Here is a 57,671-nt window from a genome sequence, read left to right as displayed (position 1 = left end):
AGCGTGTAAAATTCTTAATTATTTTAATGAAAATCCATCAAGGGTGTATCCAGTTGTTGGTATTGAGCAAGAATATTTTTTAGTAGACAAAGATTTTTATTACAATAGAGAGGATCTTGTTTTTACGGGAAGGACACTTTTTGGTAAAAATCCTCCTAAAGGACAACAATTGGAAGATCACTATTTTGGAAGCATTAAGGAAAGAATTCTAAATTTTATGCAAGAAGTTGAATTTGAACTTTATAAATTAGGCATACCTGCAAAAACAAGACACAATGAGGTTTCACCAGCTCAATTTGAAATTGCTCCAATTTTTGAAGATGTTAATATTGCAAGTGATCATAATCAATTAATAATGGAGATTTTGAAAAAAATAGCAATTAGGAATAATTTAATTGTTTTACTTCATGAGAAGCCTTTTAAAGGTTTAAATGGTTCTGGAAAACATAATAACTGGTCTCTTTCAGACAATAAAGGAAATAATCTTTTTGATCCAGGAGAAACACCTCATCAAAATTTGAAGTTTTTATTATTTCTGACATCAGTTATTGTTGCTGTTTATAGATATAATGATTTATTGAGGGCATCAATATCAACTGCATCAAATGATTATAGACTTGGAGGAAATGAAGCTCCACCTTCTATAATTTCTATTTTTCTTGGTCAGAAATTATCTTCTATAGTAGAATGTTTGGTTTATAGCAAAAGATTTGATTTTACTTCAAAAGATATTATAGATCTTGGGATTTCTAAGATACCTATAATAAGTAAGGATAATACAGATAGAAATAGAACTTCCCCTTTTGCATTTACTGGAAATAAATTTGAATTTAGAGCTGTTGGTTCCAGTCAATCAGTAGCAACTCCAAATTTTATATTAAATGCTGCAGTTTCAAAAGTTTTAGAAGAGTTTGGTCAAAAGATAGAAAGTAAATTAGGCAAAAAAGATATAGATTTTACTAAACATATAGGAAACGGAAATGAATTTCTTATTGAAAAAGAAAATATAAAATTTAATGAAACAATAATGGAAATAATAATAGAAGGCTTAAGAGAGTCTAAGGATATTTTATTTGAAGGAGATAATTATTCTCCAGAATGGAAGGAGGAAGCTAAAAGAAGAAAGCTTTTTGTTGTAGATAATACACCAGATGCACTAAAAGCTTTTTTATATCCCAAAAATAAAGATCTCCTGATTAAAACAAATGTTTTAACAGAAAGAGAGATAGATGCAAGGTATAATATTAAAATGGAGAGGTTTATTAAAAGTGTTGAATTAGAAGCTGAAACAATGATCCATATGATAAAGACTAAAATACTTCCTGTTTCTTTTAAATATCAAAAAGATCTATTTGATGTAATTGATAAACTTCAAAAATTAGAAGATTTTAGTTTGATATTAAAATTAAAAGAAGGGGATAAATCTGTTAATAATAAAATAAACTATGAGATACAATTTAATTATTTTTTAGAATATAAAAATTTGGTTGATAATTTATTATATTCTCTAGAAGAATTAGAAAAAGAAATGGATTTATTAAAAACTAAAGAAAATTTAGAAGAAAAAGCTTCAATTTGCAATTCAAAAATAAGAAATATGATGGATAATTTAAGAAATATTGTTGATAAATTAGAGGAAAGAACTGAAAAAGATAGATGGCCTATTCCTACTTATTATGATCTTTTATATATAAATTAAAAATTGACTATATTTTTTTATTTAAGTTAAAATTGATTTGTTTTTTTATAATTTAATTTTTTAATTAAAATAAAATTTTTCAGTAATTACTAGAATGATAAAAATATTAACTTTATTAAGAAGAGAAAAGCAATTTATTTTTTAATTATTATTTTTATAAAAAAAAATATCAATGATAGAAGAATACTAATAATTATAGATGTTGTTAGAGGGAAGTAAAATATAAAATTTTTTCCTTTTATTTTGATATCTCCTGGAAGATTTCCTATTTTTTTTAAAAATGGTATTTTAATGTTTTCTATTAATATTAATATAGTTCCAATAATAAAAAAAATAATACCTGTGAAAAATAAAACTTTTCCTATTTCTTTTAACATAAAAATTCCTCAAATAATATTCTAATTTTATTAAAAGTATATCTTAATTATTTACCATTTTATATGCAAGGTCTATATAGTAATCAGAAACATGTTTAATTTTATTATTTAAAACATCAAGGGGAGAATAACTAAGTTCATTATCTTTTATAGTAACATAAACACCACAAATATTATTTTGGATTAAATTATATATTTTTTCTGCGAACCTTGAAGCTAAAATTATATCAAAAATATCAGGATTTCCTCCTCTTTGAATATAAGAAAGAATAACTGCTTTTGGTTTCTCTTTTAAATATGCTTCAAGTTTTTCAGCAATTACCATAACTATTCCGGATCTATCAATAGTTGGATAAATTAAATTTGGATCAACTTTTTTAGAAATATTTTCAATTTGAACTCCTTCAGCTATTAAAACGATATTATCATTAGAGCCGTTTTTTCTTCTATTAATAAAGACCTCTGCTATTTTTTCTAAAGATGCTTCTCTTTCAGGTATAAAAAAACCCTCTACTTTAACTGATAGAGCTGAAAAAACAGTTAGCCAACCACTATCTTTGCCCATAATTTCTACAAGAATATCTCTTTCATGAGATTCATTTGTTGATCTAATTATTTCAATTGAGTTTACAATGTTTCTTATTGCTGAAAAAAAACCTAAAGTATAATCAGTTTCAGGTATATCATTATCGATGGTCTGAGGAACTCCAAAAATATTAAGACCTTTTTTGTGAAGTTCTTTTGCGATCCTTAAAGTATCAAAGTCACCACATATAATTATAAAATCAAAATTATTATTTCTGTAGTTGTTGATAATTTTTTGTATATCTTCTGGATCATTTAGAGGGTTATATTTTGAAGTTTTAAGAATTGTTCCCCCAAAATTTGTAATATTTTCAACATTAACTCTTGTTAACTTTTTTATTTCGTTATTTATTAAACCAGTGTATCCTTTATAAATACCATATAATTCAATATTATTTTTTTCCAGAATATAATATAGAGCTCTAATAAAAGCGTTTATACCAGGAGAATCTCCACCTGAAGTTAAAATGCCTATTTTCATAATCTTTCCTTATTAATTATTTTTTATTGTTTATTTTGTAAAATATTTTAAGAATAAATTTAAAAAGATCAAAACCCAATAATTTATAAAGTATACATGCCAATTTTTGAGATGGTTTTGCAATTATATAACTATTCTTAATTGTTTTTTTATTTATTAATTTAGCTATAAATTTAGCTATTTTGTAAGGGTCCATTCCATTTTTTTCTTCTTTTTCAATTATTTCTTTTGTTTTTTCAAATTGATCTTGATAATAAATATCAACAGAAGGATTATTTGGAAACATTCTATTTTTAATAACATTGGTTTTAGTATCACCTGGATTTATTATTGTAACTTTGATACCAAAGTTTTCAACTTCTAAAGATAAAGCTTGAGTTAATCCGTATAAGGCAAATTTGGTTGATGAATATAATCCTTGAAATGGTAATCCAAATATACTTCCTATAGAACCTATATTAATAATTAAACCTTTACCTTCTTTTCTCATATAAGGCAATATTTCTTTTATTAAATTTATTTGACCTAATATATTTGTTTTAAAAATTAATTCTATTTCTTCTGGACTTGCTGATTCTATTGGACCACCAAGCATTAATCCAGCATTGTTAACAAGAACATCAATTTTACCTTCTTTCATAATAACTTCTTCAATACATGTTTTAATTGTTTCATTATTGGTAACATCTAATTTTAAAAGTTTATAGTTTTCTTTATTAATGGTAGCTTTAACTTTTCTTGATGTCCCATATACTTTATGCCCTTTTTTGCTCAAGTATACAGCACAAGCTTCGCCTATTCCTGAAGACGCACCAGTTATTAATATAACTTTAGAATTTTTCATAATTTCTCCATAATAAAAAATTATATAAATTAATTTATTGAAAATTGTTTGATTTTTATTTTAAATTTAATAGTTTATTTATTTTTTTTTGGTATTATACTTCTCTTGATATATATTTTATTTATTTATAAAATAATTCAACTTAAAAATTATATAAAAATTATTTAGTTAGTATTAAATTTTATAAACTCTATTAAAATATTATAAATTTGAAATATTAAAAAAGGAAAGATTAAATATGTTAAGGTATATTGAAAATTTAAAACAATATTTTGGACCTTTTAGATTGTTTGGTTCAAATTCTTTTATTTCAATGCTTGGATTTTATCTTTCTTTTTTTCTCTCTTTTATATTGCTACCAAAATTTTCAAAAAAATTGCCATATGATAGGGGAAGAAATTTTGCTTTGCAAAGTGAAAAAGCTAAAGGTAAACCTACTGGCGCTGGAGTAATTTTTATTACTATATTTATTTTTGTTTCTTTTTTAGTAATCCCCTTTGACTTAGAGATATATTTAATTCTTATTTTAACATTTTTAACAATGTTATTTGGTTTCTTAGATGATAAGAGTGAGATTCCATGGAATGAATATAAAAAAGGGTTAATTGATTTGATTTTAGCTTTTTTGGCAACATTTATTATTTCTTATTTTGAAAATTCTTATATATGGATTCCTTTTTACAATGGAATGATTTATTTACCAAAATGGTTATTTAATATACTTGGGACATTTTTAATATGGATATCTATAAATACTACCAATTGTTCAGATGGAGTTGATGGCTTATCAGGAATGTTAGTTCTAGTATCTTTAATAACATTAGGTTTTCTTATGTATTTTATTTTAGGACATAAAGATATATCGAAATACCTTCTTTTACCACACATAAAAGATGGAGCTATATGGGGAATACTTTCATTTGTTTTAACTGGAGCTTTAATTGCATATATATGGTATAATGCTTTTCCATCAATAATTTTAATGGGTGATGCAGGTTCCAGAGCTTTAGGATTTTTTATCGGGGTTTTAATTATAAAAATTGGTAATCCCTTCATATATTTTATAGTTTCTACAGTCCTCTTAATAAATGGAGGAACTGGACTTGTAAAAGTTGCTTTTATTAGGTTTCTTAGAATAAGAATATTCAAAAATACTAGGTTTCCATTACATGACCATTTTAGAGAGACTAGAAACTGGTCAAATACTCAGGTAATGGTTAAATTTCTAATTTTACAATTATTAATAACACTTGGACTTTTAGGAATATTCCTAAAGATAAGATAAAATATTTTTGATTAAAAAATTTAAATTAATAAATAAATGAAGTTTTATTTTAACAAAAACAATATGTATAAAATAAATTTTTATGAAAGATGTTTTAAAATTAAAAGAAATATATAGATATGAAAAAAAGACTGATACTTATAATATTGATATTTCCCTTGATCAATATTCAGATATTTTTAATGAATGGGACTTTGCTCCTTTTACAAAAAGGGATATTGATCCAGATCTTATAGAATTTATAGAAGAGTGTGCTTTGGAAATTCCTTTGAAATCGAAGATATCAATTAATTTTTATATACCTGAAAAGTTAAAAGATGAAGATATTGAAGAAAAATTAAAAAGAATTATTAAAAATAATTTAAAATTTGGTTATAGAAGAATTTATAATGAAAAAAGAAGGTTGATAAAAAGCACTTCTATTTATGCAATAACTGGAGTTATATTCTTATTACTCTCATCATTTGTTGAAGATCTTATTAAAATAAGTATGATAAAAAATATTATAGCTAATGGTATTATGATAGGTGCTTGGGTTCTAATATGGGATATTTTTTCTACTATTTTCTTTAAACTAAAGGAATTAAACTTTAAAATAAAGGTTTATGAAAAATTAATTTATTCATCAATAAATTTTTATGATTATTGAAATAGGTCGTAAATAATTAATTTTAGATAATAATAGATTATTAATAAAATTATTTTAAATTTGATAGATTTTGGATTATTGATTTGTAAATAATTTCTGATAGCGAATTTAGACCATTTCTAGATAACTTTTTTGAATATTCATCAAAAAGCATGTCTTTCCATAAATCTTCTCTAAATCCACCATAAAGAATATCATTTTCAGGATTTAAAGATTTTTTAAGCTCATCCAACATCATTTTAATAAAAAGAGAAGCAAAATCTGATGATATTTCTTTTAATTTTGTTAAGTCATATTTACTATTTTTTTCAATATCTGTAGAATATAATTCTGCTTTTAGTTTGTCTACTTTGTTTTTTATAGTTTGATTTTTTTCTATATTATAATATTCTTTAGGATTGTAAATATTAATGTATGAAAAATCAGACATATTTATCCCTTTTTAATTTATTTTATTATCGAAAAAATACAAATAAATTGATGATAAAAAAATAAATTTAATTATGAAATATCATTATATTTAATATATTTAATTATTTAATTTATTTTACATTTAAAAATTATTGATTAATATTAAAAAGGTTAAACAAATTTGTTAAGTTAATCTAACTATTTAAAAATTTATTATAAAATAATATTGCAGATTAATCTAAAATATAAAGATATTTAATAGTTTTAGTGAGGGTCTAAGTATGGAAGATCTGAAAATAAAGATAATAAGAAAAATAGAAAAAGAAAAGATAATTGAATTATATAAAGATGCAGGATGGTGGGATAAAAATGATGAAAAAGACAGTAGTTTAATTAAAAAAATTATTAAAGGCAGTTACATTTTTGTAGGTGCTTTTTTAAATAATAGGCTTGTTGGTATTGGAAGAGTTTTATCTGATGGGGTATCTGATGCTTATATACAGGATGTTGTAGTATCAAAAGATTATAGAAAACAGGGAATTGGATCTAAAATTGTTGAATTTATTTTGATATATCTTAAAAGTAAAAAAATAAATTGGATAGCTCTAATAGGTGAACCAGGTACAGAAAATTTTTATAAAAAATTAGGTTTTGAAAAGATGGAGAAATATGTCCCATATAAATATTCGCAAATTAAATATTTATAAAAAAATGATATTAAAGATTGATAATATTTTATGAATATTAATAAATATGAAAGGATTTCAATGGGAAAAAGTAATATAGAAGATTTTGAGTTTGAAAATATTTGTAGTAAACTAAAAAACTTTGAATATGATATTTCAGGTTTTAATGAAATAAATATAGAGTATAAATCTATTTTTAATTACTATTTTTATAAATACAATCATAATCTATGTGATTTTAACTTTAATAATCTTTTTTTCTGGAAAGATCTTTATAAGTATAAATGGTTTATTTACAAAGATAGATTGATAATTTTAAATAGCCTTACCAATTTTATCCTTGAACCTATTGGAGATTTCTTTTCATTTAGTGAACTTTTAGATTTCATCGGATTTTGTGCTGATAAGAATATTCCTCAAAATTTAATTTTTTATTCGGAATTTTATCTTAAATTTAAAGATAAATTTGGAAGTTTAGGATACATTATTGAAGAAGATAGAGATTCTGCAAATTATATATATTTATCAGAAAATTTAGCTAATTTAGCTGGGAGGAAATTTCATTCAAAAAAAAATCTTGTAAATCAATTTTTAAGAAAATATCCATCTTACAAATTTTATAATTTTGTTAGTGAAGAAATTGATTGTGATGTTTTTAATAAATGCTTTGAATTAGCTAAAAGATGGTATAATAAGAAAAATCAAAAAAATAGTGAAGATAAAATTGATGAAATAGTTAAATATGAACTTGGGATTTTAGAAAAGATATGTAAATTCTTCAAAGAACTTTATTTGTATCTTTTTATTATTGAAGTAGACCAGAAAATTATTGCTTTTTCAGTTGCAAGTGTACAGAATAAAAATATGATTACAGTTCATTTCGAAAAGTTTGATTCAGATTATATAGGGGCTTCACAAATGATAAATTATCTTGTTTCTAATTATTTTAAGAGTAAATATAAATACATTAATAGAGAAGATGATATGGGTATTGAATCACTCAGAAATTCAAAACTTTCATATAATCCAGACATTTTGATTATACCATTTAAATTTTATAAAGTTAAATAAATTATTTATAAATGTTTAATAAAAATAAAAACTTTTGCTTTATTTTCTGGGATTTATTTTTTTAAGTATAAAAGGAGATAAAAAATTTATTAAAATTATTGTAGAGGTGGATAAATGATTGCAATTAATTATATTGAAATCTTTGGCTATATTGCTTCTTTAATAATAGCAATTTCTTTATTAATGACTTCAATATATAAATTACGAATTTTTAATTTAGCAGGAAGTTTTATTTTTTCTTTATATGGAATATTTATTAATTCAATACCAGTTTTTCTTTTAAATTTATTTATATGTTTTATAAATTTATACTTTTTAATTAATATTTTTAAAAGAAAAGAGTACTTTAGTTTATATGAAGTTGAAGTGAATTATGATTATCTTCAAAAATTTATTAATTTTTATATAGAAGATATTAAAAAATATTATAAAAATTTTAATTTAAATAAAATAAAAGAAGAATCTTTAACTGAGAAATACTATTTTTATTTTATTTTAAGAGATCTTTTGCCTGCGGGTTTATTTATTTTAAAAAAATTATCTGATCAAGAATATTTTATAGTTCTAGATTATGTAATAAAACAATATAGAGATTTTAAGATTGCTAAATTTATTTTTTTTGAAAAAAGTGATTTATTAAAAAGTAAAGGAATTAATAAATTAGTAACAAAAACATCAAGCAAAAATCATAAAAATTATTTGAAAAGTATTGGTTTTAAGGAAGTAAATAAGGTTGAAGGTAAATTTATTAAAGAAATTTAAGTATAATATTTTTAAGTTAAAGAAATAGAAAATTTTAATAATTGATAATTATATTTAAAATATTTTAAATTTAGAAGTTGAACAAATATTGATTTATGTTAATATTTGTTAAGAAAATTGATTATTAATTAATATGGAGGATTTAAATGTCCGACAAAAAAGTTTTACAACTTCCTTTATGGAAAAAAATAATTTATGCCATTGGACAATTTGGATGGTCTTTAGCTTCATTTACTGTTGGAAATACTCTCTTATATTTTTATCTTCCACCAACTAACCAAAATACTGGGAAACCTATATTTCCAATATTTATTTCTATGCCTATTATTATAAGTTCAGTTGGTTTTGTAAGTAGATTATTTGATGCTATTACAGATCCTTTAATAGCATCATGGTCTGATAGAACTAAAAGTAAAATAGGTAGAAGAATGTTATTTTTGTTGATAGGTGGATTACCATTTGCAATTTTATCTATCCTTGTTTTTATGCCACCTGTTAATGGTGTTAGTGTTTTAAATATTATCTGGTTATATATTACAATTATTTTGTTTTATTTATTTATGACAATGTATGTTACTCCATTTTTTGCTTTAATGAGTGAACTTGGGCATTCTTCAAAGGAGAGATTACAACTTTCTACTATGATTTCTATTACTTGGGCTTTAGGTTATATGCTTGGTAATCAAATTTATCTATTTTCAGGTATATTTGAAAAGATGGGATTTTCTCCAGTTAAAGCATTTCAAACTGTTAACATTATTTTTGCCATTATAGGATTTATTGCTATGTACCTTCCTGTTATATTCATAAATGAAAATAAATATGTAGAGGAACATGTTTCACAAGAAGGAACTTTTGAAGCACTAATTTCAGCTTTTAAAAATAAAGGTTTTTTATATTTTACTCTTTCTGATTTAACATATTGGCTATCTTTAACTTTTATATCTACAGGATTTAGTTACTATGTAGTTGTATTGATGAACCTTCCAAAAGAAATGACAACTACATTTATGACTGTAATGTTTATTTTGTCTTTTGTTTTTTATTTTTTTATTCCAGGGATTGCAAACAGGATAGGTAAAAAAAATCTTTTAATTGTAGGATTTTTAATATTTGGTTTTGTGTTTTTACTTACTATTGGCCTTGGAAAATATCCTATTCCAAATCATATTCAAGGTTGGATAGTTATGTTTTTTGCAAGTTTACCTTTAGCAATTTTTGGAATTATCCCAAACTCTATAGTTGCTGATATTGCAGAAGCTGATGGTTATGAAAAAGGTAATTTTAAAGCTGCTATCTTTTTTGGAGCTAGAACTTTTATGAGTAAATTAGGTCAATCTATAACTTTACTTCTTTTTCCAATGATAGCTACATTAAAAATTGGTCAAATAAAGGCAATTGATATAGATAGTGGGGCAAAATTAACAACTGTTGGAGGAGTAAGACTTACAGCAGTATTTGCAGTTGTATTTTGTATAATTGGATTGTTACTTTTATTGAAATATGATGAAAAGAAAGTAAATAAAATATTAAAAGAACACGGTGAAAAAGATAATGTTTAACAAGATAATTTTTCGACTGAAATAAATGAAATTTTTTTATTATAAATAAGTGAAAGTTTTTTTATTTTTTTTTATTTTTTTAATTTTATCAATACTATTATTTTTCTCTTTTATTTCCCTTTATTTTGTTAAGAAATTAATTAGAGATAAAAAGTATAGTGTAAAATATACTATTATTGATGGATTAAAAAAAGGAGAATTTAATAATTATTTATTGGATTTAAAGAAGATTCATTTTTATTATAAATCAGATTTTGGTTATAAAATATATGGCCAAATATTTCCTGGTAACTTAGATAGAGTAGTTTTTTTTGTTCATGGGGTAACATGGACTCTCTATGGGATGTATAAATATTTATTACCTTTTTTAGAAAATAATTGGACATGTGTCTTAATTGATCTTAAAGGTCATGGGAAAAGCGGAGGTTATTTCCCAACATATGGTTTCTATGAGAAAAATGATTTAGCTAAGCTTATAAATTATATTATAGATAAAATAAATAGTTTTAACTTTTCTAAAAAAGAAGAAAAAACTAGTTTTAATAAATTTAAAAGTAAAATAAATCAATTTAAACCATTAAACTCTATTAAAAAAATTCAAAAAGAGCAAAAATATTTTGATAAGTTGGGAATATTTTTTGAAAAAGATTTATTTATAGTTGATCTATTTGATAGCGAGTTAGTAAATGAAGTAATTATGAAATATTTTAATTGTGAAAATATCTCTAATAAAACTTGCTTTGGTATCTTTGGAGAGTCTATGGGAGCTGCTATAGCAGCTCAATCTCTAAAATATTTAAAATATAAACCATCTTTTGTAATTTTAGATTCAATTTTTAGTTCACTTAGAGAATTATCTTTTTACAGTATTAAGAAAGTATTAAAATTTAAATTTATATCTCTCATAATTTTATTAATTTCTAAATTTATTGTTAAGATATTTGCTAGATTTAATATTGATAGCATAAATCCAGAAAATGATCTAATTAATTCTGATGTGCCTGTTTTATTAATTCATTCAAAATATGATGAACTTATACCATTATTTATGCCTTTCAAAATTTATAGAAAAAGAAATAAAAAAAATAAAATAACTTTTTTAGAAGTATTTGAATGTAATCAACATGCAAGATCTATTTACTCTGATGAAAACAGATATTGGGATTCAATTTTTGAATTTATTTCTAAGTTTTATTAAAAGTTTTTATAAATAATTATAATTATTTCAATTTATTAATTTAAAGAATTGATTTTTTAAAGAAAAAATATATTGAGTAATCTAAAATTCTATCGATTTATATAAAGAAGAGTAAATATAAACAATAAATTAGTCTAATAAATATAGGGAAAAAATATGGAATTAAACAATAAAGGATATTCATATAGAATAATTCAAATGTCAAAAATGTATCTATCTGCTTTAAATAAAAGATTAAATGTAATAGCTGATAACATTGCAAATGTGGATACCCCTGGATTTAAGAGATCAGAAATAACTTTTGAAGCACAACTAAAAAGGGCAATAGAGAGGGAAAATTATCAAGGATTTCAAGCAAAAGTATCAAGACAAAGGCATATACCATTTGTCATACCAATAAAATGGGAGGAGGTTCAGGCTAAGAGAGTAGTTGACTATTCAACAACTATGAGAAATGATGGCAATAATGTTGATATAGAAAAAGAGATGACAGATTTATCTAAAAATAATTTAGTTTTTCAAACTGTAATGGAGTTATTAAAAAATAATTATAATCTAATTAACTTATCACTAAAATAAAAAATTAAGATATTTTGAAATTTATATCACAAGTTTTTACAAGATATTTATAAAGAAATTTAATATTTATTATGGATAAAAAAATTATTTTTGTTGATAATTATAAAAATGCAAGAATATACGCATTAACTTTTAGAAATACTCTAAATGAAATAATAAAAATTCATAACTTATCTGCACCTTTAAGCTTTATTGTTGGAAAAATTGCAATGTTGTCAAATATATTTTCAACTTTATTATTAAAAAATCAAGAGGACCAACTTTTAATTGATGTAGAGTTGAATAAAGATAATTTTACTAAAATTTTTATTACTAAAAGTGGAATTTTTAAGATTATGGTGAAAGATCCATCTCAAAGTGGAAAACTTGAAGATTTATTTAATGATCATGGGATCATTAAATTTTTAAGAAGACTTAAAGGCTATAAGGATGACCTTGAAACTATTATTAAAAAAAATTCTTCTGTTATTGAACAAAATTTTGCAAACTATTTCTATGATACGGGGGATTCAAATATTTTAATAAAATCTGATATAAAATATAATTTTAATGATAATAATTTTGATATTGCTGAAGCAGGGGCAATTGTTGTTATCCCTTATCCACATGTGCACTCAAATTATTTAAATTTTCTATATTTTTTAAGTAATGATAAAATAAATATACTTGATTCTATTAATAATGATCCAGCAAAGATAATAAAAAACTTTTTTGGTAATATAGAAGGGAATATTTTAAATGAAGAAAATATTTTTCTTAAGTGTGATTGTTCATATGAATTTGCTTTAAATATAATTAAATTATTGAAAAAAGAAGAGCTAGTTTTATATATGGAAAAAAAAGAAAATCCTATCATTAAATGCTTATTTTGTAATAGAGAGTATTCAGTAAAGTTTGAAGATTTAATAAAAATTGCCAATGAGAAGAAAAATAAAACTTAGAAAAAGATAACTTATAAATTATATAACTGTAAATGATTCATGCTTAATTCCTTTTGCACCTTTCCTTACCCATATTTTATAAAGAGAGTAACTATTTCCATCTTTATTTACAATAGTATCAATTTCTTCAAACTTTATTATATCTTTTATATCAAATTCAAAAAATGTGTTCATATCGGAAAAAAATAGATTAGATATGAAAATTTTATCTTGTATGGTAGGATTTTTAAAAGGAGTACCAATAAAACATACAGAATTTACAGTGGCTTCATTAACATCATATGCTTTGAGGTCCTTGAATTTAATACTTTCAAGGAGATTTTCCATAATTTAATACCTCCTAAATTTATATAAAAAAAATTATATTTTAAACCTTATTTTTACATATTAATATTAAAATAAATAAAAAATTTATATATAAAAATTATTTGAAAGACTTAAATCAAATTTCAAATTTGATAATCATATAAAATATTTAACTTTGAATTTCAACATACTTTTGAACAATAGAAACTAATTCTTTATTGTCAAATGGTTTTACGATATATTTTTTTATTCCTAGTTTTGCAGCTTCTAAAATTATGTTTTTTTGATTATAAGCTGAAATAATGATGATAGGTGTATTTTGGTTTAGTTTTCTCTTTCTTATTTCAGAAATTAATGTTAAACCATCAATTTTTGGCATTGAAATATCCAAAATTAAAAGATCATATTTTTTTATTTCTGTTAAAAATAAAGCTTTCTCAGAATCGGTTTCTGTTTCAACTTGAAATCCTTCCAGCAAAAGAATATTTTTTATAACTTCTACAATAAATTTTGAGTCATCGACAACTAAAATATTATATATTTTTTTAGGATTTCTTCTATCTCCTATTGGTGAATTTTTGATAAAATTTTCTTCACTTGACTTATCTCCATTTCTTTTATCCTTTACCCACTTAGATTTAGGTTGAGATTTAGCAAATTTTTTAAGTTCTGCAGCAAGGTGAGATATTTCAAGATAAGAAGAAAAAGTCCTTTTTTCATTAGTTATTATTGATAAAGAAATGCTAATAAAACCGAATTTTTTTGTATTTCCTTCCCTATCTTTTGCAATAATATAACCATTTTTTTTATCATTTTCGTTATAAAAATTTCGGATATTTTCGTCAAATTCATTACATATAAAATTACAAACATTTTCTACTTTATCAGCAGTTGTGATAAAAATAAAATCGTCACCCCCAATATGACCTATAAAATCATCAGCATTTCCATATAATGATAAAGCTTTTTTAATTAAATTTGATGTGAACAATATAACTTCATCACCTTTTGCAAATCCATATATATCATTATAAGGTTTAAAATTATCAAGATCCCCATAGACAATAGCAAATTTAGTTTTATCTTGATTTTCAATTAATAAGTTAATATTTTTTTCAATTGATCTATTACCGGGTAAACCAGTTAAAGGATTGCTATCTTTGCTTAAAAACATTCTATGAACTATTTTAATTCTTGATGATAGGTATCTCACATCTACAGGTTTTTTAATTATTTCATCTATTCCTAAATTAACATGTTGTTCGAGGTCATTTATTTTATTTTCCTCTATAATTAGAAGGATTGGTATCTCTTTTGTTTTTATATTATTTCTTATAGATTTTATAAGATTTAAAGGAGATATTAGAGTTATTGAAGAATCAATAAGAATAATATCTGGCAAAAATTCTTTTAATATTAAATCTATTTGAACTTTTCCAGTTGAAATTGAAAATTTATAACCTTCATTTGATAAAACTTTTACAATTGAATTTGATAATTCATTTTTTTCACTAAAAAATAGAATATTAATCACCCAATAAACTCCTTAGAATTTAAAAAATATTTTATCTAATTAAAAATACCATTTATAATAAATATAATGAAAATTTCTATAAAATCAAATTTAATTTAACAGGTTAAATTATATGAAAATTTTATCAAAATAGAAAAAAATTAATTTCATTTTACTTTAAAATTTTAAATTGTATGTATTTTTTTTAAAAAATTTGTAAGGGGATAAAATGGTTAAGAAAATTGCTATTATTGCTCATGATGGTAAAAAAAAGGAATTAATAGAATGGATTTCAAAAAATTTAGAGATGTTTAAGGATAAAGAAATTTATGCTACTGGAACAACTGGGATGTTAATTAATGAAAAATTTGGTATTAAGGTAAATAGGTTTTTAAGTGGACCTTTGGGGGGAGATATTCAAATTGGAAATATGATTCTTGAAGATAAAATAGACCTTTTAATATTTTTTTGGGATCCTCTTGAAGCTCAACCACATGATCCAGATATTAAAGCTCTACTTAGAATAGCTGTACTTTTTAATATACCTGTTGCTTGTAATCAATCCACAGCAGATTATATTCTGAATTCTAAATATTATATTGAAACATATCAAAAGGTTATTACTGATGATTACAAAAGAATAAAAAGGGATATTGATATATAAGTTGGGCAATAATAAATAATTTAATAAATACTTTTTAATGCTTTTATTGTAATAACATATTTATATGCTGAAATTTTGCTATTCTCAAATATTATTCTATAAAAAGAATTTTCATAATAAAAATCTAGGATATTTCTATATAAAACATTTATAGATGCTATTTTTTTTAACTCAAAAATTATATCTTTGCCTCTCAACGTATGAACAATTAGCGAATTTTTATCTAACTTTAAAGTTCCACTATTAATTTTAAATAAAGAACCTTTCTTTTTTCTTGAAAATAAAATTATTCCTTTATCTTTATAAAAGTAATTGATACTGTTTTGTTTTATTTGGTCTGATATATAAGATATTTGCCACTTGTTCCATTCATACGGGTTGTCAAAGTAAAAAGTATTTACTTTAGAAGTTTTTGATAATTCAAAAAAGTTGTATTTGTTTATAAAGACTTCATATCCACAATTTCTACAATAAAAGAAGTTTCCCTTAGAATCATTTTTATTTATTGATTTACAGTGGGGGCAAATAAATAAAAAGTTTCCTAATCCTTTAGATTTATTTTTCCCCAAAAATAAAGCTTTTTTATCTCTATAAAATTCATATTCGTTATATGAAAACTTTTCATTTATCAAATTATACAAGGCTTCTTCATCTAAATTATCAATTTCTTCTTTTGTAATAAGATGAGTAAAATGAACTAAGATATTCCCTTTTCTGTAAGTTTTAGCCCATCTTGGATAGACCATATGAGCTCCTTTTAGTAGACATATAACAACAGGTAAAGATAGTTTTTTTAATAATTTAATTGTTGAAGGTACTATTTGAAGAGTATTGCCATCCCAATTTCTTTCACCTTCAGGGAAAATTCCAATTATTCCATTATTTTGTTTAACTTCAAATATTTTTTTGATAGTATCAAAATCAGGATAGAATTTTATTTTTGGTATTGCTCCAAGTTTAGGTAATATAAAATTATACGGAAAAAGTCTAAAAATATCTTCAGTTGCAATAAAATGAAGGGGTTTTTTAATAAAGATTCCTATTAAAAATGGATCCCACCAGTTTGAATGATTTGCAAGGATAATATATGGAGGATTTAGGTTTTTTATGATATTATCATCAACTTCAATATTAAAGAAAAGATTGAAAAATGGTATTAATATTTTCCTCATTATATTTGCAAAATTTCGATCAAAATTTAAAGTTTTTTTATTATTTTGAATAGTCAATTTATTAAAAAATGAAAAAAAATATTTTATCATACCCATACCACTTAAATTTTTTAAAAATCATTTAAGATTAATCTTTTTATAAAATCTTAATTTGTCTAATTTTGCTAAAAATAATTAATTAAATAAATTTATTAAATATTAGAATTTAAGAGTAGATTTTAGCTTCTTCTTCTCCTTTTAGAACTCTTAAACCACCTAAGGCTAAAGCTTTCATTTCTAATTCACCTGGAAATACGATAACATTAATTTTAGGTCCCAAATACTCTTTTACCCATGGTACAAAAAATTCATTATCATATGCTATTCCACCAGTTAAGATAACTGCGTCTACCTCTCCATTTGCTGCAGGGAATAGCGACATAATATATTTAGCTACTTGATAAGCCATAGCTTTATATATTAATTTAGCTTTTTCATCTCCATTTCTAATCATTTCTTGAACTTTTCTAGCATCATTTGTTCCTAAATGAGCTACAAGTCCTCCTTCTCCTTTTATCATTTTTTTTACCTGATCTAAAGTATATTTGCCAGAAAAGCAAAGTTTTGCTAAGGCTCCAGAAGGAAGTGTCATTGATCTTTCCGGTGAGAAAGGGCCTTCTCCATCAAGAGCATTATTAACATCAACAACCTTACCTTTTCTATGCATACCTATTGAAATTCCACCTCCTAAATGACATACAATAAGATTTAAATCTTCATATTTTTTATTAAATTTTTTTGAAACTTCTCTTGCGACTGCTTTTTGATTTAAAGCATGAAAAATAGAAATCCTTGAAAACAAAGGATGTCCACTTATTCTTGCTACATCTTCTAGTTCGTCTACAACTACAGGATCTACTATGTATGCAGGCACATTGATTTCTTTTGCAATAGAGTATGCAATTAAAGCTCCGAGATTAGATGCATGTTCTCCATATTTGCAGGATCTTAAATCTTCAAGCATATTATCATTTACAACATATGTACCTGATTTTATGGGCTTTAATAGTCCTCCTCTTCCAACAATTGCGCTAAATGAGTTAATTTTGTGGCCATTTTCGATTAAAAATTTTTCAATAATTTTTTTCCTAAATTCATATTGCTCTATAATAGAATTAAATGGTAGTAATTCTTCTGTGGTATGTCTTAATGTTGTTGTTAATATTTCATTTTCATCAATAAAAATAGAAATTTTAGTGGATGTTGATCCCGGATTTATTATTAATAATTTATAATTCATAAATGTCTCCAAATATTATTTATTGAAAATTTTATTTTAAAAAAATTAAAAATCAATTAATTAAAAAATTATAAAATAAATGTGAATTTATATTAATTTTATCTTTTAAATTATTTAAATAAAAAAATTATATTAAAATAGTTAAATGTTGAATTTTGATAATTTAATTATTAAATTTATAAAATTTAATTTTTTTAAAATAAGTAATAATTAATTAATAAAATTAAAATACTTTTTAAAAATTTTATTATATACCTAGATAAGCTTCTTTAACCTTAGGATTTTTTTCTATTTCATTTGATGGTCCATGTAATATTATATTGCCTACTTCAAGAACATATGCATAATCAGAAATCTGTAAGGCTTTTTTGGCATTTTGCTCAACCAAAAGAATAGTTGTGCCACTTTTATTTATTTTTATTATAGTGTTAAATATTTCTTCAACTAAAACTGGAGCAAGCCCCATTGAAGGTTCATCTAAAAGTAGAAGTTTTCCACCCGTTACTAAAGCTCTTGCAACAGCTAACATTTGTTGTTCACCACCTGAAAGTGTTCCCCCAAGTTGTTTTATTCTTTCTTTAAGTCTAGGAAATAAAGTAAATACATATTCTAATCTTTCTTTTATTGTCTTTTTATTTTTGATATTCCATGCTGCTAATTCTAGATTTTCAAGAACTGTTAAAGTAGAAAAAATTCTTCTTCCTTCGGGAACATGAGATATACCAGCTTTAACAATTTCATGAGCTTCTAATTGGCTTATATCATTGCCATCAAAAATTATTTTTCCTTTTTTTGTTTTTATTAAACCTGTTAAAGTTCTTAAAGTTGTTGTTTTGCCAGCACCATTAGCCCCTATAAGTGTAACAATTTTATTTTTAGGTACTTCAAAACTAATTCCTTTTAAGGCTTTTATATGTCCATAAAAAACTTCTAAATTTTCAACTTTAAGCATTGTTGTCTCCTTTCCCAAGGTAAGCTTCTATAACTTTTGGATTGTTTGCAACTTCAGTGGGTTTTCCTTCAGCAATAGTTTCACCAAAATCTATTACTTTTATATACTCACATATACCCATAACAACTTTCATATGATGTTCTATCAAGAAAATAGTTAGTTTAAACTTGTCTCTTATAAAATGGATTAAATCCATTAATTCAGATACTTCAGCAGGATTCATTCCCGCAGCAGGTTCATCGAGCAATAATAATGTGGGATGGGTAGCTAGTGCTCTAGCTATTTCTAATTTTCTGAGCATACCATATGGTAGATTTTTAGCTTGATCATATATGCATTTTTCAAGTTTAAATATTTTGAGTAATTGGTAAGCTTCCTCTTTAATATCTTTTTCTACATTATTATAATGTGCAGTTCTTAATATACAATCAAAAAAACTTAATGGTTTATCATATTTATAAATATCATTCCCTTTAGTTTCTGTTTGAGATATGTTTTGAGTTGAATAGTGCTTTGCAATTCTAATATTATCAAGAACTGAAAGTGAATTAAAAATTCTTAAATTTTGAAAAGTTCTTGCTATACCGCTTTGAACTATTTGATAAGGTTTTTTGCCTGTAATTTCTTTATCTAAAAATTTAATAGAACCACTTGTTGGCTTATAAACTCCAGTTATAAGATTAAATATTGTAGTTTTCCCAGCTCCGTTTGGTCCAATTAAACCATAAAGAGCTCCCTCTGGTAATTCAAGATTAAAATCCGATACTGCTTTTAATCCACCAAAAAAATGTGTTAAATTATTAATTTTTAGAACATTCTGCATGTGATTCCTCCTCTTCTGGAATAAGGAATTTAAATTCCTTCATACCCATTAAACCTTCACTTCTAAAAAGCATTATAAAAATAAGCAATAAAGAATATAATACCATTCTCCACTGATCACCTATTGGAAAGTTTAAAATTTCACTGAGATTTCCAAGAAGAATTCTGAGTCCTTCTGATAAAAATGTTAAAACAAATGCTGCAATAACTGAACCTGAAATACTTCCCATTCCTCCAGCATAAACCATAATTAAAACAAGTATAGAGCCTAAAAAACCAAATTGAGTAGGATGGGCTATTTGAAGTAAATGACATAATAAACCTCCAGCTATTCCAGCAAAAAATGCACCAATTGCAAAAGATATTATTTTATATTTAGTAATGTTTATTCCTAATAATTCTGAAGCAACTTCATTTTCTCTAATAGAAAGAAGAGCTCTTCCATGTGAAGAAAATACTATATTTCTAATAATTACAATTGTTAGCAATGTTGAAATATATATTATTATAAAATTTGAAAATTTTGGTATTCCCAATAATCCTCTTGGACCACCTACATAATTTATATTATTTAAAATAGTCCTAATAATTTCTCCAAAAGCTAATGTTATAATTGCTAAATAATCCCCTTTTACTTTTAATGAAGGAAAACCTATAAGTATACCGACAAAAAAAGATGAAATACCTCCTATTAAAATTGCTATAATAAAAATTAAATAGTTTCCAAAAGAATCTGGTCTAATTTTTAATATTAAAGTAGTAATGGTTGCAGAAACATAGGCCCCAATAGCCGCGAAACCCATATGACCAATTGAGAATAATCCAGTGAAACCATTTATTAAGTTTAGAGATACAGCTAGAATTACATATATTAAAGAAACATTTATTATCTGCATTATATAATTGTTAAAAATATTTAGTTTATTAAAAAAATAGATAATAAACATTATTAGAATAGAAGCAATTAAAAATAATGAAAGTCTCCTTTTGATTAAAAATTCAAATTTTTTTATTAGGCTTTTGTTTTTAATATCTCCATCTTTATAAGAAGACATAAAATCTCCTTTATTTTAATTTAATTAAATTTTATCAGCAGTTTTCTCCCCTAGTAATCCCTGAGGCCTTATAAGTAATACTAAAACGAGTATAGCAAAAGCAATTCCTTCACCTATTAAAGAATTTATTGAAGATGCAAAGGTTTCTGCTATGCCAAGAATATAGCTACCAACCATAGCTCCAGGTATATTTCCAATACCACCAAGAACAGCTGAAATAAAAGCTTTTAATCCTGGCAAAATTCCCATATAAGGAAATATTCTTGGATATGTTAAGCCGGATAAAAGACCAGCTATTCCTGCAAATGAACCACCAATAAAGAAAGTTATAAAAATTATTTTTTCGATATCTATTCCCATTAATTTTGCAGCATCTTTATCTTGTGATACAGCTCTCATAGCTTTTCCAACTTTAGTATATTTTACAATATAAAGTAGAAAAGCCATTAATACTGCTGATACGATAATGTCAATTAAAACATAGTTAGAAATAAAAGATTTACCTATTGAAAAGTTTTTCTTGAAAATTATTTCTGGGAATCCTCTATAAGATGGTCCTATAAAAGGTAAAGCTGATAAAAAATATTCAAGAAACATTGAAACACCAATAGCAGTAATTAAAGCAGATAATCTTGGTTTATCCCTTAATGGTTTATAAGCTAGTTTATTTGCTGCAGTAGCAATAAATGCGCCAGCTAGCATACTTATGATAAGTACTAAAATAAAAATAATAGCAGAATGAAAAGTTTGACTATGTCTGAATCCCATTATAGCTCCAATTAAAAAATAACCCCCATAAGCAGCATATGCACCTATCATATAATAATCACCATGAGCAAAGTTAATAAGTCTAATTATACCATAAACCATAGTATAACCTAATGCAATAAGGGCATAAATACTACCGAGTTGTATACCGTTTATTAATTGTTGAATTATTAATTCCATTTTGTCCTCCTAATACTAAAAGAGAGGATATAAAGTATTAAAAAATTTTTAGTATTTAACATTTTTATTTATATTAACTTTAATTTCTTAATATTTAGAAAAAAATAAGGAGATACCCTTTTTTAGGGTTCTCCTTATTGTTATTTTAATAACTTAGATTGAAACTTTAATTAAATAAATAATATGAGTATGCAATAATTTATTTACAATATATAATCCTTTATTCAATTTTTAAATAAAATAACCTAAACTATGGGTTAACAGTTGTATAATATACTTGTTGACCATTCTTTATTTGGATTATTACTGCAGATTTTATAGGATTTCTTTTTTCATCAAATTTAACTAATCCCGAAGCAACATTGATGTTTGTAACTTTTAATGCATCTCTAATTTTTTCACCAACTGTTGAGCCAGCTCTTTTTATTGCATCAAACATTATATAAGCTGCATCATAAGCTAAAGCAGCTAAAGCATCAGGCTCTTTTCCATATTTAGCTTTATATTTTTTAACAAATTCTTGAACAATTGGTCTTTGATCATCTTTTGAAAAGTGATTAGTAAAAAAACCACCTTCTATAGCAGTTCCAGCAATTTCAGTTAATTTTGGGGAATCCCAACCATCTCCACCAATAAAACTACCTTTGAACCCTAATTCTCTTGCTTGTTTTGCAATTAATGCAACATCGTTATAATAATCTGGAATATAAATAATATCAGGTTTTGCAGCAATTATTTTTGTTAATTGAGCTTTGAAATCAGTAGTTCCAGTTGGATGAGCTTCGAAAGCAACTATTTGACCTCCTAAAGAAGTAAATGAATCTCTAAAAACTTCTGCTAAGCCTTTTGTATAATCATTTCCAACATCAAAAATAACTCCAGCTTTTCTTGCCTTTAAATTTTCATAAGCAAATTTAGCTCCAACCAAACCTTGGAATGGATCTATAAAACATGCTCTGAAAATGAAATCACCTACTTCAGTTACTTTTGGATTTGTAGATGTTGGAGAAATCATTGGGACTTTATTATCTTGGCAAATTGGAGCACCAGCTAATGAGCATTTACTCATAACAGTTCCAATAATAGCAACTACTTTATCTTGTGTAATTAATTTGTTGTAAACTGTTGCTGCTTCAGTTGGTTCTCCTTTGTCATCTTGGAAAATAAGTTTAATTTTTTTACCAAGTAATCCACCAGCAGCATTCCATTCTTCTACGGCTAGTTCAATGCCTTCTTTTGTAGAAACCCCAAAAGTTGCAGCTTCTCCAGTAACAGGACCAACACCACCAATTAAAATAAATTGTTCTTTAGCTTTACAACCGAAAATTAAAGAAGAAAGAATAAGAGTTATAGATACTAAAACCCATAAAATTTTTTTAATACTAATCATAATAATCCTCCAAAAGTTTTTAAATATTCATTGTAATTATAAATAGATATATCATAATTGTCAATAGAAATTAAAAAAAAATAATATATTTTTTTATTTAAACATAAATGCTAACAATTTTTTCAATAGAACAGCAATTTTTTTGATATTTAAAAAAGAAAATTATCAATTATAATTTTTATTGATAAATAATTTTTAATATCTCAATTAATTGGTTTAAAGAATTTTAAATTTATAAAAAATATTTTTTATTTAAAATTTTTATTATTTTAATATGAATATTTTATAATTATTTTACATAAAATTTAATATTTAAAAATTATTATTTTTTAGATAATTTTTTAAAGAAAATTTTAATAAAAGGATTATTTACTATTATTAAATCAAATAAATTTATAATTTATTATGATTTTAATAAAGGAGAGGAAATGGCTAAATTGAAAAATAATAATTTGAATGAACCCAAGTATTTTATAATTGATACAAACGTTTTGTTACATTATCCTTATGCTATGGATTCATTTTTAGATAATTATGTTATTATTCCTATTAAAGTTTTAGAAGAGCTTGATAAATTTAAAAAAGAAAGAACTGAAATAGGTAAGAATGCAAGAGAGGTTTCAAGAATACTTGATAATTATAGAAAAAAAGGTTCCTTAAAAGAGGGAGTCAAAACTCAAGCAGGAGGAAAAATTTTTGTGTCTATGGAAATTTCCAAAGAAGTTCCAAAACAACTATCTTTTTTTATAGCAGATGATCAAATTTTGCTTTGTGCTAAATATTATAAAGATATAGGGAAAAGAGTTTTTTTTGTTTCAAAAGACATTAATGCAAGAATAAAAGCTGATAGTTTAGGAATTAAAGCTGTAGATTATGAAAAACAAAAGACAAATTATAGCACAATATATACTGGTTATATAGATATTTATGTTTCAAAAGAATTTATAGATAACTTTTATTTAAATAAGTCAACGATAATTGATAAGCAACTTTTCCCAAATCAATATGTATGTTTTATTGATAAAGAAAACATTAAACATACCGCTTTAGGTAGATATGATTTTCAAAATAAAAATATTAAGCTTATTAACTCTTCTGAATTTGTAGCATCTGGTATTAAACCATTAAATAAAGAACAAATATTTGCTTTTGATCTTTTATTAGATGATAATGTGAAGTTAGTTAATCTAATTGGTAAAGCTGGAACAGGAAAAACTTTAATAGCTCTTGCGGTAGCTTTGAAAAAAATATTTGAAAAAGGAATTTATAAAAAATTATTAGTTGCAAGACCAGTTATACCAATGGGAAAAGATATAGGTTATCTTCCTGGTACAAAGGAAGAAAAGTTGATCAATTGGATGCAACCAATTTATGATAATCTTGAATTTCTTTTTTCTCTATATGATGATAAGACAAAACCTAATGAAAAAATTAAAAGTTTGATAAGTACTGGAATTCTTGAAATAGAAGCTTTAACTTATATCAGAGGAAGGTCAATACCAGAACAATTTATAATCATTGATGAAGCCCAAAATCTTACTCCACTAGAGGTAAAAACTATAATCTCAAGGGCAGGTGAGGGAACTAAGATAGTGCTTACAGGAGATCCTCAACAAATAGATAATCCATATTTGGATGAAGATTCAAATGGTCTTACTTATGTTGTAGATAGACTTAAAGATTCTGAATTAACTGGTTCAATTTTATTAGTTAAGACTGAAAGATCCTCACTAGCTTCTCTTGCAGCTGAAAAACTTTAATTAAACTCTAGAGATTTTTGTTTATGGGAGATAAAAATGGAAGATCTATGGAGATTTAGTATAATTTTTGAAGGTTTGGTGCAAGGGGTAGGTTTTAGATATTTCGTTCAAAGAGTATCTTTAAGAATGGGAATAACTGGCTATGTAAGAAATGAGGATGATGGGACAGTTTTTGCTGTTTTTGAAACTGATGAATCTTCTTTTAATAATTTGATAGAAATTATAAAAAAAGGTAATGGTTATAGTAGAATATATAATATGAATATTAAAAAAGAAAAAATTATAAAAAGAGAATTTAATGATTTTTTTATAGATTATTAAACTTATAAACAAAATTTTCCGAAATAATAATATCGGAAAATTATGAAAAAGTTTAGATTTTTTTTTATAATCATATGCTTATTAATAAATATTGTTTTAATTGAAGGTGAGAATCAATTAATAAAATTTGAATTTTATTCAGTAAAAAAAAATTTTAAAGACAATTTGATATTTTCAATAGGCGAAAATGTATTTCATATTGTGGAAAAGGGAGATACTCTCTTTTCTCTTTCGAAAAAATATGGAGTTTCAATTGAGTATATAGTAAAAATTAACAATTTAATTGACAATAAAATTAAGATAGGTCAAAAATTAATAATTAAAAATAGCGGGTTAGAATTTTACTCTTTATTTGAAAATTATAATATAAAGCTTAAAACAAATCATATATTAAAAATTTATTCAAATGTAAATGATTATAAAATAAACTGTTTTTCACCTATTGATAGAGGAATTATAAAAGATATACAATATATAAATGGTTATGGACAAACAATATTTATAAATACAAATAATTATATGATAATTATCGGAGGATTCGATTCTATAGGAGTCAAAGTAGGTCAAGAAATAAATTTAGGTACTTATATTGGTAATATCTTTAAAGATTCAAATATATCTGTAAGTATTTTCAAAGATAAAAAAATATTAGATTTAAGTAACTTTGTTAAAAAATAAAAATTATAAATTCTTTAATAATTTTGAAATTTTTTAACTTTCAGTTTATCTTTTAATTTTCAATATGTAATATTTTAATATTAAGTAAAGAAAAAGTTAATTTATAATTAATTTTATATTATTATTTTATAAAATATTAAAAAAATTAAAAATAAAAAAAGGATTTTAAAAAGTGAATTTGTATTATTATAAGAGAAAAGTCAAGGGGGCATTTATGTCAAATAAAATATCAAAAAGTGAATTTTTAAAAGAGGAATTTAATTATTTTGATGATTTTTCTGAATTTGAAAATTTAGATAATGAAGAGTTTAAAAAATTTGTTTCTCATGAAGATATAGATATTGATATTTATAATATATATTTTAGGCAGATAAGTTCTTTTAATTTATTAGATCCTGATAAGGAGATAAAGTTATTTAGAGAATTATCATTAAATAAGAAAAAATTAGATAAACTTGAAAACGAGAAAAAGAGTTTAACTTCTATAAATGAAATTGAAAAAATTGATAATGAAATTGAAAGTATAAAATTTAATATTCAAAATATTAGAAATCAACTAATTACTGGTAATTTAAGACTTGTAGTTCATATTGCTTCAAAATATAAAAATAGAAATATTAGTTTAGTAGATTTGATAAATGAAGGAAATATTGGATTAATGGAAGCCATTGAGAAATTTGATTATAGAAGAGGAACAAAATTTTCAACTTATGCGATATATTGGATAAAACAAGCTGTTATGAAAGCTTTATCTGATAAAACTAGAATGATAAGAATACCTCTTTATTTGAATAATTTGATCAAGAAAATAAATGATTATGTAAATGAATATGAAAAATTTGAAGGTAAAAAACCATCAATTGAAGCAATTTCAGAAAAATTTTCAATTGATAAATTTAAATTGATGAAAATATTTAATATAACTTCAGACATCAACTTTTTTAATGATCCAATATCTTGTGAATCAGGTTTTATGATAGAGGATCTTGTATATGAAGAATCTGAAGATGTTATGAATAAAAATTTTCTTACAAACGAGGAATTTAGGAAAAGAATTAATGATGCTTTAAATTTATTAACTGATAGAGAAAAAATAGTATTAAAATTAAGATATGGTCTTGAAAGTGGTATACCCTATACTTTAGATGAAACAGGAAAAGTTTTAAAGTTAACAAGAGAAAGAATAAGGCAAATTCAAAAAAAAGCCTTAGAAAAAATTAGAAATTCACAATATGGTCAATTCTTTTTTGAATTATTTGAAGATTTAAATTAAAAAATTTTATTTTAATTATAAATTAGTAATTAAGTTAAAATAAAAAGTTGAAATATTTTAATTTTTATATTAAATTTTGTTTAAGTTTTATTTTAAAACTAGAGAGATTAAAATGCCTCCAATTATAAAAAGATATACTTCTAATTCGATAATTTACTTCAAAGGCGATACAGATTCAAATATTTATATATTAAGGTCTGGTAAAGTAATAATAAGGGAAACACCTGCTGATTCTTTCAAAGAAATAGTTACATATATAAAGGAAGGTGAATTTTTTGGATTAAAATCGGCTTTAGGGCATTATCCAAAAGAGGAAACAGCTCAAACAATTGAAGATTCAGTTGTTTTAGTTCTTGATGAAAATGAATTTTTAAATCTTATTTCTAAAAATATTGATTTACAAGTTAAAATATTAAAGATATTATCTAAAGAATTGAGAGATACTATAAAAAAAGTAAGTGATATTTTTGGTGCAAAAGTTATTACTCCATTTGATGGAATGTTTTCTTATGCTAAATATTATTTAAATAATAAAAAACCTGAAAAAGCTTTATATTTTTTGAATAAATTAAAATTATACTATCCTGAATATGCAAAACTTAATAATGTTGATGAATTGATTAATAATGCAACAAATATTTCTTATTCTCAAGAAAAAAATGTAGATGGAGGACAACAAGAAGGTTCTAAAGAAGAAATATCTGAAAGTGTATCTAAAGAAAAATCAGAAAATGATAAAGAATATGTAAAAATATTTTATGAAGCTTTGAATTATGTAAAGAATGAAGATTATGATTCTGCTATACAAAGGTTTACAGATGTGATTAAAGTTCCTGATGTTACAGATGAATATAAAATAAAAGCCATGTATGAAATAGGTCGTGCTTTATATAATATTAAAAAATATGATAATGCTATAAATATATACAAAAAAATCTTAAACGAATTTAAGGAAAATATTTTACTTAAAGAAGTTCTTTATGAGATGGCTTCAACATATATAAAATTAGGAGATAAAGAAAAAGCTATGAATATATTAAATAAAATAATTGAAATTCAACCTGCGAATGAAACAACTACTAAAGCAAAGAAATTAATTTCAACATTAAAAGAGAGCAAAAAGTAGGGAAGCTAAAATGAGTATAGAACTTTTTCAAAAGTTTGGAAAAATATATAAAAAAGGTGAAATTATTTTTGGAGAATATGAGCCAGGGGACTCTTTCTTTGTAATACAGGAAGGCAAAGTTAAAGTAACCAAGATAATTGAAAATAAAGAAAAGACTTTAGATGTTTTTGGACCTGGAGATATTTTTGGAGAGATGGCTATAATAGAAAATCAACCAAGGTCAGCTACAGTTGAAGCTCTTACAGATGTTAAAGTACTTGTTTTTAATAAAGAAAATTTTAAATCACTTTTACAATCTAATCCTATCTGGGGACTTAAATTATTTAAATCTTTTTCAAAAAGAATATATGAAGCTAAGAGAAGGGTAAGATTACTTTTACTTAATGATCCTGAAATTAGGATACTTGATACATTTTGTATGTTAGCTGAATGTAAAAATATAGGGAAAAATACATTTGAGCCAATTACTTTTAATGAAACTATAGAATCTATATCTCAATGGGCTGCTCTAGATATAAATAAAACAAGAGATATTTTAATGAATTTAAATAGTCAAAATAAAATAATATTAAAACAAAATGAGATTGTTGTTAAAAATATAAATGAATTTTATAGAATTGTTGAAAATAAAATTAATCTTATGTTAAGAGAAGAGGATATTACATAATTAATAAATTTAATTTTTATTAATTTTTAATCCATTTCAAATTGTATTTTTTGTCTTAATTTATTCTTTAATTATATAGCAATTTATAATTTTTCTTTTATAATTTCATTAACAAATTTATTTTAATACTGTTTAATATGGAAAATAAAATAATTATTGTCTTGATTTTTTAGCAAAATTGATTAGTTTGTAAATGGGAGGAATAATTGAAAAAGCTAATTAAAAATGCTTTAATATTTGATTGGGAATTATTTCTTGAAAATAAAAAGCTTGATATATTAATAGAGAATGGATATATTTCAAAAATAGGAATAAATATTGATCACACAAATATAGATAAGGATAAAATTATAGATTTAGATGAAAAATTTTATGTTTTACCTGGTTTTATTGATATTCATACCCATTTTAGAGAACCCGGTTATGAATATAAAGAAGACATTGAATCTGGCTCTTATGCAGCAATACATGGAGGTTATACTACATGTATTGCTATGCCTAATACAAATCCACCTATTTCAAATATTGAGATTGCTTCTTATGTTAAAAATAGATCAAAATGGATAGATATAATACCTGCTTTATCTATTACTAAAGATAGAAAAGGGGAAGAATTAAATAATTTAGAAGTGCTTTTTAAGGAAGGATACAAAATATTTACTGATGATGGTGAACATGTTAAAAATCCTTATTTAATGTTTCAAGCTCTTAGAGAATCAGGTAAATATGGCTTTATAATAATGGAACACTCTCTTGATAATAACTTTTTTGAAAATGGAATAATAAATTATGGCCATTATTCAAAAAATTTTAATTTTAATGGATTACCAGATGTTGGTGAAACAAATGTTATTTTTAGAGATATTGAACTTGCAATATTAGCAGGTGGTAATATCCATTTTACTCATGTTTCAACAGCAAAAGGGGTTAAGTTAATTCTTGAAGCAAAAGATAAGCATAAGAGTATAACTTTTGATGTAACCCCAAATCATTTAATTTTCAATGAAGAAAATATTGCAACTAAATCTGGATTATTTAAAGTTATGCCTCCTTTAAGGGATGAGGAAAATAGAAGTAATCTTGTTAAGTATATGAAAGATGGGAAAATAGATATTATAGCTACAGATCATGCCCCCCACGCAAATAATGAAAAAAATATAGATATTAAAATGGCTCTACCTGGATTAACAGGCCTTGAAACTACTTTTTTAGCTTTATATAATAAGTTTGTATTAAAAGAGGAAATTAAGATTATTGACATAATAAGAATGATATCATTTAATCCTTCTAGAATATTTAATATTGAAAAAAAAGGTTCTCTAAAAGTTGGAAATAAAGCAGATATTGTCATCTTTAATCCAAATGAAGAGGTAAATATAGATAAGAACTTTTTTTTCTCTAAATCTTTAAATTCACCATTTTTTGGGCAAAAACTTAGAGGAAAAATATGCAAAGTTTTTAAAGATGGAGAAATAATTTTTGATAATGGAAAAATTTTTAGAGTTTAATTGTATAAATTTTAAATAAATAATTTTAGAATTTTTATAAAAAGATTAAAATAGTTAAATTTTTAACTAATTAAATGAAAAAAAAACAATATAAAGCAAAAATTTTAGAAAATATAAGACTAAATAAAAATATTTATCTTTTAGTCTTAGAAAAACCAACTGATTTTCTTATTGATCCTGGTCAATTCATTAATTTGCTTATAGATGAATATTCTTCAGATCCATTTTTAAGAAGACCATTTTCTATTTTTAATATTAAAGAAGATAAGATATTTCTTTTATATCAAGTTAAAGGAAAAGGAACAAAAATTCTTTCTGAAAAAAGAAAATATGAAGAAGTTGATTTTATAGGACCATTGGGAAGAGGATTTAATTTAAGTTCTGAGGGAAATTATAGTTTAAAAAATGATTTTGATAATTTAACTAAAGATAAAATTAGTAAAAAAATAAATATTTTTGTTGCTGGTGGGATTGGGATTGCTTCTGTTGTTTATCTTGCTAATTATTTTAAAAATCAAAATTCAAAAAGCAATTATAATGTCCTTTTTTATGGAAGTAGAGATTTTGAAAATTTTATAGATCCTAAATATTATAGTAAGCTTTTTGATAATAATTTTTTTTCTGTTGATGAACCTATAATAAAAGATAGAGATTATTATAAAGTTGAAAATTTAAATATAGATAAAATAATTAAAAAATTCTCTTTTTTTAAAGGAAATGTTTTACAATTAATTGAAGAAAAAATTAATTTTATTAATCAATTAGAAAACTACGGGACAATAAGATTTTATGTTTGTGGTCCTGACCCTATGCTTAAAAGTTTCGTTAAATGGAATTTAGATAAAAACTTTTATGCTGAGTTATCATTAGAATCATTTATGGGCTGTGGATTTAAAGCATGTCTTGGTTGTGCTGTAATGTGTTCTGATGGAAACTATAAATATGTGTGCTATGATGGACCAGTGTTTTTGTGGAATGATATAAAAATTTAAATTATTAATTTTTATTAAATTTCAATAATTATAATTTTTAAAAAAAATTGATATATAAATTATTAAAATTATGTAAAAATTTGTTTGTATATAAAATTATTTGTATAAAAAAATATTTAATTTGCAAAATAGAAAGGAATTATGAATAGCTTAGAGAAACATTCGAAAGAAGAAGAATTTGAAATTGATTTAAAAGTTCAAAATGGAGTTCTTGAGCTAAAAAATCCTGTTTTAACAGCATCTGGTACTTTTGGCTATGGAGAAGAGTTTGAAGATTTTTTTGATGTTTCTTTATTAGGTGCTATAACAATAAAGGGAACTACATTAAATCCAAATCCAGGAAATATTCCTCCAAGAGTATATGAAACCTCTTCAGGAATGTTGAATTCAATTGGTCTTGCAAATATTGGAATAGATGAAACCATTTATAAATATGAAACATATTTTAATAAGCTAAAGGAGAAAGGGACAAAAGTTATTATTAATATAAATGGTAAACAGGTTGAAGATTTTTTAAAAATTGTTGAAAAATGTAATGAATCAAACCTATTTGATTATTACGAAATAAATGTTTCATGTCCAAATGTGAAAGAAGGTGGAATTTCCTTTTCAAAAAAACCTGAAACTGTTTATGATCTTGTTAAAGAAATAGCTAAAGTTACCAAAAAACCTTTAATTACAAAATTATCACCGAATGTTTCAGACATAAAAGAATATGTTCAAGCAGCTGAAGAAGCAGGTACAAATATAATTAGCCTTATTAATACATTGAGGGGAATGGCTATTGATATTCAAAAAAGAAAGCCAATTTTTAACAATATAGTTGCTGGTTTATCTGGACCTGCAATAAAGCCTATTGCTCTATTTATGACTTATGAGGCAAGACAGATCACTAAACTTCCTATAATTTCAATGGGTGGTATATGTAATTATAAAGATGCTATTGAATTTTTAATTGCTGGAGCAGATGCTATAGCAACTGGCAGTATTAATTTTGTTAATCCAATAGCTTCAATTGAAATATTGGATGGTATAAAAAATTATTTGAAAGAAAGAAAATTAAGGTTAAAAGATTTAAATTTTTTTAATAAATAAGATTAAATATTACTTGTATATTAAAAGAAATGATAATAATAAAAAAGCACAAATGAATTTAATTATAAAAAATATTTATAATTTAAAAAATTTAATTAAATTAATGCTTAAATTAAATTTTAAAATTAAAAAAAATTTATTTAATTCTTAAGAATATTTCATTGAAAAATCTATAACTTCGACATTTAATGTTAAGCTTGTTCCTATTGAGATAATATCTATTGGAATTTCTGTTTCAATTATTATGTCTATGAGATTTGAAATTTTTTCTTCGTTAATGTTCCCTGATACTTCGAGTAAAAAATTTTTTTCATTTTGTTTTAAGAATTCTGAAACTTTTTTATATTCTTTTATATCAAATTCATCAAGCATTATAACATCAGCTTTTCCTTCATAAGCTTCTAAAAATTCTTCAAAGTTTTCTACTTCACATTCTATTTTTGTTAAAAGAGGTGAATTTTCTCTTAAGATACTTAAAGCTTTTTTTATAGAACCTGCTGCTTTTATATGATTTTCTTTTAACATTATTCCATCTGATAGATTAAATCTATGATTAAATAATCCACCCACCCTTACTGCATATTTTACAAATTGTCTATATAAAGGTAAAATTTTTCTAGTATCAGTTATTTTTATATTTTTAATAATAGTTATTACTTTATCAAATTTTGTTTTAATATCATTATTAATTTGAGAGTTATATTTTCTATTTTCTATTTCATCTATTTTTTTTTCCCATAATCTCTTTATGCGAAAAGCTTTTGTAGATATACCTGATAAATATGATAATAAATTTAGGGAAACTCTTTCACCTTTTAGTATAACTTCTGCATTTCCTTCGATAGTTAAAACTATATCTCCTTTTTTTATTAGATCTCCATCTTCCTTATAATTAATTATATTTAATTCTTTAAAATTTTTTTTGCTTTGAAGATTGTTTGATAAAGAATTAAGAGTCAAAAATATATTTTTTAGTAATTCTATTCCGCAAAGTATTCCACTTTCAGATTTTACTTTTATTTCTGCTTTTAATAGTTTATCTCTAAATAATGGAAATGTAGAATGATCTATAAAACCAATATCTTCAGAAATTGCTTCTTCTATAAATTTTTTAATTAATATTTCATTCATATCTTAAATATCTTACCGATTTTTCTATTAATTAATTATTATTTTCTTATTCTTTTTAATTTGGAATTAATTTCTGTTCTTTATTAAAAATAAATTTTAAATATAATTTTTTCAATTTTTTTATTTTATTAATATTTCATAAATATTAAAATATTTTATTTTAATAGATTTATTAAAAATTTTTCAATTAGTACATACCAAATAGGAATAGTTACTAAACTTATTAAAGTTGAAAAAGTAATGATTGATGAAATTAAAGATCTATTAGATTCTGTGTATTCTGAAAAAAAAGGAGTCATTGTTGCAGTGGGCATAACCGTTTCAATTAAAATTACTTTTATTGTTATTGTATCAATATTTTTAATAAAAATTTTTAATATAATTATAGTAATTAATCCAAATATTTGTGATAGTAATAGTCTAATTATTAAACTTAAAAATATTAATCTGGTATCAGAAAAATTTAACTTCAAATTTAACTCAAGTCCAATTGTAAAGAGAATTAATGGAATAGTTAAACTTGAAAAGCTCGATATAAAATTAAGAATAAATTGTGGAAGTATGATATTAAAAAAATTAAAAAGAATTCCTAGTATAGCTGAAATTATTGGTATTGAAGCATTTATTAAAGTAGTTTTAAAAAAAACTTTCTTTGAAATTCCTTTGTGATTTTTTAAAAAAATGAATAAAAAACCTGTTATTAAAAAAATTGGCCAAAAAAATATAGTAAAAAAAATAGATCTATTTAACCCTTTTTCTCCATAAAAACTATTAACAACCCCCCATCCCATATAACCATAGTTTCCGTACATTGTAGAAAAAGAGAATGAGTTCTTTTCTGGTTTGCTAATTTTAAGAATATCATATAAAATGTAAACTAGTACAAAATAAAAAATAGTAATTAATAAAAATCCAGAAAAACAAGGTAATAGCTGGCTGAATTCTGAGATATCTGCAGAGTAAAGGTTTTTAAATATTATAAATGGAACAGTGCATCTTATAACAAATTTTCTTATTATTAGAGAATCACCATCTTGAAAAACTTTTAAATTTTTAATAAGAAAACCGAAAAAAATTGGTATTAAAATTGATAAAATTGTATTTAATATTATATTCATTAAAATGGTACCTTTTAATTTATTTCTGTATGTCTTACAAAAAATATTTATTAAATATTTTAATGTTTCTTTAATGTTAGTTAAGTTTTATTAAGCATTATTTTTATCTTAAATTAGTTTATGTATTTAAAATATTATAATTAATTTTATTTTCAATTATAATATTATAATGAATTAATGCTTCTATTTTTTTAATAAATTTTCTGAGGTATTTTATTACATATATATCTTGTAAATTTATGAATAATTAAATAAAAAAAGATAAAAAAGAATAACAAAGTAAGATAAAAATAGATGATTAAAAAAAAAGTTTTAATATATGGTTGTGGTTTAATTGGAAGTTCAATAAGTTTTTTATTAGATAATAATGATGTAGATGTTTATTTAACAGGTGATTTTAATTCGGAAAAAGAGTTTTTAAAAAAAGGGTTTATTGAATATAATATTAGAGGTGAATTATTAAATGAAAACTCAAATTTAAGTTTTAATATTGAAGTCAAAAAGTTTAATTTAGATAAAAATTTTTTTATTCCTGATCTTATTGTAGCTTCTTTTAAAATTGTAGGTATCTTAAAATTTAATGAATTTTTAAAAAAAATTGAGGATAAAATAATACAATCTAATATTATTGAACCTGGTGAAAAAATAGAATTAAATATTTTGTTTATTCAAAATGGCTATGGTTGGGAAAAATATATAGAAAAAAATTATAAAATAATTAAGATTAATATTTTAAGAGGAATAGTTTTATATAATGTTTCTAAGATAGATAATAAAATTATTCAAACTTCAAAAGGTGAATTAATTTTAGAAAAAAATAATATATTAAAAGAATTATTTCAAAAAATAAAAAAAACAAAAAACAAAAATAAGTTAATTTTTGAATCTATTATAAAAGTAAGGTTTACAAATAATATTTCTTATTTTATAATAAATAAACTTATTATTAATTTTACAAATGGTATTTTTACTTATCTTAATTTAACTTTTTATGAAGCGATTAAAAATAGAAAAGTGGCTATTTTATTGAAGAATGTTTTAGAATTTTTAATTTTAATAATAAAAAAAAATAAAATAAAAATTGTAAGATTTAATTATTTAGATCCTATAGATATTATTGATTTTATTTATATAACTTATGAAAAAAAAAGTATTTTTATCTTTTTTAAATTTTATTTAAGAATACTTTTTTTAGCAATTACAGATTTTATAAAGTTATCTATTTTGGGCTCTAATAGAAAAAATTTTTTTATTTTGATAAAAAATATTATTAAATTAACGAATTATAAAAATTTAAAAAAATTTTTTTTAGAATCTTTACCAAAAGGTTATAATTCACTATATAAAACTTTATGTGATGTTAAAAAGGAAGTTGGGATTGATGAATTAGAATTTAATCTTATAAATGAATTTAGTTTTATAGTTTCTTTTTTTATTGACAAATGCTATAACATAAAAATAAAAAAATTTAACAAGAATTTTTTAAACTTGTTAAAAAGTGAAATAGATAAAATATTCTATGAAAAAATTACTGGTTTATATGAAAAGACTGAAAGAAATAATGAAACTTTTGAAAAAAAATTAACTTTATTAATTGATACAATTTTATATTGTAAAAAATTTTAAAAATTTTATATTAACTTTGATTAAAAATTTCGGAGGACTTAATGATTGAAAAAAAAATAATTAATCCGCAAGAAGTGGTCTCAATGATAAAAGATGGTGATTCCTTGATGATTGGAGGTTTTCTTGGTTGTGGTTCTCCATTAAAATTAATTGATGAAATAGCAAATTCTGATTTAAAAAATTTAACTTTAATATGTAATGATTCAGGAATATATAATCCAGAAAAGAATATAATAAAAGGAGTAGCTAAAATTGTATTAAAGAAAAAATTTAAAAAAATTATTACTTCTCACATTGGGACTAACAGAGAAACTGGGAGACAAATGAATGAAGGGGAAACCGAAGTTATACTTGTACCACAAGGGACACTTGCAGAAAGAATTAGAGCTGCAGGAGCTGGACTTGGTGGAATTTTAACTCCAACTGGAATTGGTACTGAAGTTGAAAATGGTAAAAAAATTATTGAAATAGAAGGGAAAAAGTATTTGCTTGAATTACCACTTTATGCCGATTTTGCTTTGATTAAGGCAAAAAGAGCTGATAGGGCAGGTAATCTTGTATATTCGAAATCAGCAAGAAATTTTAATCCTGTAATGGCCACAGCTGCTAAAGTAGTTATAGCTGAGGTTGATGAAATAGTTGAAATTGGTCAAATTGATCCTGAGGATGTTATAACTCCATCCATTTTTGTAGACTATCTTGTTTTAAATAAATAATAATAAAATAAAAAAGAAAATTTAAAGTTTTTCTTTTGGAGGAAATATGGATTATATTCCAAATAAAGAGAGGATTGCTAAAAGAATAGCTAAATTTTTTAAGAATGGAGATGTTGTTAATCTAGGAATAGGACTTCCAACTTTAGTTGCAAATTATATTCCTAAAGATATAACGATTATTTTACAATCTGAGAATGGTTTTGTAGGTTTAGGACCTGCACCTGAACCTGGTAATGAAGATCCAGATCTTACAAATGCTGGAGGTATGCCAGTTACTATTTTACCTGGTGGAGCTTTCTTTGATTCATCCTTTTCATTTTTAATAATAAGAGGTGGTCATATAGATTACACAGTACTTGGAGTTTTAGAAGTTGACCAAGAAGGGAATCTTGCAAATTACAAAATTCCTGGAAAGCTTGTTCCTGGTATGGGTGGAGCTATGGATCTTACTGTTGGAGCAAAAAAAGTTATAGCAGCTACACTTCATATGGAGAAGGAAGGAGTACCAAAGCTTGTTAGAAAATGCTCGCTTCCTCTTACTGCAAAGGAAGAAGTTGATTATGTTGTAACTGATCTTGGGTTTTTTGAAATAAGGGATAAAAAATTCTATCTAAAAGAAGTTTTTCAACCATATGATATAGATTTTGTTATTAAAAACACAAATGCTGATATAAAAGTTGCTGATGATGTTAAAATAATAAATATAGATTAAGGAGACATTTATGATGAAAAATATATATATCGTTGCTGCAAAAAGAACTGCTATAGGAACTTTTGGTGGTTTTTTCAAAGATATTCATCCTGCTGATTTTGGAGCAACTGTTGTTAAATCTTGTATAGATCAAGCAGGAATAAAACCTGAAAACATTGATGAATTAATAAGTGGAACAGTTTTACAAGCTGGTTTAGGTATGAATATTGCAAGACAGGTTAGTATAAAAGCCGAGCTTCCAATTTCAATTCCAAGTTTTACTGTTAATAAAGTTTGTGGTTCAGGAATGAAATCTATTATTCTTGCATGTCAATCAATTATAGCTGGAGATAATGAAGTTGTTGTTGCGGGTGGAACTGAAAATATGGATATGGCTCCTTATATACTTAAAAATGCAAGATATGGATATAGACTTGGAAATTCAGAGGTTATAGATCACATGGTTTATGATGGATTAACTGATGTTTTTAATAATTATCATATGGGAATAACTGCAGAAAATCTTGTTGAAAAATATAAAATAACAAGAGAGGAACAGGATAAATTTGCTTTTGAATCACAAGAAAAAGCATTAAAAGCTATAGAGACTGGTAAATTTAAGGAAGAAATAGTTCCATATAAACTAATAGATAAAAAAGGAGTAGAGACAATATTTGAAATTGATGAGCATCCAAGAAGAACAAGTTTAGAGAAACTTGCTTCTTTAAAACCTGTTTTTAAAAAAGATGGAACAATTACTGCAGGAAATTCGTCTGGTATTAATGATGGAGCTTCATATTTAATTATTGCTTCAGAAGAAGCTTGTAAAAAATATAATTTGAAACCACTTGTAAGAATAGCTAACTATTCCACTGCAGCTATTGAACCAGAAATAATGGGAGTAGCACCTGCTTTTGCAATAAGAAAATTATTACAAAAATCAAAGTTAAATGTTTTAGATATTGATTTATGGGAATTAAATGAAGCATTTGCAGCACAATCAATCTCAATTTTTAGAGAATTACCAGATATTCCAATTGAAAAAGTAAATGTTAATGGTGGGGCAATAGCTTTAGGACATCCTATTGGAGCCTCAGGTGCCAGAATTACAACAACATTAATTTATGAAATGAAAAAAAGAAATTCTAGATATGGTATAGCTTCTTTATGTATAGGTGGTGGACAAGCTACTGCAATATTAATTGAAAATATCTAATTTAATTAAATATTTGTATTTTTTTATAAAAAGTCTTACGGATATTTTAAAATACTTTAATTATTCAAACTTATAAAAATGATGGACTTTATTAAATAATTTTTTTTATGTGTTTTTATAAATTACTTTGAAGAGGAAAGGTTTGTTTGAAAATATAGATTGTGATGAATATATAAATCACTGCAAAGAAATTTTAAAAAAGCTTTCATTAAATCAAGTAGACTTTGATATTTATAAGGAGTACCAAGAACTTTTAAATAGATATTTGAAGATTTTAAAGGAGTATGAAGCTATACTTAAAATTTCAGATCAGTTAGAAGAATCTCTAAATCAAGCACAAAAGCAGCTTATTGAAAAGAATAAAATGTTGAGTGATAAAGCAATGCTTTTAAAGGAACTTGTTGATCAGAAAACCGAACAGATAAAAGAGATAAATTTAGCTTTAATAAATGCTTTGGAGATGGCTAATTATGAAAATGATCAAATTACAGGCTTGCATATCAGAAGGGTTGCTAAATTAAGCTTTGAAATAGCTAAAGAGATGAAATTAGATAATGAATTTATCCAAAGAATTGAGATGTATTCTGTTTTACATGATGTTGGTAAAGTTGGCATTCCAAATAATATATTACAAAAAGAAGATTCTTATACTGAAGAAGAATTTAATATTATGAAAAAGCACACAGAGATAGGTGCTAAAATGTTGTCTTCTTCTGGAATAGATCAGATGGCAAGAAATATTGCTTTATATCATCATGAATACTGGAATGGAAATGGATATCCTTATGGTATTAAAGAAAATGATATTCCACTTGAGGCAAGAATTGTTGCAGTTGCAGATGTTTTTGATGCTTTATTTACAAAAAGACATTATAAAGAATCACTTAATTTTGAATATTGTTTTGAATATATAATAAATAAGAGTGGTATTCAATTTGATCCAAAAGTTGTGGAAGCTTTTAAAAGACTTAAACAAAAAATAAAAGAGATATATGAAAAATAAAATATAATTAAAAATTATTTTCATCAATTGATTTTTTACTTAAAAGTTTTTCATTTAAGAATAATAAAGTATTTATAGTTGATTCTTGCCATAATATCTTGGGATTATATATAAATAATATTTTAAATCTTTGATCATCAGGTAATTCTTCTAATCTTAAAATCCATTCCACTAATACTTTTATTCCAGATGAATTCATAAATTCGAGGTTTGTTAAATCGAAAATTATTTCTTTTAAATTTCTTTCTAATATTAATGAATTAATTTTTTTTATATGTAATGAGAAGTTGTCGTTTGGATTTTTAATTTCTACTACTCCAAAAATCTTAATTATATTATCAGAAAATTCTATACTATAGTTTTGTTCTTTAATTGTTATTTTGTTGTTTTGCATAAAATATCCTTATTTATTCTAAATTAATTTTTGCATGAGTTTCTAAAATTGAAGTTTTTTCATCATAAATTGCATCAATTTTTGCTTTTGCCTCATAATTGATTCTTGCAAGACCAATGCTTGAGTTTTCTTTGTTTGTTTTAGAAATGTTTTTCATTTTTTCTAAATAAAATTCTAAAGGGTCTTTTGTGTACATAACTTTTAAATATTCTTTCAAAGTTTCTGCGTGTTTTTTATCTGAATAGTTAAAAACATGTATATCAATTATGTTTTCTTTAACTTTTTTTATTAATTTTAGTCTAATTACATCATTTTTTGTATATTTAATAGCGTTTTCAAGCAGTTCTGAAACTGCAAGAGAAATTTTACTTATATTTTTTTTCTCAATTAAATTAATTAATAGAAAATTTTCTATAAAATTTCTTGTTAATGGAATATAGTCCCATACTGGACCAAATGTTATATCAAGATATCCAACTGTATCTTTTTCATAATCTATCAACATATCAAACCTTTCAATTCTTTTAAAATATATTAATATATTCATTTCAAATATCAAATAAAAATATATATAAAATTTTCTACATTATTTTTTTTTATTTTAAATGTGTTAAAATTCTTTTATGAAAAACAATGGCTATTTTCAATACCCTATTTATAAGAATAATTCTATATATTTTATATCTGAAGAAAACTTATGGCAATATGATTTTAATATTGAAAGATCAATTAAATTAACAAGTACAAAAGGAGAAATTAAAAATCCAGTAATATCTTCTAATGGAGAGCTAATTGTTTTTAGTGGTAATGAAGAAGGAGATGAAGAACTTTTCTTACTTAATTTAAAAAATGGACAAATATATAGATTAACATATCTAGGTTCAAATATTTTTCCTATTATGTTTTTTGATAATGATAATAAGATATTATTTACATCAAATTACAATAATCCATTTAATGAAATATTTTTCCTATATTCTATAGATATTGAAAGTGGAGAAATAATAAAAATTAATGTTGGTTGTGCAAGGTTTGTTTCTTTTAAGAACAATAATTTTGATTTAAATAACATAATATTGCAGCCATATACAGAAGATATGACTCAATGGAAACGATATAGAGGGGGTAGTGCTGGTAAACTATGGATTAAAAAAGATGGATCAAAAAAATTTAAATTATTAAAATTTGAAAAAGGTAATATTTCAAACCCTATATTTTATGAAGAATTTATTATTTTCATTTCTGATTTTGAAGGAATTGGGAATCTTTATAAATCTGATCTTGATTTAAAGAAAATTAAAAAATTAACAAATCATAGTGATTTTTATGTTAGAAATCCTTCGCTTAATTATGATGAGAAAATAATAGTATATCAATGTGGTGGTAATATATATAAATTTGATTTATTAACTGAGAAATATGATTTAGTAAATATAAATTATTTTTCTTCAAAGCCACAAAAAAGAGGAAAATATATTGATATAGAAAATTATATTCAAGGCTACACTGTTTCTAATGATGGGAAAAAAATTGCTTTAAATATAAGAGGTAAAATAGCTGGTATGTATAATTGGTATGGACCAGTAGATATAATTACTAATAAAAATAATATAAGAGATAGTTTGCCTGTTTTTTTATCAGATAATGAAACTATCTGTTTTGTTACAGATGAATTAAATGATGTTAGGTTAGCTATAAGTAAGATTTTATCATCTGAATTAAAAACAAAAAGAAAAATATTTAAACAATGGGATTTTGGGAATATTATAGAAATTGAGAGTTCTAAAATAAAAAACTATATTTGTATTTCAAACCATAGAAATGAATTGTATTTTATAGATATTGAAAATGAAACATATAAGTTTATAGATAAATCTAGTTATGGGGTAATAGATTCATTTTCATTTTCTTTTGATTCAAATTATATCGCTTATTCTTTTCCTATTTCATTTAATAAAAGTATAATAAAAATTTATGACATCCAAAATGATCGAAGATATGAAATTACAGATGGTCTTGGATTTGATTTTGCACCTTACTTTTCACCTGATGGAAAATATTTACTATTTATTTCAGGAAGAAATTTTGATCCAGTTGATGATTATTTACAATTTGAAATAAGTTTTCCATTTGGTCTTAAACCCTATATTATTTTACTTGATAAAACATTATCTGATCCTTTCGCTTTTTCTCTAAATGATTTTGAAGAAAATGAAAGTGAATTAAATGCTATTGATTTATTTGATGAAATGAAAATAAAAAAAAGTAGCAAAACAAAAGAAAAAATAATCTTTGAATTTGTGGATAATCTTAATAAAAAAGAAAAATTAAATGAAAAGGAACAACGAAGGATTGATTTTGATAATATAAAGAGAAGAATTCTAGAATTCCCTGTTGTTGGTGGAATTTATACCAAAATTGAAGCTAATTATGAAAAATTTTTTTTCTTATTATTTCCATTAAAAGGAGAATTTGAAAGTAATTTAAAAAATAGTGATTTTGGTTATTTATATACTTATAACTTGAAAACTAAGGAAATTGAAATATTTTATGAAGGTGTTGTTGATTTTAAACTTATTGATAATGGGAAAAAACTATTTTTACTTACTTCAGAGTATGATTTTAGAATAATTGATTCTTCAGAAAAACCTACTGATAATTACAGTTTTAACCCTAAAGATGGTTATATCGATATTAAAAGAATTAAAATATATGTTGAACCTGAAGGTGAATGGGAACAAATGTTTAAAGAAGCATGGAGGTTGCAGAGAGATTATTTTTGGAATGAGAACTTTATTAAAGAAGATTGGATAGAAGTTTTTAATAAATATTATAAAATTTTACCAAAAGTTTCTACAAGAACAGAATTATCTGATTTAATAAAAGAAATGCAAGGAGAACTTGGAACTTCTCATTGTTATGAATATGGAGGGGACAAAAGAAAAGCCCCCTTTTATAATATTGGATTTTTAGGAATAGATGTTGAATTTGATAAAAAACTTAATTTTTTTAAAATATTAAAAATTTATCCAGGAGATCCTTGGATAGAAGTAAATAGATCACCATTTTTAACTCCTGGTATAAATGTTAAAGAAGGCGATTATATAATCAGTATAGATGGAAACAAAGTAGATTTAAAAAATCCTATAAATAAGCTTCTTAAAAATAAACCAAATGATTTTGTTGATATAGTAATTGGAAGAACTATAGAATTAAAAAAAGATACTAAAAAAATTAGAAATAATAATGAAAAAAACGATATTTTGATTTTTAAAAATAAAATGATTAAAACATTTCATATTTATATTAAAACAGTTCCATCTGAAAAATATTTGAGATATAGACATTGGGTTGATAATAATAGGGATTATGTTCATAAAAAAAGTGGTGGTAAAATAGGATATATACATATACCTGATATGGAATATTTTGGGTATTCTGAGTTTCATAAATATTTTTTAAAGGAGATAAATTATATAGGTTTAATTATAGATATTAGATACAATAAAGGAGGATTTGTTTCAGAACTTATAGTTGAAAAATTGTCACGAAAAATTATAGGTTATGATTTTACTAGATGGGTAAGTAAACCAGAAACTTACCCTAAAGAATCTCCTAAAGGACCCATGATATTTTTGGCGAATGAATATACTGGTTCTGATGGTGATATATTTGTTTATGCAGTTAAATTTATGAAACTTGGTAAAATTCTCGGAACAAGGACTTGGGGTGGTATAATTGGGGTGAGCTATAAAGGAGGAATGATTGATGGGGCTTATACAACTCAACCAGAATATATATTTTGGTTTAAAGATATAGGAGCTAAAATAGAAAATTTTGGAGTTGAGCCAGATTATGAGGTTGAATTAATTCCGGAAGATTGGCAAAAGGGTAGAGACTCACAACTTGATAAGGCTATCCATTACTTATTAAAAAAAATAAAAAAAATTAATCATAAAGATATAAAAAATGTTAATTTTAATAACATTCCAAGGATTTAAAAAATAAAAATTTAATATTTATAAAATTTTTATAATTGAGAAATTTAAGTATAAGAAATTCAAATTAATTTACTTTTTTGTTGACTTTAAAATTTAATATTAAATATTAATTTTGTATTATTTAATTTTATAAGGGTATCTTATGGAAAGAATTAAAAAATTTCTTAAATTTAAAAATAATATTATTGAAAATCCTTCCCGAAGATTTTTAATTCATGAATCTATACAAACAAAAAGATGTTTTTTGTTAAATTGTGGTACGCTTTCTACAATTACACCAGAGCATTCAACTGGAAGAAGACCCCAAGACACCTATACAGTAAAAAGAGATGAAAATATTGATAAAATTGATTGGCTTTCTAATTATAATAATCCAATTGATGAAAAAACTTTTGATATGTTGCTTGATGATGCTATTAAGATATTAAACAATAAAAATAAATTATATTTATTGGACAGATTTATTGGAGCTGATGATTCATATACTATGAAAGTTAGGGTACTTACAGATAATCCACTTTATCTTGTTTTTATAGATAATATGTTCAGAAAAAATCAGAATTTGTCTTTATCTGTATTTAATGACAAAGATTTTTACCTTATTGTTGTTCCAAATGACTATATTGATCCTGAAAAATATAGAGGTTTATTAAAAGAGGGCAAAGATGGAAAAATCTCAAAAATATTCATTGGTATTGATTATGAAAGACATTGTGGTCTTATAATCGGTTCATCTTATATGGGTTCAATGAAAAAATTAATGTTTACCATTATGAATTATTATACTATTTTTGAAGGGATTTTACCTTTACATTGTTCGGCAAATGAAGGTAAAAATGGAGATGTAGCTTTGTTTCTTGGTTTATCTGGTACAGGTAAGACAACACTATCTACTTCTCCTGAAAGACTTTTAATAGGTGATGATGAACATGGATGGTCTGATAATGGAATTGCTAATTTTGAAAATGGTTGTTATGCAAAATTAATAAATTTAAATAAAGAAAAAGAACCAGATATTTATAATGCTTGCTTTTCGGCGAGAGAACCTCTTGAAAATGGAGCTATAGTTGAAAATATTATGATATTCCCAGATGGATCATTTGATCTTTTTGATTCTAGATTAACTGAAAATAGTAGAGGATCATATCCCTTAAGCTTTTTAAAAAATGTTAAGGAAGAAGCTAAAGGATATCATCCATCATACATTATTTTTTTAACAGCTGATGCTAATGGAGTTTTACCACCTGTTTCAAGATTAAATGAAGAAAATTTAAAATTTTGGTTTTTGATGGGATATACATCAAAACTTGCAGGAACAGAAACTGGTATTGTTGAACCCCAAGCTACTTTTTCAAGATTTTTTGGGGCACCATTTATGCCAGCTAAACCTCATTATTATTTAAATTTATTTATAGAAAAGGTTAAAAAATATAATTCTAAAGTTTATCTTGTTAATACTGGTTGGTATGGTGGTCAGTTTGGAGTTGGTAAAAGGTTTGACATAAACTTTACAAGAAAAATAATAGAGAGTATTTTATCTGGGAAAATTGATGATGCTAAAACTATTTATGATTCTATCTTTAAGCTTGATGTTGTTATTGATGTTGAGGGAATAGAAGATAAAAAACTTTTGTTACCATCTAATACATGGTTAGATAATGAAGCTTATAAAAAACAAGCATTTAAGCTTGCTGCCGAATTTAAAAAATATTTTGATAAACATTACTTAAGTTTCAAGCTTTTTGAAGATCCATCTAAGGTTTGTCCAGGTTATTAGGTTTAAATGATTTTTTTGATAAAAATATCGTTATAAAATTTAAAAAGGGGGTTTTATGGGTATTAATTTTGAAAGAATTGAGTTTACAATTAATGGTTTAGATAAAGTTCCAATTTATTGTTATAGATGGTGTAACCCTGAAAATAAAAAACCAGATGCTATTGTTCAAATTGCTCATGGTATGGCTGAACATGCATTAAGATATGAACCTTTAGCAAATTTTTTGGTTTCTAAAAATATTGAAGTTTGGGCAAATGATCATAGAGGGCATGGAAAAACTGCTGCTTCTCCAGAAAAATGTGGGTATTTTTCAGATAAAGATGGTTGGCTTAAAGTAGTTGATGATTTAAAAATTATTAATGACAAAATTAAAGATACTCATAAAAATTCTAAAATAATTTTATTTGGGCATAGTATGGGATCTTTTTTAGCTCAAACCTTTATTCAAAGATATCCAGATTCTGTTAGTTATGTAATTCTTTCTGGCACATCTGGAGATCCTGGAATTCTTGGGAGTTTAGGAATTATTATTACTGAAATTTTTAAATTTTTCGGTGCTTCTAAAAGAAGAAATTATATTATGGATAAGTTATCTTTTGGAAAGTATAATAATGCTTTTAAGCCAAATAAAACAAAATTTGATTGGCTTTCTAGAGATGAATTAGAAGTTAAAAAATATATTGATGATCCTTATTGTGGTTTTGTTTGTACAACTTTATTTTTTAATGATTTGTTAAAAGGGATAAAATCAAATTTTAAAGATTGTAATTTAAAAAAAATTAATAAAGATATTAAGATTTATATTTTTTCAGGAGAAAAAGATCCAGTTGGTGAAAATACAAAAAGTGTATTAAATTTAATTAAGATATATCAAAAATATGGCATAAAAAACATTGAATATAAGTTTTATAAAGATGGTAGACATGAGATGATTAATGAAATTAATAAAAGTGAAGTATATGAAGATATTTATAAATGGATTAAAAGTATTTTGTAAATAAATTAAGATTTTTTTTATATGTGTGTAAATTTTTTAAATATGAAAATCAAAAATAAAATTAAAAAGGATAAAATTCATGGATTTAAAGGGTGTAATAATTGGTTGTGGTAGAATATCTCATAAACATGTTGATGCTTTTATTGCCAATTTCCCTAAAATGGTACTAATAGGATGTTGTGATATTTTAGAAGAAAGAGCTATTGAGATAAAAAAAGAATACTATGAGAAAATTAAGAATTCAGGAAATAATGTAAACATTGAAGTAAAAACTTATAAATATTATAAAGATATGATTAAAGAGTTAAAACCTGATTTTGCAATTGTTTCTACAGAATCAGGTTATCATCCTGAGATAACTATAAATGTTTTATCTTCAGGAGTTCATGTGATTTGTGAAAAGCCTATGGCATTATCTATTAAAGATGCTGATAGAATGATAGAAGTCTCTTATAAATATAAAAGATTGCTATGTGTTTCTTTTCAAAATAGATTCAATAAACCAATTCAACTATTGAGAAAAGCTATTGAAAATAAAAGGTTTGGAAAACTACTTTATGGTGTTGCTAGTGTTAGATGGACAAGAAATATGGATTATTATAAGCAAGCACCATGGAGAGGGACATGGTCTCTTGATGGAGGTACACTTATGAATCAATGTACTCATAATATAGATTTATTACAATGGATGCTTGGAGAAGATGCCTGTGAAGTATATGGGGCTACAGAAAGATATTTAAAAAATATTGAAGCTGAAGATTTTGGGTCAGCAATAATAAAATTTAGAAATGGAGCTATTGGTATAATAGAAGGTACAGCAAATATTTATCCTAAAAATCTAGAAGAAACTCTATTTATATCTGGAGAAAGTGGGACTGTTAAGATAGGTGGGCTTGCTGTAAATAAGATAGAAATATGGAGATTTAAAGATTCTGATAAGTATGGTGATACTGAAGAAAAAGTAGTTAATGAAGGATATAATCTAGAAGATAATGATTTTCAAGCTGTTTATGGTTATGGTCATACTCCTTTATATAGAAATTTTTATAATGCTATAGTTAATAATGAAAAGTTATTAATTGATGGTGAAGCAGGAAAAAAAGCCCTTGAAATAATTCTTGCAATATATAAGTCATCAAAAACCAAAAAACCAGTTTCTTTGCCTCTTAAAAATTTTTCGACACTTGATATGAGGGGTTTTTTTGATAAAAGGTAAAAATAAATTTTTTTTTATCCTTTTAATTATAATTTTTACACTTATATCAACCACAATTGATATTTTTTCAAATGAATTTTATATTAATTATTTCTCTAAATTAAGTTATACAAACTTTTTGTCAAATAATTATCAAAACTTTCTTTTTCTTTTTAGTATTGTTTCTTTTTATAGGACATGTGAGATGGTTGAGATTACTGGAAATGAAGATACTTTTAATATTGTATTTTCCCCTTTATTATTATATTCGCAAAAATTAAATTTTAATGATAGAATTAACCTACTTTCTTTTTTTGAAATAAATTTTGATTTTAATATTTTGTCATCAAATAAATCAAGATTTTTTAATCAATTTAATCCTGATTTAATAAGAATTAGGGAAATTTATTTTGAAACTGAAGTAAATAGAAATTTTTATTTTATTGCATGCTATCTTCAAAATCTTATATTAAATTACCATTTTGAAAATTACAATCCTCCTGTCATATATAGAACACCTGCATATCCTTTACCTAACTATAATCTTCCTTATTTTAATTTTAGTAATGCACATCCTTACTTTGCTTTTTTTTTAGGTGATAGAATTTTACCTTTGTATTATTCAAATTCCGCTCATTTATTTGATATTTTTTTATTAATAAAAATTAATTATAATATTGAAAGAGATTTTTCTTTTAGTTTATATTTAGGAACTTCAAATGGTGAAGAAGGACTTGATTCAAATTCTTCAAAACAGTTTTTCTCTAAAATAATTATTAGAAGTGGTATTTTTGAAAATCTAGACATTAGAGATAATTCTTCTTCAAAAAATCGTTTGCTAAATTCTATTTTGTTTAATCTAGATGAAACATATAAATTACTCCATTATTTTTATCTAAATTTTTTTTTCAAAAATGAAACTTTTATTGAATTAATTGGAAGATATATAAAAAATTATAGTTATAAGAAATTTTTAGATTTTATAACAGAGGAAAATTTAAAATTATCTGGCTTCTATTTATCAATTGCAACTTCTTTAGGTGAAAGGGGCTCAGTTCCTGCTAAAGTTAGAAATGATCAATTTTCTTTTTATCTAGAATATTTGTATATTTCAAAAAAATTTAGTTTTAATTTTGCATTTGAAACTTATTTGACTTTACATGGATTTACAAAGGATAAAATTAATCCATATGACCCAACTTATAATAATTTTATTTCGGATCAAAGTAATCCATCTTATAAATCTTTTTGGAATCTTTATCTTTATAACTATAATGATGGTTTTTTATTACCAGATGATCTTCCAAATTATAATAATATGGGTACTCCATTTCCTGGAGCTGGATTCTTTATATATTTTTCTTCTGTTTTTAATTCCTGTGCAAAATTTTTTATTATTTTTTCATTTTATGATTCAAATATATTTGCAGATGATTTGATTATTTATCAACCAAAATACAAAATATCAATTGGTATAACATATAAATTAAACAATAACATTTTTTCTAACATATCTTTTTCTTTTATTAAAGATAAAGTATTTGAAAATTATGTTCAATTTTATGAAGCAGAAAGTAGGACTGATCATTTCATAGCGAATTATGATCTTTTTTTTGCACTTTTATTTTATTTTTGATTAAATGATTTAAGTAATCATTTGTGTCTTTTAATGTTTAAATATATAGTTAAAATATTTTTTATTTATTTTAATTTTTACAAAGCAATTTATTTAATTTTTAATTAAAAAATTTTTTTAAAATTAAAATTACTATTAATTTTACAAAAGTATTTAGTTATGGAGAATATTAAAATTGGTGTGTCATATCTTACTGCAAAGACATTGAATCTTATAAATTATAAAACAGATGCTTTTTCTTATCAAGCTTATTTAATGTTAGGAGAAAAATGTCAAAATAATTGTTCTTTTTGTGCTCAAGCAAAAGAATCTCAGACAGAAAAAGTATTTTTAAGTAGAGTTAAGTGGCCCCTTTTTAATATTGATCAAGTAGAGATAGCTTTAAAAAAGGCTATATTAGAAAAAAAAATAAAAAAAATTTGTTTTCAAGTTGTTTCATTTAATGGTTATTTTGAGGTATTTAAAAATGTTTTAAATAGATTTGTTGAGAAATTTAATGTTCCTATTGGAGCATCTATTCATATTAGTAGAAAAGAGGAAGCAGAGGAATTATTTTATATTGGTTTATCTAAACTTGGGTTCGCAATAGATTGTGTTTCTAATAGTAACTATAAATATATTAAAGGAAGAGATTTTTGTGATGATTTAAAGCTTTTTTATGAGATTGGATCAATATTTAATAATAAAATTACTACTCATATAATTTGTGGTCTAGGAGAAACAGATTTTGAAATTTTGAATTTTTATATTTTTTCAAAAATATTGGATACAGGTTTTGCTTTATTTAACTTTACTCCTATTAAAAAAACAAAATTTGAAAATAAAAAAAGTGTTCCATTGGAAAGGTATAGGAAAATTCAATTAACATTAGCGATAATAGATGAAATACTTAAAAAGGAAAATTTTTTAAGTATTAAAAAGGGATTTAATAAAGAAGATTTAATTTTAATAAAAGATAAAAACTCTAAATTTATTTTAAATAATCTATTTTCATTAATAAAATTTCTTGATTTTTTTTATTTTGAAAAGTATGGAAATCTAATAGGATTTAAAAAGAATAGTTATTTTAGAGATAAGTATGAGCTATTTGATTTTTTAAATAAAGTTGATAGTATCAGAAATGGTCAATTTTTAATGACAAGAGGATGTGAGTTTTGTAATAGGCCTTATTACAATGAAAAGCCTCAAGAGCATATATATAATTATTTTAAATTACCTGAAAAAGAAAAAGTGAAAGAAAGTATCATAACCTATGTAAATAGTTGTATAATTGAATAAATATAATTTTTATTAGGATAGATATATTATTTTAGAATAGATCTTTTTTTAAATCATCTATATCTTCTTGAATATCTTCTTTTTTTGATGTTTTATAATTTTCATCAACATTTTTTAAATCTAAATCTATCTTGTTTTTTTCACTCTGATTCTTGTTTAATGTTTTAATTGTTGAACTTTTTAAATTGGATTCTTCTTTTTTGAAAATCTCTGTGATGTCTTCCATATAAAAATTATCTGATTCCATTTTACGTCTAATAATTTCTACTTTTCCTTCTATATTATTTAAGATAGTGTTTAATTCTTTTATTATTGTTACTCCTTTTATGTAAAGATTTAAGGATTCTTCAAGTGGTGTTTTTTCATCTTCTAATTTTTTTATAATTGTTTCAAGTTCTTCAAGTTTTTTTTCAAAATTTTTCATTTATACCTCTGTTATTTGATATTATTTTTTTTTAATAATTTTAATTTTAAAGCAATTAAAAATAATAATATTTTAATGATAATTTAATTAAAAATTATTCCTGTTAGCAAATTAAATAAAAATTTATTTTTATTTTAATTGATAGTTGCTTCTTTTTTCCCATCATAAAAATTTATTAAAATTTTATCTCTACTTAAAAGTTCTTTAGAAGATGTTATTATTTTATTATCTTTTTTTATTATAACAAAACCTCTTTTTAAAATATTTTCAGGAGATAAAGCTTCAAGAATAGATTGATTATATTCAACCTTTTTTTTGTAATTTATAAGTTTTTGATTAAATAAATTTATTATTTTATTTTCAAAAAAAAGTAGATCATAACTAAATTTATCAATTTTTTTTGATAAATAGTTTGATAACAATAATATATTTTTATTTGGATCAATTTTAGATTTTTTTAAATTTATAAGTTTTATTAATTCTTTAATTAAAGTATAATGACTTTCAGATAGAAATTCTTTGATTGTAATGAAGTTATTTGAGATAATTTCTGCAGCTGCAGTTGGAGTTGAAGCTCTCAAATCTGCTACAAAATCAGATATAGTAAAATCAGTTTCATGTCCTATAGCAGAGATTGTAGGAATTTTTGAATTAAATATTTCATATGCTACTGGTTCTTCGTTAAAGCACCATAAATCTTCAATTGAGCCACCACCTCTTGCGATAATTATTAAGTCCAGATTTTGAATTTTATCTGAAAAAGTGTTTGCATTTCTTATTGCATTAATAATTGATTTTGATGCTTCCTCTCCTTGTACAAGACATGGAAAAATATAAATATTGATAAATGGGGCTCGCCTTTTCAAAGTTTTTACAATATCATTTACAACTGCTCCTGTTTCTGCAGTAATTATTCCAATGTTAAAAGGATAAAGTGGAATTTGTTTTTTATTTGCCTGGTCAAAAAGTCCTTTTGCTTTTAATTTTTCTTTTAATTCTTCAAATTTTTGAAAAAGTTCTCCAATTCCTTCTTTTCTAATGTTTTTAACTTTTAAATTGAATTCTGAATTAGGTTTATATACTGAGATATCACCTTTGCATATAACTTTATCACCATCTTTGAAATTAAAGTTGATATTAATTAGATGATGTCTAAAAAGTACGCATCTTAATAAAGATTTAGATTCATCTTTAAGCGAAAAATAGATATGTCCTGAAGATGATTTAGAAATATTTGATATTTCTCCAGAAACCAAAATATTAGAAAAAGTATAATTTTCAATAATATTTTGAATAATAGATGTAATCTCATTAACGGTAAAGATATGTTCAGATTTAATACTATTTATTTTTTCAAAGAATGAGTTATAATCAAAATTAACAGATTCATCAAAATTAAAATAATCATTAAAGTTCATACTTTAGAAAAATTAAAATAATATTTTTTAAAGTCAAATTTATAAAAGATAATTTTTTTTAAAATAAGTTTTTTATTCTATTATTGTATTAACTTGACAATTAATTATTAAAGTTTAAATTTTTAAAAATAATTTTTTATTTACAGAGGTTTTCTGATTTGGGATATTCGGAAGAAACTATATTTGTTGATCCTGAGTATATACTTTTTGTGCTAGGTATTCATGATTCAAATATAAGGAAATTAGAAAAAGAATTTTCAGTTTCAATATCTTATAGTGACGGTGTTATTTATATAGAAGGTGAAGATACAAATATAATACAAGCTAAAAAAGTTTTACAACATTTAGTGGATTTTGCTCAGAAAAAAAAATTGGTTTCATTGAATGATATAGATCTTATTATTCATCAAGCGAAAGAAGATATTCTAATTGATCCATCAGATAAAATTCAAAATACCCTTTTAATTGAAAAAATTGGTAAGATGGTTGAACCTAAAACTGAGAATCAAATAAAATATTTTGAGGAATTAAAGAAAAAAACGATAATTATTTCTTATGGACCTGCAGGAACTGGTAAAACTTATATTGCTGTTGGTTATGCATTATCAGAATTGCTTTCTAATAAATTTAATAAAATTATATTAACAAGACCGGTTGTTGAGGCTGGTGAAAAACTAGGTTTTTTACCAGGGGATTTTTTACAAAAAATAAATCCTTATCTTAAACCATTGTATGATGCTATTTATGATATTGTAGGCTTTAAAACATTCGAATATTTAAAAAATAATGAGAAGGTTGAAATTATTCCATTAGCTTATATGAGAGGAAGAACATTAAATAATTCAATTATAATTCTTGATGAGGCTCAAAATGCTACTTTTTCACAATTAAAAATGTTTTTAACAAGATTTGGATTTAATTCTAAAGTTATTTTAACTGGTGATATTACCCAAATTGATTTACCTCGTTACTCTGATAGTGGATTACCTGTAGTTATTAAGCTTTTTGAAAATTTAGAGGATATTGCTTTGGTAAAATTTGATAAGAAAGATGTAGTAAGACATCCTTTAATTAAAAAAATAATTAAAATATTTGAAGATTATGAAGACAATAGAACGAATTAAGGTATTTTTAAGAACAAGTTTTTTTCTATATTTAGTGCTTTCTATAATTTTATTCTTTTTTTTCTTAATCTCTTTTACTTTTAAAGATTATTCTTTTAAATACAACTATAGAATCGGAGATATAGCTCAAAGTGATATAATTGTAAAAAAAGATATAAACTATATAGATGAACCAGCAACATCTAAGAAGTACGATGAAGGCATTAATAATATACTGCCTTCATATATTGTAGAAACAAAATATGTTAATCAAACAATTAATAAATGGGTAGATATTATTAATTTTGTATCTAAAAATGGAGATAGATTGATTGAACAAAAATCTTTATATCAAATTTTCCCAGAGAATCCTAATATTTCGAATGAAACAAAAAAATTTCTTTTTTTATTAAAAAAAGAAGAGAATTTTAATAAATTTAAATATTTTATTGAAAAAGTTTATACTTCAGGATTTTCTAATAAAAAATTCTCTGAATTTTCAACATCTAAAGATGGCTTTTTGAAGATTAATATTATTACTGAAAATCAATCAATAATTAAAACTGAGAATATTTCAAATATATTATATTCCGAAAATCATGAAAAGAAATTAGTTGAGATGTTTCTAAATTATTTTCAAAACTTTAATTTTAAAGAAGCTTCTTTAATTGTAAAGGATATAAAACAGGTATTTATAGAAAACATTAAGTTCGATGCAACTCAATACTATAAAGATGTAGAAAACTTTAAAAAAAATTTTTCTCCAGTATATGTAACTATGAAAAAAGGCAAGGTTATCTTAAGAAAAGGAGAAGAAATAACTCTTTCTGATTTAGAAATGCTAAAAATTTATTATCAATTCCATGAAAAAATAGATATTACTTATATTTTATTTTTATCACTTTGTTATTTTATTTTTATTTTTATTTCTTATTTTCTAATAAATGAGGTAAGTCATAAATTTTTTAAAAAAAGAAAAAATATTCTTTTTATTTTTTTTATTTATTCTCTTTTATTTATTTTTATTTTATTTTCAAAATATATTTCATATAGTCTAAATATAGAAAAATATTTGCTTTTTCCTTTTGCTTTAATAAATTCTCTTTTTGTTTTTATTTTTCCAGTTAAAATAGCAATTACTTTGAATTTATCATTTTCTTTAATATATTTTTTAGTTAGTGATTTTGAATTTACAGGTTTTATTTTTTCTATTCTTTTAAATTCAATATTTGTTATTTTTAAACAAGATAATTTAAAAGTTAAACAGGCTATTTTTTATAGAAGCTTATATACTTTAATATTTTCAACTATTTTTGGCCTATTTCTCAATTTTTTAAATAGAAGCAATAATTTTAATATTAAAAATCTTATTTTATTTTCTTTTATTAATTCTTCTTTAAGTGGGATTTTCTTTTTAGGTTTAATGCCTTTAATTGAATTTTTATTTAATTATGCAACTCCTTATAAATTAATAGAATTATCGGATTTAAATCATAAGATTTTTAATGAGCTATTGGTTAAAGCCCCAGGAACTTATCATCATTCTATAATTGTTGCAAATTTAGCTCAAAACGCAGCAATTGCATGTGGAGCAAATCCTTATATAGCAAAAGTTGGAGGATTATATCATGATATTGGTAAAATTAAATATTCTAAATATTTTATAGAAAACCAAAATACAATCTATGATATGCAAGATAAGCTTTCAAATCCATTAAATACTTCTATGGCTTTAACAATAATTAAAAATCATGTAAAATATGGTATAGAGGAAGCAAAAAGGTTAAAATTGCCTGATGAAATAATAAGCATAATTGAAGAACATCATGGAAAAACATTAATGGTTTATTTTTATAATTTAGAACTACAAAAAAATAAAGAATTAAAGAAAGAAGATTTCTGTTATGATTATCCAAAGCCAACATCAAAAGAGAGTGTAATAGTAATGTTGGCAGATTCTGTAGAAGCTGCAACTAGAACCTTAACAAATGTTACATATAATTCTGTTGAAAAAATGGTAAAAGAGATAGTTAATGATAGATTTCTAAGTGGTCAGTTAAGTGAGTCACCGATTACACTTCATGATTTGAATTTGATAGAAAAAAGTCTTATAGAAAATATTCTTGCAATGTTCCATAAAAGAATTGACTATCCTGATTCTGAAAATGTTAGAATTCTTGAGAAAAAGATAAAAAGTGAAAAATATGCCAAAAGAAGATAGAATATCAAGAAAGAGTAAAAATATTATATTACCTAATAAATTTATTATTTTTGAAAATGAATATATTTATAACTATTTAGTAAAAAATTTTAATTTTTTTAAAATTAATAAATTTGTTGAGAGTTTATTTAATTTTGAAAAAAAAATATTTTATCTTTTTGTTTGTACAAAGGATACAATAAAAAATTATAATAAAAATTTCAGAGGTCTTGATAAGGAAACTGATGTTTTATCTTTTCCGCTATCCTCTGATAAAATTAAATCATTATCTTTTAATAAGATTAAATATAAAAATAAAGAGTATAAATATATTGGGGACATTTTATTATGTCCAGAGATTTTATTAAATAAAGCTATTATGGAAAATGATGATAAGGATTACTTGTTTTTATATATGCTTGTACATTCATATCTGCATTTATTGGGGTTTGAACATGAAACAGAAGATCAGTATAAAATAATTGAAGCAAAAACTGAAAGTATAATATTTTCATTGATTAATGAATAAGAAAAAAAATATAGAAAAAGGAATAATACAAAAGTCTTAAAATATTGATAATAAAAATATTAGATTTAAAATATTAATAAATAGCAAAAAAGTTAATATATTTAAAGTAAAATTGGGGAAAATTATGAGTAAGTATAACTTTTTTGATAAAATATTTCATAGGAAAAAACAGATTAATTCTAATAACAATTATAATTATATAAATGAAATATTAGATCCTGATTTCTTAAAGTCATTAACAAATGATCAGATAAAGATGATCAAAGGAATAGCAGAGTTATATGAAACTTCTGTTCATGAGATAATGAAACCAAGAATAGATGTTATTACTTTTGATATTAATGATCCAATAAAAGATTTTATAGAGTTGGTTGTACAATGTGGACATTCAAGAATTCCTGTATATGATGGAAATATAGACAATATAATTGGTGTTGTTTATGTAAAAGATCTTTTGCAATATTTTTTTCATGATTTAAAAAATATAAATTTAAGAGATATTATAAGAGAGCCTTTATTTGTTCCGGAATCAAAAAAAATTTCAGACCTTTTAAAAGAGTTTAAAGA

Annotated in this window: 54 protein-coding genes (2 of these 54 cut by a window edge); 35 read left to right on the top strand and 19 right to left on the bottom strand. The window is 23.5% G+C overall.

From position 1 onward, the window contains the following. Window positions 1–1,699: the 3' portion of a glutamine synthetase III gene (locus N3A58_07220; protein MCX8059188.1), read on the top strand. 623 nt of this gene lie to the left of the window's left edge; 1,699 of the gene's 2,322 nt are visible here — the last part of the coding sequence; its start codon lies off the left edge, out of view; it ends in the stop codon at window positions 1,697–1,699. A 134-nt stretch (window positions 1,700–1,833) separates the two neighbouring features. Here the strand turns inward: N3A58_07220 and N3A58_07215 are convergent, their stop codons facing one another. The 3 genes from N3A58_07215 to N3A58_07205 are packed head-to-tail and all read right to left on the bottom strand — an operon-like array spanning window position 1,834 to window position 3,986. Then, window positions 1,834–2,076 carry a DUF2905 domain-containing protein gene (locus N3A58_07215; GenBank protein MCX8059187.1) on the bottom strand — a complete coding sequence of 81 codons (243 nt, stop codon included), beginning with the start codon at window positions 2,074–2,076 and terminating at the stop codon, window positions 1,834–1,836. A 43-nt stretch (window positions 2,077–2,119) separates the two neighbouring features. Further along, window positions 2,120–3,142, bottom strand: coding sequence for an ATP-dependent 6-phosphofructokinase (locus N3A58_07210; protein ID MCX8059186.1), 1,023 nt, complete (start codon window positions 3,140–3,142; stop codon window positions 2,120–2,122). Between the two features lie 16 nt (window positions 3,143–3,158). Then, on the bottom strand, window positions 3,159–3,986 hold the full coding sequence (locus N3A58_07205; protein ID MCX8059185.1) for an SDR family oxidoreductase: 828 nt from the start codon (window positions 3,984–3,986) through the stop codon (window positions 3,159–3,161). 238 nt (window positions 3,987–4,224) lie between these two features. Between N3A58_07205 and N3A58_07200 the strand changes: the two genes are divergently transcribed. After that, window positions 4,225–5,271, top strand: coding sequence for a phospho-N-acetylmuramoyl-pentapeptide-transferase (locus N3A58_07200; protein MCX8059184.1), 1,047 nt, complete (start codon window positions 4,225–4,227; stop codon window positions 5,269–5,271). Window positions 5,272–5,353: 82 nt separating this feature from the next. After that, window positions 5,354–5,920, top strand: a complete 567-nt coding sequence (locus tag N3A58_07195) for a DUF4007 family protein (GenBank protein ID MCX8059183.1) — start codon at window positions 5,354–5,356, stop codon at window positions 5,918–5,920. A 49-nt stretch (window positions 5,921–5,969) separates the two neighbouring features. On the opposite strand, the gene N3A58_07190 is transcribed toward N3A58_07195, so the two are convergent. Beyond that, window positions 5,970–6,350: a rod-binding protein gene (locus tag N3A58_07190; GenBank protein MCX8059182.1), complete on the bottom strand. Its 381-nt coding sequence runs from the start codon at window positions 6,348–6,350 to the stop codon at window positions 5,970–5,972. 262 nt (window positions 6,351–6,612) lie between these two features. Here N3A58_07190 and N3A58_07185 point away from each other — a divergent pair, with 262 nt between their 5' ends. The 7 genes from N3A58_07185 (at window position 6,613) to N3A58_07155 (ending at window position 13,130) form a co-directional block, all read left to right on the top strand. Further along, complete coding sequence (locus N3A58_07185; GenBank protein MCX8059181.1) at window positions 6,613–7,038, top strand: GNAT family N-acetyltransferase; 426 nt, start codon at window positions 6,613–6,615, stop codon at window positions 7,036–7,038. A gap of 30 nt (window positions 7,039–7,068) precedes the next feature. Beyond that, window positions 7,069–8,088: a phosphatidylglycerol lysyltransferase domain-containing protein gene (locus N3A58_07180; GenBank protein MCX8059180.1), complete on the top strand. Its 1,020-nt coding sequence runs from the start codon at window positions 7,069–7,071 to the stop codon at window positions 8,086–8,088. Between the two features lie 114 nt (window positions 8,089–8,202). Beyond that, window positions 8,203–8,850, top strand: coding sequence for a hypothetical protein (locus tag N3A58_07175; protein ID MCX8059179.1), 648 nt, complete (start codon window positions 8,203–8,205; stop codon window positions 8,848–8,850). A gap of 146 nt (window positions 8,851–8,996) precedes the next feature. Continuing rightward, window positions 8,997–10,412 carry an MFS transporter gene (locus tag N3A58_07170; protein ID MCX8059178.1) on the top strand — a complete coding sequence of 472 codons (1,416 nt, stop codon included), beginning with the start codon at window positions 8,997–8,999 and terminating at the stop codon, window positions 10,410–10,412. A 49-nt stretch (window positions 10,413–10,461) separates the two neighbouring features. Beyond that, window positions 10,462–11,610, top strand: coding sequence for a hypothetical protein (locus tag N3A58_07165; protein ID MCX8059177.1), 1,149 nt, complete (start codon window positions 10,462–10,464; stop codon window positions 11,608–11,610). Window positions 11,611–11,766: 156 nt separating this feature from the next. Continuing rightward, complete coding sequence (gene flgB / locus N3A58_07160) at window positions 11,767–12,189, top strand: flagellar basal body rod protein FlgB (GenBank protein ID MCX8059176.1); 423 nt, start codon at window positions 11,767–11,769, stop codon at window positions 12,187–12,189. 71 nt (window positions 12,190–12,260) lie between these two features. Next, entirely contained in the window at window positions 12,261–13,130 is an 870-nt protein-coding gene (locus N3A58_07155; protein MCX8059175.1) for an Hsp33 family molecular chaperone HslO, read from the top strand. An 18-nt stretch (window positions 13,131–13,148) separates the two neighbouring features. Here the strand turns inward: N3A58_07155 and N3A58_07150 are convergent, their stop codons facing one another. Both N3A58_07150 and N3A58_07145 read right to left on the bottom strand, forming a co-directional pair. Beyond that, window positions 13,149–13,457 carry a hypothetical protein gene (locus N3A58_07150; GenBank protein ID MCX8059174.1) on the bottom strand — a complete coding sequence of 103 codons (309 nt, stop codon included), beginning with the start codon at window positions 13,455–13,457 and terminating at the stop codon, window positions 13,149–13,151. A gap of 148 nt (window positions 13,458–13,605) precedes the next feature. Then, on the bottom strand, window positions 13,606–14,970 hold the full coding sequence (locus tag N3A58_07145) for a response regulator (protein ID MCX8059173.1): 1,365 nt from the start codon (window positions 14,968–14,970) through the stop codon (window positions 13,606–13,608). 208 nt (window positions 14,971–15,178) lie between these two features. Here N3A58_07145 and N3A58_07140 point away from each other — a divergent pair, with 208 nt between their 5' ends. Continuing rightward, window positions 15,179–15,613, top strand: a complete 435-nt coding sequence (locus N3A58_07140) for a methylglyoxal synthase (GenBank protein MCX8059172.1) — start codon at window positions 15,179–15,181, stop codon at window positions 15,611–15,613. Window positions 15,614–15,633: 20 nt separating this feature from the next. Here N3A58_07140 and N3A58_07135 read toward each other — a convergent pair whose 3' ends face one another. The 7 genes from N3A58_07135 to N3A58_07105 form a co-directional block, all read right to left on the bottom strand. Further along, window positions 15,634–16,875 carry a 1-acyl-sn-glycerol-3-phosphate acyltransferase gene (locus tag N3A58_07135; GenBank protein MCX8059171.1) on the bottom strand — a complete coding sequence of 414 codons (1,242 nt, stop codon included), beginning with the start codon at window positions 16,873–16,875 and terminating at the stop codon, window positions 15,634–15,636. 115 nt (window positions 16,876–16,990) lie between these two features. Next, window positions 16,991–18,064 (bottom strand): butyrate kinase, encoded by a 1,074-nt coding sequence (buk, locus tag N3A58_07130; GenBank protein MCX8059170.1) that lies wholly within the window; start codon window positions 18,062–18,064, stop codon window positions 16,991–16,993. A gap of 247 nt (window positions 18,065–18,311) precedes the next feature. Next, window positions 18,312–19,016: an ABC transporter ATP-binding protein gene (locus tag N3A58_07125; protein ID MCX8059169.1), complete on the bottom strand. Its 705-nt coding sequence runs from the start codon at window positions 19,014–19,016 to the stop codon at window positions 18,312–18,314. After that, a complete protein-coding gene (locus N3A58_07120) occupies window positions 19,009–19,839 on the bottom strand; it encodes an ABC transporter ATP-binding protein (protein ID MCX8059168.1) in 831 nt (276 codons plus the stop codon). The genes N3A58_07125 and N3A58_07120 overlap by 8 nt, the downstream gene beginning before the upstream one ends. Further along, a complete protein-coding gene (locus N3A58_07115) occupies window positions 19,817–20,893 on the bottom strand; it encodes a branched-chain amino acid ABC transporter permease (GenBank protein ID MCX8059167.1) in 1,077 nt (358 codons plus the stop codon). Before N3A58_07115 ends, N3A58_07120 begins: the two co-directional genes overlap by 23 nt. Window positions 20,894–20,917: 24 nt before the next feature. After that, window positions 20,918–21,841 carry a branched-chain amino acid ABC transporter permease gene (locus N3A58_07110; GenBank protein ID MCX8059166.1) on the bottom strand — a complete coding sequence of 308 codons (924 nt, stop codon included), beginning with the start codon at window positions 21,839–21,841 and terminating at the stop codon, window positions 20,918–20,920. A 250-nt stretch (window positions 21,842–22,091) separates the two neighbouring features. Further along, window positions 22,092–23,231 carry an ABC transporter substrate-binding protein gene (locus tag N3A58_07105; protein MCX8059165.1) on the bottom strand — a complete coding sequence of 380 codons (1,140 nt, stop codon included), beginning with the start codon at window positions 23,229–23,231 and terminating at the stop codon, window positions 22,092–22,094. A 428-nt stretch (window positions 23,232–23,659) separates the two neighbouring features. Here N3A58_07105 and N3A58_07100 point away from each other — a divergent pair, with 428 nt between their 5' ends. From N3A58_07100 to N3A58_07060, 9 genes are all read left to right on the top strand, one after another. Further along, the gene (locus N3A58_07100; GenBank protein ID MCX8059164.1) at window positions 23,660–24,991 is read left to right on the top strand and encodes a PhoH family protein; all 1,332 of its coding nucleotides are present in this window, start codon (window positions 23,660–23,662) and stop codon (window positions 24,989–24,991) included. Between the two features lie 36 nt (window positions 24,992–25,027). Beyond that, on the top strand, window positions 25,028–25,312 hold the full coding sequence (locus N3A58_07095) for an acylphosphatase (GenBank protein MCX8059163.1): 285 nt from the start codon (window positions 25,028–25,030) through the stop codon (window positions 25,310–25,312). 42 nt (window positions 25,313–25,354) lie between these two features. Continuing rightward, the gene (locus N3A58_07090; GenBank protein MCX8059162.1) at window positions 25,355–25,990 is read left to right on the top strand and encodes a LysM peptidoglycan-binding domain-containing protein; all 636 of its coding nucleotides are present in this window, start codon (window positions 25,355–25,357) and stop codon (window positions 25,988–25,990) included. Between the two features lie 214 nt (window positions 25,991–26,204). Continuing rightward, a complete protein-coding gene (locus N3A58_07085; GenBank protein MCX8059161.1) occupies window positions 26,205–27,263 on the top strand; it encodes an RNA polymerase sigma factor RpoD/SigA in 1,059 nt (352 codons plus the stop codon). A 112-nt stretch (window positions 27,264–27,375) separates the two neighbouring features. Then, a complete protein-coding gene (locus N3A58_07080; protein ID MCX8059160.1) occupies window positions 27,376–28,389 on the top strand; it encodes a cyclic nucleotide-binding domain-containing protein in 1,014 nt (337 codons plus the stop codon). Window positions 28,390–28,399: 10 nt separating this feature from the next. Further along, a complete protein-coding gene (locus N3A58_07075) occupies window positions 28,400–29,056 on the top strand; it encodes a Crp/Fnr family transcriptional regulator (protein MCX8059159.1) in 657 nt (218 codons plus the stop codon). Between the two features lie 206 nt (window positions 29,057–29,262). Beyond that, window positions 29,263–30,564: a dihydroorotase gene (locus N3A58_07070; protein ID MCX8059158.1), complete on the top strand. Its 1,302-nt coding sequence runs from the start codon at window positions 29,263–29,265 to the stop codon at window positions 30,562–30,564. A 74-nt stretch (window positions 30,565–30,638) separates the two neighbouring features. After that, on the top strand, window positions 30,639–31,556 hold the full coding sequence (locus tag N3A58_07065; GenBank protein ID MCX8059157.1) for a dihydroorotate dehydrogenase electron transfer subunit: 918 nt from the start codon (window positions 30,639–30,641) through the stop codon (window positions 31,554–31,556). 183 nt (window positions 31,557–31,739) lie between these two features. Next, window positions 31,740–32,651 (top strand): dihydroorotate dehydrogenase, encoded by a 912-nt coding sequence (locus tag N3A58_07060; GenBank protein ID MCX8059156.1) that lies wholly within the window; start codon window positions 31,740–31,742, stop codon window positions 32,649–32,651. A 147-nt stretch (window positions 32,652–32,798) separates the two neighbouring features. On the opposite strand, the gene N3A58_07055 is transcribed toward N3A58_07060, so the two are convergent. Together N3A58_07055 and N3A58_07050 are read right to left on the bottom strand one after the other, a co-directional pair. Beyond that, window positions 32,799–33,782 (bottom strand): nicotinate-nucleotide diphosphorylase, encoded by a 984-nt coding sequence (locus N3A58_07055; GenBank protein ID MCX8059155.1) that lies wholly within the window; start codon window positions 33,780–33,782, stop codon window positions 32,799–32,801. A gap of 155 nt (window positions 33,783–33,937) precedes the next feature. Next, window positions 33,938–34,900 (bottom strand): AEC family transporter, encoded by a 963-nt coding sequence (locus N3A58_07050; protein MCX8059154.1) that lies wholly within the window; start codon window positions 34,898–34,900, stop codon window positions 33,938–33,940. Window positions 34,901–35,194: 294 nt separating this feature from the next. On the opposite strand from N3A58_07050, the gene N3A58_07045 reads away from it, so the two are divergent. The 5 genes from N3A58_07045 (at window position 35,195) to N3A58_07025 (ending at window position 40,152) form a co-directional block, all read left to right on the top strand. Further along, complete coding sequence (locus N3A58_07045) at window positions 35,195–36,526, top strand: hypothetical protein (protein ID MCX8059153.1); 1,332 nt, start codon at window positions 35,195–35,197, stop codon at window positions 36,524–36,526. A gap of 44 nt (window positions 36,527–36,570) precedes the next feature. Next, complete coding sequence (locus N3A58_07040; protein MCX8059152.1) at window positions 36,571–37,242, top strand: CoA transferase subunit A; 672 nt, start codon at window positions 36,571–36,573, stop codon at window positions 37,240–37,242. 55 nt (window positions 37,243–37,297) lie between these two features. Further along, window positions 37,298–37,954, top strand: coding sequence for a 3-oxoacid CoA-transferase subunit B (locus N3A58_07035; protein MCX8059151.1), 657 nt, complete (start codon window positions 37,298–37,300; stop codon window positions 37,952–37,954). A 13-nt stretch (window positions 37,955–37,967) separates the two neighbouring features. Then, on the top strand, window positions 37,968–39,149 hold the full coding sequence (locus N3A58_07030) for an acetyl-CoA C-acetyltransferase (protein MCX8059150.1): 1,182 nt from the start codon (window positions 37,968–37,970) through the stop codon (window positions 39,147–39,149). 142 nt (window positions 39,150–39,291) lie between these two features. Further along, window positions 39,292–40,152 (top strand): HD domain-containing protein, encoded by an 861-nt coding sequence (locus tag N3A58_07025; protein ID MCX8059149.1) that lies wholly within the window; start codon window positions 39,292–39,294, stop codon window positions 40,150–40,152. Between the two features lie 7 nt (window positions 40,153–40,159). On the opposite strand, the gene N3A58_07020 is transcribed toward N3A58_07025, so the two are convergent. Further along, window positions 40,160–40,546: a hypothetical protein gene (locus N3A58_07020; protein ID MCX8059148.1), complete on the bottom strand. Its 387-nt coding sequence runs from the start codon at window positions 40,544–40,546 to the stop codon at window positions 40,160–40,162. Between the two features lie 13 nt (window positions 40,547–40,559). Beyond that, window positions 40,560–41,093, bottom strand: a complete 534-nt coding sequence (locus tag N3A58_07015) for a hypothetical protein (GenBank protein MCX8059147.1) — start codon at window positions 41,091–41,093, stop codon at window positions 40,560–40,562. 76 nt (window positions 41,094–41,169) lie between these two features. Between N3A58_07015 and N3A58_07010 the strand changes: the two genes are divergently transcribed. The 6 genes from N3A58_07010 to N3A58_06985 all read left to right on the top strand — a co-directional run bounded on the left by N3A58_07010 (window position 41,170) and on the right by N3A58_06985 (window position 51,430). Next, entirely contained in the window at window positions 41,170–44,547 is a 3,378-nt protein-coding gene (locus N3A58_07010; GenBank protein MCX8059146.1) for a S41 family peptidase, read from the top strand. 142 nt (window positions 44,548–44,689) lie between these two features. Then, on the top strand, window positions 44,690–46,324 hold the full coding sequence (locus N3A58_07005; protein ID MCX8059145.1) for a phosphoenolpyruvate carboxykinase (ATP): 1,635 nt from the start codon (window positions 44,690–44,692) through the stop codon (window positions 46,322–46,324). A gap of 55 nt (window positions 46,325–46,379) precedes the next feature. Next, entirely contained in the window at window positions 46,380–47,321 is a 942-nt protein-coding gene (locus N3A58_07000; protein ID MCX8059144.1) for a lysophospholipase, read from the top strand. A 79-nt stretch (window positions 47,322–47,400) separates the two neighbouring features. Beyond that, a complete protein-coding gene (locus N3A58_06995) occupies window positions 47,401–48,537 on the top strand; it encodes a Gfo/Idh/MocA family oxidoreductase (protein MCX8059143.1) in 1,137 nt (378 codons plus the stop codon). Beyond that, complete coding sequence (locus N3A58_06990; protein MCX8059142.1) at window positions 48,524–50,152, top strand: hypothetical protein; 1,629 nt, start codon at window positions 48,524–48,526, stop codon at window positions 50,150–50,152. Before N3A58_06995 ends, N3A58_06990 begins: the two co-directional genes overlap by 14 nt. A 159-nt stretch (window positions 50,153–50,311) precedes the next feature. Continuing rightward, complete coding sequence (locus N3A58_06985; GenBank protein ID MCX8059141.1) at window positions 50,312–51,430, top strand: hypothetical protein; 1,119 nt, start codon at window positions 50,312–50,314, stop codon at window positions 51,428–51,430. Window positions 51,431–51,461: 31 nt separating this feature from the next. On the opposite strand, the gene xseB is transcribed toward N3A58_06985, so the two are convergent. Together xseB and xseA are read right to left on the bottom strand one after the other, a co-directional pair. Next, window positions 51,462–51,854, bottom strand: coding sequence for an exodeoxyribonuclease VII small subunit (gene xseB, locus N3A58_06980; protein ID MCX8059140.1), 393 nt, complete (start codon window positions 51,852–51,854; stop codon window positions 51,462–51,464). A gap of 134 nt (window positions 51,855–51,988) precedes the next feature. Beyond that, complete coding sequence (gene xseA / locus N3A58_06975; GenBank protein ID MCX8059139.1) at window positions 51,989–53,272, bottom strand: exodeoxyribonuclease VII large subunit; 1,284 nt, start codon at window positions 53,270–53,272, stop codon at window positions 51,989–51,991. Window positions 53,273–53,430: 158 nt separating this feature from the next. Here xseA and N3A58_06970 point away from each other — a divergent pair, with 158 nt between their 5' ends. The 4 genes from N3A58_06970 to N3A58_06955 all read left to right on the top strand — a co-directional run. Next, window positions 53,431–54,396 (top strand): PhoH family protein, encoded by a 966-nt coding sequence (locus N3A58_06970; GenBank protein ID MCX8059138.1) that lies wholly within the window; start codon window positions 53,431–53,433, stop codon window positions 54,394–54,396. Next, window positions 54,374–56,596 (top strand): HDIG domain-containing protein, encoded by a 2,223-nt coding sequence (locus N3A58_06965; protein MCX8059137.1) that lies wholly within the window; start codon window positions 54,374–54,376, stop codon window positions 56,594–56,596. The genes N3A58_06970 and N3A58_06965 overlap by 23 nt, the downstream gene beginning before the upstream one ends. After that, entirely contained in the window at window positions 56,580–57,104 is a 525-nt protein-coding gene (gene ybeY, locus N3A58_06960; protein MCX8059136.1) for an rRNA maturation RNase YbeY, read from the top strand. The genes N3A58_06965 and ybeY overlap by 17 nt, the downstream gene beginning before the upstream one ends. Before the next feature lie 124 nt (window positions 57,105–57,228). Beyond that, window positions 57,229–57,671: the 5' portion of a hemolysin family protein gene (locus N3A58_06955; protein ID MCX8059135.1), read on the top strand. 388 nt of this gene lie beyond the right edge of the window; only the first 443 of its 831 coding nucleotides appear in the window; the start codon lies at window positions 57,229–57,231; the stop codon falls past the right edge of the window.

Source organism: Spirochaetota bacterium, assembly GCA_026415295.1.
Lineage (GTDB): Bacteria > Spirochaetota > JAAYUW01 > JAAYUW01 > JAOAHJ01 > JAOAHJ01.
This window is presented reverse-complemented; position numbering and strand designations above follow the sequence as displayed.

Bases quoted from the DNA above. Each gene is read 5' to 3' on its own strand.
- N3A58_07175 (MCX8059179.1), top strand. From the start codon at position 8,203: ATGATTGCAATTAATTATATTGAAATCTTTGGCTATATTGCTTCTTTA.
- N3A58_07135 (MCX8059171.1), bottom strand. From the start codon at position 16,875: ATGATAAAATATTTTTTTTCATTTTTTAATAAATTGACTATTCAAAAT.
- N3A58_07080 (MCX8059160.1), top strand. From the start codon at position 27,376: ATGCCTCCAATTATAAAAAGATATACTTCTAATTCGATAATTTACTTC.
- N3A58_07090 (MCX8059162.1), top strand. From the start codon at position 25,355: ATGAAAAAGTTTAGATTTTTTTTTATAATCATATGCTTATTAATAAAT.
- N3A58_07075 (MCX8059159.1), top strand. From the start codon at position 28,400: ATGAGTATAGAACTTTTTCAAAAGTTTGGAAAAATATATAAAAAAGGT.
- N3A58_07200 (MCX8059184.1), top strand. From the start codon at position 4,225: ATGTTAAGGTATATTGAAAATTTAAAACAATATTTTGGACCTTTTAGA.
- N3A58_07000 (MCX8059144.1), top strand. From the start codon at position 46,380: ATGGGTATTAATTTTGAAAGAATTGAGTTTACAATTAATGGTTTAGAT.
- N3A58_07065 (MCX8059157.1), top strand. From the start codon at position 30,639: ATGAAAAAAAAACAATATAAAGCAAAAATTTTAGAAAATATAAGACTA.
- N3A58_07170 (MCX8059178.1), top strand. From the start codon at position 8,997: ATGTCCGACAAAAAAGTTTTACAACTTCCTTTATGGAAAAAAATAATT.
- N3A58_07020 (MCX8059148.1), bottom strand. From the start codon at position 40,546: ATGCAAAACAACAAAATAACAATTAAAGAACAAAACTATAGTATAGAA.
- N3A58_07195 (MCX8059183.1), top strand. From the start codon at position 5,354: ATGAAAGATGTTTTAAAATTAAAAGAAATATATAGATATGAAAAAAAG.
- N3A58_06965 (MCX8059137.1), top strand. From the start codon at position 54,374: ATGAAGACAATAGAACGAATTAAGGTATTTTTAAGAACAAGTTTTTTT.
- N3A58_07050 (MCX8059154.1), bottom strand. From the start codon at position 34,900: ATGAATATAATATTAAATACAATTTTATCAATTTTAATACCAATTTTT.
- N3A58_07095 (MCX8059163.1), top strand. From the start codon at position 25,028: ATGGAAGATCTATGGAGATTTAGTATAATTTTTGAAGGTTTGGTGCAA.
- N3A58_07045 (MCX8059153.1), top strand. From the start codon at position 35,195: ATGATTAAAAAAAAAGTTTTAATATATGGTTGTGGTTTAATTGGAAGT.
- N3A58_07205 (MCX8059185.1), bottom strand. From the start codon at position 3,986: ATGAAAAATTCTAAAGTTATATTAATAACTGGTGCGTCTTCAGGAATA.
- N3A58_07190 (MCX8059182.1), bottom strand. From the start codon at position 6,350: ATGTCTGATTTTTCATACATTAATATTTACAATCCTAAAGAATATTAT.
- N3A58_07155 (MCX8059175.1), top strand. From the start codon at position 12,261: ATGGATAAAAAAATTATTTTTGTTGATAATTATAAAAATGCAAGAATA.
- N3A58_06985 (MCX8059141.1), top strand. From the start codon at position 50,312: ATGGAGAATATTAAAATTGGTGTGTCATATCTTACTGCAAAGACATTG.
- N3A58_07140 (MCX8059172.1), top strand. From the start codon at position 15,179: ATGGTTAAGAAAATTGCTATTATTGCTCATGATGGTAAAAAAAAGGAA.
- xseB (MCX8059140.1), bottom strand. From the start codon at position 51,854: ATGAAAAATTTTGAAAAAAAACTTGAAGAACTTGAAACAATTATAAAA.
- N3A58_07010 (MCX8059146.1), top strand. From the start codon at position 41,170: ATGAAAAACAATGGCTATTTTCAATACCCTATTTATAAGAATAATTCT.
- flgB (MCX8059176.1), top strand. From the start codon at position 11,767: ATGGAATTAAACAATAAAGGATATTCATATAGAATAATTCAAATGTCA.
- N3A58_07110 (MCX8059166.1), bottom strand. From the start codon at position 21,841: ATGGAATTAATAATTCAACAATTAATAAACGGTATACAACTCGGTAGT.
- N3A58_07215 (MCX8059187.1), bottom strand. From the start codon at position 2,076: ATGTTAAAAGAAATAGGAAAAGTTTTATTTTTCACAGGTATTATTTTT.
- N3A58_07120 (MCX8059168.1), bottom strand. From the start codon at position 19,839: ATGCAGAATGTTCTAAAAATTAATAATTTAACACATTTTTTTGGTGGA.
- N3A58_07150 (MCX8059174.1), bottom strand. From the start codon at position 13,457: ATGGAAAATCTCCTTGAAAGTATTAAATTCAAGGACCTCAAAGCATAT.
- N3A58_07030 (MCX8059150.1), top strand. From the start codon at position 37,968: ATGAAAAATATATATATCGTTGCTGCAAAAAGAACTGCTATAGGAACT.
- N3A58_07115 (MCX8059167.1), bottom strand. From the start codon at position 20,893: ATGTCTTCTTATAAAGATGGAGATATTAAAAACAAAAGCCTAATAAAA.
- ybeY (MCX8059136.1), top strand. From the start codon at position 56,580: ATGCCAAAAGAAGATAGAATATCAAGAAAGAGTAAAAATATTATATTA.
- N3A58_07100 (MCX8059164.1), top strand. From the start codon at position 23,660: ATGGCTAAATTGAAAAATAATAATTTGAATGAACCCAAGTATTTTATA.
- N3A58_07180 (MCX8059180.1), top strand. From the start codon at position 7,069: ATGAATATTAATAAATATGAAAGGATTTCAATGGGAAAAAGTAATATA.
- N3A58_07185 (MCX8059181.1), top strand. From the start codon at position 6,613: ATGGAAGATCTGAAAATAAAGATAATAAGAAAAATAGAAAAAGAAAAG.
- N3A58_07055 (MCX8059155.1), bottom strand. From the start codon at position 33,782: ATGAATGAAATATTAATTAAAAAATTTATAGAAGAAGCAATTTCTGAA.
- N3A58_07015 (MCX8059147.1), bottom strand. From the start codon at position 41,093: ATGAATATATTAATATATTTTAAAAGAATTGAAAGGTTTGATATGTTG.
- N3A58_06995 (MCX8059143.1), top strand. From the start codon at position 47,401: ATGGATTTAAAGGGTGTAATAATTGGTTGTGGTAGAATATCTCATAAA.
- buk (MCX8059170.1), bottom strand. From the start codon at position 18,064: ATGAATTATAAATTATTAATAATAAATCCGGGATCAACATCCACTAAA.
- N3A58_07105 (MCX8059165.1), bottom strand. From the start codon at position 23,231: ATGATTAGTATTAAAAAAATTTTATGGGTTTTAGTATCTATAACTCTT.
- N3A58_07210 (MCX8059186.1), bottom strand. From the start codon at position 3,142: ATGAAAATAGGCATTTTAACTTCAGGTGGAGATTCTCCTGGTATAAAC.
- N3A58_07125 (MCX8059169.1), bottom strand. From the start codon at position 19,016: ATGCTTAAAGTTGAAAATTTAGAAGTTTTTTATGGACATATAAAAGCC.
- N3A58_07005 (MCX8059145.1), top strand. From the start codon at position 44,690: ATGGAAAGAATTAAAAAATTTCTTAAATTTAAAAATAATATTATTGAA.
- N3A58_07085 (MCX8059161.1), top strand. From the start codon at position 26,205: ATGTCAAATAAAATATCAAAAAGTGAATTTTTAAAAGAGGAATTTAAT.
- xseA (MCX8059139.1), bottom strand. From the start codon at position 53,272: ATGAACTTTAATGATTATTTTAATTTTGATGAATCTGTTAATTTTGAT.